The 57,671-nt window shown below is 45.9% G+C and carries 36 protein-coding genes (2 of these 36 cut by a window edge); 18 read left to right on the top strand and 18 right to left on the bottom strand.

Annotation, left to right across the window (positions count from 1 at the left end; translation table 11 throughout):
* The 5 genes from GJQ68_RS02760 to GJQ68_RS02740 all read left to right on the top strand — a co-directional run.
* On the top strand, positions 1–586 hold the 3' portion of the coding sequence (locus GJQ68_RS02760; protein ID WP_162415741.1) for a LamG domain-containing protein. It extends 1,949 nt beyond the left edge of the window; the window shows 586 of its 2,535 coding nt (coding positions 1,950–2,535); the start codon falls outside the window, past its left edge; its stop codon occupies positions 584–586.
* 207 nt (positions 587–793) lie between these two features.
* Positions 794–2,470 (top strand): gliding motility-associated C-terminal domain-containing protein, encoded by a 1,677-nt coding sequence (locus GJQ68_RS02755; RefSeq protein WP_162415740.1) that lies wholly within the window; start codon positions 794–796, stop codon positions 2,468–2,470.
* Positions 2,471–2,507: 37 nt separating this feature from the next.
* Positions 2,508–3,443, top strand: a complete 936-nt coding sequence (locus GJQ68_RS02750; RefSeq protein WP_162415739.1) for a PorP/SprF family type IX secretion system membrane protein — start codon at positions 2,508–2,510, stop codon at positions 3,441–3,443.
* Positions 3,444–3,469: 26 nt separating this feature from the next.
* Positions 3,470–4,516: a fibrinogen-like YCDxxxxGGGW domain-containing protein gene (locus tag GJQ68_RS02745; RefSeq protein ID WP_162415738.1), complete on the top strand. Its 1,047-nt coding sequence runs from the start codon at positions 3,470–3,472 to the stop codon at positions 4,514–4,516.
* 194 nt (positions 4,517–4,710) lie between these two features.
* Positions 4,711–5,841, top strand: coding sequence for a helix-turn-helix domain-containing protein (locus tag GJQ68_RS02740; protein WP_162415737.1), 1,131 nt, complete (start codon positions 4,711–4,713; stop codon positions 5,839–5,841).
* Between the two features lie 81 nt (positions 5,842–5,922).
* Here GJQ68_RS02740 and GJQ68_RS02735 read toward each other — a convergent pair whose 3' ends face one another.
* From GJQ68_RS02735 to GJQ68_RS02725, 3 genes are read right to left on the bottom strand one after another with little or no spacing between them, the layout of a single operon-like run.
* Positions 5,923–7,038 carry a Gfo/Idh/MocA family protein gene (locus GJQ68_RS02735; protein WP_162415736.1) on the bottom strand — a complete coding sequence of 372 codons (1,116 nt, stop codon included), beginning with the start codon at positions 7,036–7,038 and terminating at the stop codon, positions 5,923–5,925.
* Between the two features lie 37 nt (positions 7,039–7,075).
* Positions 7,076–7,936, bottom strand: coding sequence for a sugar phosphate isomerase/epimerase family protein (locus GJQ68_RS02730; RefSeq protein ID WP_162415735.1), 861 nt, complete (start codon positions 7,934–7,936; stop codon positions 7,076–7,078).
* Between the two features lie 23 nt (positions 7,937–7,959).
* The gene (locus GJQ68_RS02725; protein ID WP_162415734.1) at positions 7,960–11,460 is read right to left on the bottom strand and encodes a PVC-type heme-binding CxxCH protein; all 3,501 of its coding nucleotides are present in this window, start codon (positions 11,458–11,460) and stop codon (positions 7,960–7,962) included.
* 155 nt (positions 11,461–11,615) lie between these two features.
* Here GJQ68_RS02725 and GJQ68_RS02720 point away from each other — a divergent pair, with 155 nt between their 5' ends.
* Together GJQ68_RS02720 and GJQ68_RS02715 are read left to right on the top strand one after the other, a co-directional pair.
* Entirely contained in the window at positions 11,616–12,491 is an 876-nt protein-coding gene (locus GJQ68_RS02720) for an AraC family transcriptional regulator (RefSeq protein ID WP_162415733.1), read from the top strand.
* Between the two features lie 29 nt (positions 12,492–12,520).
* The gene (locus GJQ68_RS02715; protein ID WP_162415732.1) at positions 12,521–13,573 is read left to right on the top strand and encodes an alginate lyase family protein; all 1,053 of its coding nucleotides are present in this window, start codon (positions 12,521–12,523) and stop codon (positions 13,571–13,573) included.
* Positions 13,574–13,659: 86 nt separating this feature from the next.
* Here GJQ68_RS02715 and GJQ68_RS02710 read toward each other — a convergent pair whose 3' ends face one another.
* The 4 genes from GJQ68_RS02710 to GJQ68_RS02695 form a co-directional block, all read right to left on the bottom strand.
* Positions 13,660–14,700 carry a DUF3667 domain-containing protein gene (locus tag GJQ68_RS02710; protein WP_162415731.1) on the bottom strand — a complete coding sequence of 347 codons (1,041 nt, stop codon included), beginning with the start codon at positions 14,698–14,700 and terminating at the stop codon, positions 13,660–13,662.
* A 121-nt stretch (positions 14,701–14,821) separates the two neighbouring features.
* On the bottom strand, positions 14,822–16,033 hold the full coding sequence (locus tag GJQ68_RS02705) for an alginate lyase family protein (RefSeq protein ID WP_162415730.1): 1,212 nt from the start codon (positions 16,031–16,033) through the stop codon (positions 14,822–14,824).
* A gap of 53 nt (positions 16,034–16,086) precedes the next feature.
* On the bottom strand, positions 16,087–17,190 hold the full coding sequence (locus tag GJQ68_RS02700; RefSeq protein WP_162415729.1) for an acyltransferase family protein: 1,104 nt from the start codon (positions 17,188–17,190) through the stop codon (positions 16,087–16,089).
* A gap of 207 nt (positions 17,191–17,397) precedes the next feature.
* A complete protein-coding gene (locus GJQ68_RS02695; RefSeq protein ID WP_162415728.1) occupies positions 17,398–20,283 on the bottom strand; it encodes an FAD-binding and (Fe-S)-binding domain-containing protein in 2,886 nt (961 codons plus the stop codon).
* Between the two features lie 178 nt (positions 20,284–20,461).
* Here GJQ68_RS02695 and GJQ68_RS02690 point away from each other — a divergent pair, with 178 nt between their 5' ends.
* The 7 genes from GJQ68_RS02690 to GJQ68_RS02660 all read left to right on the top strand — a co-directional run bounded on the left by GJQ68_RS02690 (position 20,462) and on the right by GJQ68_RS02660 (position 29,679).
* Positions 20,462–21,760 carry a Gfo/Idh/MocA family protein gene (locus GJQ68_RS02690; RefSeq protein ID WP_162415727.1) on the top strand — a complete coding sequence of 433 codons (1,299 nt, stop codon included), beginning with the start codon at positions 20,462–20,464 and terminating at the stop codon, positions 21,758–21,760.
* A gap of 27 nt (positions 21,761–21,787) precedes the next feature.
* Positions 21,788–22,549 (top strand): 3-keto-disaccharide hydrolase, encoded by a 762-nt coding sequence (locus GJQ68_RS02685; protein ID WP_162415726.1) that lies wholly within the window; start codon positions 21,788–21,790, stop codon positions 22,547–22,549.
* Between the two features lie 11 nt (positions 22,550–22,560).
* Positions 22,561–23,454, top strand: a complete 894-nt coding sequence (locus GJQ68_RS02680) for a phytanoyl-CoA dioxygenase family protein (RefSeq protein ID WP_162415725.1) — start codon at positions 22,561–22,563, stop codon at positions 23,452–23,454.
* A 113-nt stretch (positions 23,455–23,567) separates the two neighbouring features.
* Positions 23,568–26,573, top strand: a complete 3,006-nt coding sequence (locus tag GJQ68_RS02675; RefSeq protein ID WP_162415724.1) for a PVC-type heme-binding CxxCH protein — start codon at positions 23,568–23,570, stop codon at positions 26,571–26,573.
* 4 nt (positions 26,574–26,577) lie between these two features.
* On the top strand, positions 26,578–27,417 hold the full coding sequence (locus GJQ68_RS02670; protein WP_235941016.1) for a 3-keto-disaccharide hydrolase: 840 nt from the start codon (positions 26,578–26,580) through the stop codon (positions 27,415–27,417).
* Positions 27,418–27,519: 102 nt separating this feature from the next.
* Positions 27,520–28,596, top strand: coding sequence for a Gfo/Idh/MocA family protein (locus GJQ68_RS02665; protein WP_162415723.1), 1,077 nt, complete (start codon positions 27,520–27,522; stop codon positions 28,594–28,596).
* 54 nt (positions 28,597–28,650) lie between these two features.
* Complete coding sequence (locus GJQ68_RS02660; protein ID WP_162415722.1) at positions 28,651–29,679, top strand: 3-hydroxyacyl-CoA dehydrogenase family protein; 1,029 nt, start codon at positions 28,651–28,653, stop codon at positions 29,677–29,679.
* Positions 29,680–29,693: 14 nt separating this feature from the next.
* On the opposite strand, the gene miaE is transcribed toward GJQ68_RS02660, so the two are convergent.
* On the bottom strand, positions 29,694–30,281 hold the full coding sequence (gene miaE, locus GJQ68_RS02655; protein ID WP_162415721.1) for a tRNA-(ms[2]io[6]A)-hydroxylase: 588 nt from the start codon (positions 30,279–30,281) through the stop codon (positions 29,694–29,696).
* A gap of 144 nt (positions 30,282–30,425) precedes the next feature.
* On the opposite strand from miaE, the gene GJQ68_RS02650 reads away from it, so the two are divergent.
* Positions 30,426–31,688, top strand: coding sequence for a glycosyltransferase (locus GJQ68_RS02650; protein WP_162415720.1), 1,263 nt, complete (start codon positions 30,426–30,428; stop codon positions 31,686–31,688).
* On the opposite strand, the gene GJQ68_RS02645 is transcribed toward GJQ68_RS02650, so the two are convergent.
* The 5 genes from GJQ68_RS02645 to GJQ68_RS02625 all read right to left on the bottom strand — a co-directional run bounded on the left by GJQ68_RS02645 (position 31,670) and on the right by GJQ68_RS02625 (position 41,248).
* Positions 31,670–33,349, bottom strand: a complete 1,680-nt coding sequence (locus GJQ68_RS02645; protein ID WP_235941015.1) for a glycoside hydrolase family 88 protein — start codon at positions 33,347–33,349, stop codon at positions 31,670–31,672. The two genes, GJQ68_RS02650 and GJQ68_RS02645, sit on opposite strands and share 19 nt — an antisense overlap.
* A gap of 11 nt (positions 33,350–33,360) precedes the next feature.
* Positions 33,361–35,235, bottom strand: a complete 1,875-nt coding sequence (locus tag GJQ68_RS02640; RefSeq protein ID WP_162415719.1) for a hypothetical protein — start codon at positions 35,233–35,235, stop codon at positions 33,361–33,363.
* Positions 35,236–35,507: 272 nt separating this feature from the next.
* Positions 35,508–37,715: a DUF4954 family protein gene (locus tag GJQ68_RS02635; RefSeq protein WP_162415718.1), complete on the bottom strand. Its 2,208-nt coding sequence runs from the start codon at positions 37,713–37,715 to the stop codon at positions 35,508–35,510.
* Between the two features lie 16 nt (positions 37,716–37,731).
* Entirely contained in the window at positions 37,732–39,567 is a 1,836-nt protein-coding gene (gene glmS / locus GJQ68_RS02630) for a glutamine--fructose-6-phosphate transaminase (isomerizing) (protein ID WP_162415717.1), read from the bottom strand.
* Positions 39,568–39,865: 298 nt separating this feature from the next.
* Entirely contained in the window at positions 39,866–41,248 is a 1,383-nt protein-coding gene (locus tag GJQ68_RS02625) for a sulfatase-like hydrolase/transferase (RefSeq protein WP_162415716.1), read from the bottom strand.
* Between the two features lie 94 nt (positions 41,249–41,342).
* On the opposite strand from GJQ68_RS02625, the gene GJQ68_RS02620 reads away from it, so the two are divergent.
* On the top strand, positions 41,343–42,440 hold the full coding sequence (locus tag GJQ68_RS02620; protein WP_162415715.1) for an SGNH/GDSL hydrolase family protein: 1,098 nt from the start codon (positions 41,343–41,345) through the stop codon (positions 42,438–42,440).
* A gap of 7 nt (positions 42,441–42,447) precedes the next feature.
* Here the strand turns inward: GJQ68_RS02620 and GJQ68_RS02615 are convergent, their stop codons facing one another.
* Positions 42,448–43,578: an amidohydrolase family protein gene (locus GJQ68_RS02615; RefSeq protein ID WP_162415714.1), complete on the bottom strand. Its 1,131-nt coding sequence runs from the start codon at positions 43,576–43,578 to the stop codon at positions 42,448–42,450.
* A 395-nt stretch (positions 43,579–43,973) separates the two neighbouring features.
* Here GJQ68_RS02615 and GJQ68_RS02610 point away from each other — a divergent pair, with 395 nt between their 5' ends.
* Entirely contained in the window at positions 43,974–45,383 is a 1,410-nt protein-coding gene (locus tag GJQ68_RS02610; protein ID WP_162415713.1) for a Gfo/Idh/MocA family protein, read from the top strand.
* A gap of 50 nt (positions 45,384–45,433) precedes the next feature.
* Here GJQ68_RS02610 and GJQ68_RS02605 read toward each other — a convergent pair whose 3' ends face one another.
* From GJQ68_RS02605 to GJQ68_RS02590, 4 genes are all read right to left on the bottom strand, one after another.
* On the bottom strand, positions 45,434–46,615 hold the full coding sequence (locus GJQ68_RS02605) for a class I SAM-dependent rRNA methyltransferase (protein ID WP_162415712.1): 1,182 nt from the start codon (positions 46,613–46,615) through the stop codon (positions 45,434–45,436).
* On the bottom strand, positions 46,608–47,084 hold the full coding sequence (locus tag GJQ68_RS23605; RefSeq protein ID WP_317174409.1) for a hypothetical protein: 477 nt from the start codon (positions 47,082–47,084) through the stop codon (positions 46,608–46,610). Before GJQ68_RS23605 ends, GJQ68_RS02605 begins: the two co-directional genes overlap by 8 nt.
* A gap of 17 nt (positions 47,085–47,101) precedes the next feature.
* A complete protein-coding gene (locus GJQ68_RS02595) occupies positions 47,102–48,715 on the bottom strand; it encodes an ABC-F family ATP-binding cassette domain-containing protein (protein ID WP_162415711.1) in 1,614 nt (537 codons plus the stop codon).
* A gap of 72 nt (positions 48,716–48,787) precedes the next feature.
* A complete protein-coding gene (locus tag GJQ68_RS02590) occupies positions 48,788–50,020 on the bottom strand; it encodes a multidrug effflux MFS transporter (RefSeq protein ID WP_162415710.1) in 1,233 nt (410 codons plus the stop codon).
* A gap of 222 nt (positions 50,021–50,242) precedes the next feature.
* Here GJQ68_RS02590 and GJQ68_RS23285 point away from each other — a divergent pair, with 222 nt between their 5' ends.
* A protein-coding gene (locus tag GJQ68_RS23285; protein ID WP_162415709.1) for a malectin domain-containing carbohydrate-binding protein crosses the window boundary here: on the top strand, positions 50,243–57,671 show its 5' portion. 674 nt of this gene lie beyond the right edge of the window; 7,429 of the gene's 8,103 nt are visible here — the first part of the coding sequence; the start codon lies at positions 50,243–50,245; the stop codon falls past the right edge of the window.

The following is a 57,671-nucleotide window of genomic DNA, read 5'->3' as shown; positions in this document are numbered from 1 at the left end:
TAATCATGGAACTCTTATAAATGGGATTGCCTATACTAGTGCTAACAGTGGTTCTTTAATCTTCGATGGGGTGGATGATTATTTTGTAACCAACACTAATTTAGACCTTTCTAATACAGATAAACTAACCGTTCAAATCATTCTAAAAACGGCAACTACTAGCGAAAAAATGATTATGGAGCATAGTATAAACTGGAATTCAAATAATGCATATGGCGTTTTAATCAATAGCAATAAAATGCAATTTACAGACCATAATCAAGGTTATAATGTACGCAATTCAGTAGCGACTATAAATGATAATAATTGGCATCTTTTATCAGCAACCACAGATAGAAGTTTAAGTGCTACCAATCAAACACTAATATATATTGATGGAAACTCAGCAAGTAGTGTAATTGTTCCTAACCTTGTAAATGACAACAGCGGAAATTTTACAAGTCATAAGCTATATATTTCCTCTAGAGCAGGATTAAATTACTTTTTTAACGGAACTATTGCTCAAGTATTAATCTATAATAGAGTGCTTACCGCTGAAGAAATCCAACAAAACTACAATGTCGTAAAATCAACATATGGTTTATAATGCTACTTCCTTTTATGTTTAAGCTCCCGCCTATTGAAAATTGGTGTACTTCAGAGGTTTATGATCCTCAGGCCAAAAGAGGTGGACAGAGGTATAAAAACCGGAAGGCTGGTCTGAAATACCTTTTTGCTGATCGGGCTTTTACATTTTTAAAAGTCGAATTGAACATAAGTAATTTTAATAATTGGCTACTTAATCCTACTGAAAATGGAAATCAGAAACCTGCGAAAATGGATCTTTAATATGGATTACAAAACACTATTATTCTTGGGGATTTTTATTTCCTTCAGCATTTCAACGGAGCTCTTTTCGCAAAGCTTAACGTTAGTTGGTGATGCCAAGCTTAGTTTGAAGGGAAAAGGAGTGATTTTTTCAGCGCCTTCGATACAACTCAAAGATAACAGCCAGCTGAGCAATCCTGAAAATATAACGTTGACAAAATCCGATTTTATCAAAATCATCGGTAAGGATGCAAAAATAGTCACCAGGCTTCTGGCTAAGGGTGAGATATCAAGAATAGCGGTGGGAATAGACGGTAAGACGAATTTAACCATCAAAAATACCGGTTCGAATACTACTTTTATTGTCGGAATGGAAGTCCTTTCAGACTCCGATGCTTTACCTTATTTATGGAGGATCGAAGCTGCTGAAAAATTCGGGTCAGAAAGCGCTAGTTTGCAGTTTTCATGGGAAAAAGAGGCTGAACCAGCGTCTTTTTATCCAAAAGCACTGGCCCGTCGAATGGACTCCCAATGGCTTTTTCTAAAAAATCAAACCCTTTCCGGTGAGTTGGTGAGCCTTGAGGATTTTAAAGAATCCGGACCGTCAGCCTCGTCTTTTGCAGTGAAGTCAAGCTTGGTCGATACCGACCAAGATGGAGTGCCTGATATTCTGGAAATCCAACAAGATTCTGACTATGAAGATCCGTTCGCTTATTTGGACACTGATGGCGATGGTGTACCTGATTATATTGAATTGATTCAAAATTCAGACCCATCGAATCCTTTGAGTTACCTAGACTCAGATGGAGACAGCGTCGCAGATTATATTTTTGAAAGATCCGTCGTGGTTTTATTGTTTGCCTCAGAGTTGCAAGTGCCATGGGGTTATCCCGAAATGGACCAATTCCTAACAGATTCCATCAGTGGGATGCTTGGTACTGGGATGATCGTAGATCTGGCCATCCATTGGGATAAATCTGATGTGAATATCTATAAAAGTGGCAATTATCAAATAGAGGGTGAAATCGGTTATCCAATTGGAGTATTTGATGGGTACCATTTGAGTGCAAATGTTGCGGTTGAAATCCTACCGAAGCCTGCTCCTCTGGATGTCGTCCTGGATAACGACAGCTTTACCGCAAGTTCAGAAGCGTTTTTCTTAGCAGTGGGGAGGTTTGATGTTTTGGATCCGGTTGATGACATCCACGAAATCATGCTCTATAATGAAGGGTACGACAATGGTTTTTTTGAGATCAAGGACAAAATCTTGTATTGGAGCAGCGATGAAAGGGCGGAAGGGAAGACAAGCTTTACGATCATTATCAGGGTGACCGACAGGGATGGCAATACACTGGATAAATTCTTTAAGATACACAGAGCCAGGATGCCATTCGAAGAAATCCAGATTCCCAATACCTTCACACCAAATGGAGATGGTATCAACGATGTTTGGGCTGTTTCTGAATTGAGAGCCTATCAAGGAGCCAGAATTCAAATTTTTGATGGTGGAGGTGTCAGGGTCTTCTACACTGAAAACCCTGATATAGGTTGGAATGGAAAAAGGGATGGAAAGGATATGCCAATTGGAACGTACTACTGGACCATAGAAATAAGAGAATCCGGAGAAACTAGAAGAGGCGTTTTGAATATGCTCAGGAAATAGGCATCAAATTGAAAAGGACACTTTTTATTAAAATGATATGAAAAAGCATCTGTTACTATTTTCAATCTTGCTGCTAACAGTATTGGAGGTAAATGGGCAATCTAGAAAATACATCAGCCAGTTTAGCCATTTGCAACATTATTACAATCCTGGGCTTGCCGCCTATGAGGGTTCCATGATACGTGGATTTGTAAGGAACCAGTGGCTGGGCTGGGAGGGGGCCCCCAAGACCTATTTTATATCTGCGGAACTTGATTTTGGACAACTTGCCGGGGAAACTGACCCTGGTTTGTTGGGAAAGCATGCAGTGAGTTTAAGTTTGCATCACGATACCAATGGTGCTTTTATGGAATCAGAGCTTATTGTGGGTTATGCCTCTCGGGTCAGGCTTTCGAAGACGACTAATCTTCGGTTGGGCATAGGGATCAATTACAATACAGTGAGACTTGATGGCAATAGACTGACCACTGACCAGGCTTTAGATCCAACTGTGGGTAGCTATTTTGGTGGTTTTGCCAATATGCATATTTTGGATTTTAATTTAGGCATGGCACTGACCCATAAAAACTATTATATTAGCTATGCTGTACACAATGTAAACGAAGGGAAGCTGAATAAAGGGGATGTCTTTATGGATAGAAAAGCACCATCTGGAATATTCCAGGGAGGTTATCGCAACAGGATTTCAGACAACATAGCGTTGGCCACAAATGTGATGTGGAGGACTCAGGCAGATCTTCCGGAAAACGTCGAATTTAACTTTAAGGTTTTGCTGATGGACCGGATGTGGATAGGCGCAGGCCATCGGGTAGCTTATGCAAACAACCTTCAAGTTGGTTTTGATCTTGGCGAATTAAGGATGGGATACATATATGAAGTACCGATGCTACGATCTTATCTTTTGCCCTACTCGACACATGAACTCATGCTGACTTACAGTCTTTTCAAGGATGCAACAGGAATGATATGGTGATGTATATGAATAAATTTATTCCGCTAATGTTGATTTTTTGCTTGGTTTCCAAGGCAGGAGCGCAAACGCTCAACCCCGAATTTGAAGATTTCAATCCCATCCAAAAAAATTCTTTCGATGATAGTTTTGAAATAACACCGCCATTAAGTGATAGTGATGGGGAGTTTACATTTACCAGCAGTAACCCATTGGTGGCCACCATTTCAGGTTCAACTGTTCAAATCATACATCCGGGAGAAACCACCATCACCGCCATACAGGCAGCTTCGGGTGATTTTTTCAGTGGATCTATCAGTACCACCCTGACTGTAGAACATATTTTTGTTACCAATGCTTTTGGGGCAACCATCGATTCGGGAAATAGCTATGTGGACATCAACGGTAAAAAGGGTGGAGCCTTAGGTTTAAGCATCTACGGTGAAAAAAAGCGGATTCGCTTTAATGACGGGTTAAGCATGGAAACGGCATCTACCAGTGCCTATCAAATAAAACAGGATTATCCGGAATCGGAAGACGGCTATTATTGGATCGCTCATCCCACGATAAATGCGGGGGAGCCTTTTCGGATTTATGCGGATATGACCACCGATGGCGGAGGCTGGACACTGATCCTATGTAATGTAGGTTATTCAGGATGGACCGATAGCAATGCAATATTGAGGAATCAGGATTCACCAGGATTGTCAGCCAACTATTCGATCATTGCCTGGGCCGATGTCATTAAAAAGAGTGCCAGTGGCTTTCAATACATGCTGGAAGCTTCTGCCAGAAACAGGTGGGGTGGAATTTTCACGGCTAACCAGGAATATACGTTCGTAAAAACAGACAATTCTCAAACCGACATTACCCGAAATATCAGTTTTGATAGTTATGCCTATAGCCTGGCCAATTCCAATTCTTTACAACCGCGAATGCCCTGGAGGTCTACACATAATAACGCCTTTGTCTCAACAGATAATGGTTCAGGGAATTGGTGGGGAACATTGGTCACAAGTCATTCAAATTGGAGGACTGCTCCCTGGATGAGTACAGAGCACCCCAGGCCAACGGTAATTCTATACTGGGTTAGATAGCCGAAAAAATCAGGATTACTAATAATTTTACAAAAACCTCTCCGTTTAATTTTTTATCAGATTTTTATATAAATCCTTATCAATTCTCTGTAATATTGGCAAATATCTCCGATTTTTGCAGGATAGGGATGGAAATCGGGCTTCTTTTTATCATTATTTTACTGTCAATAGGGGTATTCAATAGTTTACTTTTAATGGTCAAGGATATTTCCGCCCGATCGAACGATCGGTTTCTGGACAGTTCGTTATTTCTTTACAACTTTTTTCTGTTGGTCTATTTTTTATGGATAGAAGCCGGATACATTTTGGACATGCCCTCCATGCTGAGGGTAATGAGCCCTTTACTGTATTTGTGTGCTCCCCTGTTTTATGTTTATGTCCGAAATTCCCTGGAAAAAACCAGTGATTGGAGAAAAAGTGATTGGTTGCATTTTATTCCGGTAGTGATCCATTACCTGGATTTGATTCCCTATTTTTTGGAGCCATCCACGTTCAAACTTGAAAATGTGGCGATGGCAGTTGCCGATCCCCGGCAAATAGATCGTATTGCCAGTGGATGGATCCCCATGCGGATCCACTATGTCCTTCGAATTTTACTTCAGACAGGGTATTTTAGTTTTATTCTCTATCAAATAGTTAACGCAAAGCCCGGGTTTTTTAAAGGTGCCTTTAAGCCGTCCTCATTGAATTGGTTGGCGGTAGTGATGATTTGTATGGGATGGCTAGTGTTTTTTCAATTTTCCTTTTTGGTGGTGGAATTATTGAGTGTTTTCGAATTAGCGACATCCGAGGGTTTTGATTCCCTCTTGCGAAAACTCTCCCTGGTAGGGCTGTTATTTTTAAACCTTTACATCAATTTCAAGCCAAACCCGCTATTCAGGCCCATTAAAAAGGGTAAAATCCAGGCCAATTCCCTCCCGGTGCCAGTGGCCGATAGTAGAGAAAATAGGGACATTTCCTCCAATGGAAATCAAGTTTCTCCTCTAAAAAAGCGTATTATCGATTTGCTGGAGGAAGAAAAGGTATATCTCGAGTGTGGGTTGGATTTAGCCGCGTTTTCCAAACTTTTAGGTATTCAAAAGAATCAGGTGTCCCATGTAATCAATGATGAATTCGGTAAAAGGTTCAGTGAATTAGTAAACCAATACCGGATCAAACACGCCGTCCAACTCATACGGGAAGGCTACCTGGATGATTATACCTTGGCTGCGTTGGCCGAACAGTCAGGATTCAATTCCCGAATTACCTTTTTTAATGCTTTTAAAAAGGAAATGGGTATAAGTCCCAGCGAATTTTGGAAAGGCTTTCAGGCAAATTTACCCTAATGGGATAGAAATAAATCATCCCGGTACGCTTTAAAAAAGGCCTGCCTTTATTAAGGGCAGGCCTCTTGGTAAGGTTAGCACTTAGGCTTTCAAAGTAAACTCAGGTAACTTCAAGATTTCACCGCCTTTCATGGCTGATTCATGGGCTAAAATTCCCACACAAGTGATATTTGCTGATTGGCGTGCATCCGGGTAAGGTGCCCTTCCCTTATTTAAAGCGGTAAGAAACTCATGAACCAAATGCGGATGAGAACCACCATGTCCAGCACCCTGGATAAAAGATAGGTGTTGGTTTTCATCGGAATCATACACCCCTTGCTGCGTGAAACCTGCAATTTCATCGGGTAAAAGGTGTCCAAAATCCGGTATTTTTACTTTGGCTGGTTCCTCTCCGGTATGCACCACGCTGTCTTCGTGTTCGATCAGCGTCCATTCAAAGGACTTTTCAGAGCCATAGGCATCAAAACTTTCCCGGTACTGTCTTGCCGTATTAAAGAGAGACCGCGTTACCTCTGCGGAGAGGTCCGAATCCTTCAATTTGATATGGCAGGTTTCGATGGCGAATGGAGATCCGTATTTTTCAATCAGGTTTTCGTCTATCCTTCCGGAGCCAAAACAGGAAACATATTCCGCCTGACCTTTGGGCAATGCCAGTACCGGACCTACGCAATGGGTGGCGTAGTGCATGGGGGGCAAGCCTTCCCAATACCCCGGCCATCCGGCCATTTCCTGCTGGTGGCTGGCACGCAGAAATTGCAGTTTGCCCATTTCTCCTTTTTCGTACATCTCTTTGACAAACAGGAACTCCCGGCTGTAAATCACCGTTTCCATCATCATATAGGTTAGGCCGGACTTCTCGGTCTCTTCCACAATTTGACGACATTCATCGACGGTGGTTGCCATGGGAACGGTACAGGCTACGTGCTTGCCTGCACGCAATGCCTTGAGGGACTGTTCTGCATGAGCCTGAATTGGAGTGTTGATATGGACCGCGTCTATATCCGGGTCTTTTAGCAGTTCATCGTAGTCGGTATAGCGTTTTTCGATGCCAAACGCATCTCCGATTTCGTTGAGTTTTTCTTCGTTTCGCTGACAGATGGCATACATATTGGCCAGGGGGTGCTTTTGGTAGATGGGAATAAATTCCGCCCCAAACCCCAGACCGATAATGGCAATGTTGAGTTTTTTGTTAGACATAGCAAGGGTAATTTTATTTTGATGCAATTGGTTTAATTCAGGTACTGGCCCAGTCCTTTAGAAAGCGGAAACCATCGGATGCCAGGGCATCCTGACTGGTTGCCAGTGGTTTCCAGATACAGACGGCGCCGGCCAATTCCTTGATTTCCGGAGTGAAGCTTTCGATGGTGATGGTGCCTTTATAATTCACTTTTTCCAATCCCCGTTTGTAGTCCTCCCAGCGCGTTTGGCCGGTACCGGGGGTTCCCCGGTAATTTTCGGAAACCTGAACGTGAATCAGTTTATCACCTGCTTGCAAAATGGCCTTTTCTATATCCGGTTCTTCAATGTTCATATGAAATCCATCCAGTAAGACCTTGGCTGCCGGGTGGTTGATATCGGCAATCAGACGCATGAGTTCCTCCGTGGTATTAATCAGGTCGGTCTCAAAGCGATTTAAAGCTTCCAGTGCAATTTCCTGACCGGCTTTTTCAGCCATTAGACATACTTTATGAAGGTTGGTGACCGCCCGATCCCATTCTATTTTCTTTTGTTCCGGTGAAACCAGTCGGGCTTTACCTACGGCCGAGTACATGGGGCCTGCGACAAATTTAGCCCCCAGCTCCACGCTGATATCCAGGCATTGCTGAATATAATCAAAACTGGTTTGGTGAAAGGAAGGATCCTCATGGGTCAGATCTCTGCTGGGGCCAAAGGCACCGCAAATGATAGGACTTAATCCATGGTCTTCCAGTGCTTTTTTGACGGTTTTAGGATCTATTAACCCGGGGTCTTCTACTGGAATTTCGACCGCATCGTACCCCATTTTTTTAATTTTTGGAAAAAGGGAGACCGTTTCCGTGCTGAATGGAGAGGTCCACAGCCAGGTAGTGACTCCCAATTTGATATCTAAAGCCATTTTTTGGTATTTAATGAAAAAAACTATTCTACGATCATGATTCCATTCATAATTCGCCAGTGGCCCGGTACCGTACAAAGGTACGGGTATTCTCCGGGTTCACTGGGCGCGGTGAAGACCAGCGATTCACTCGTCTCCGGATTGACTAAAGGCGTGGAAGCCAACACCTCTGGAATCTGAGGTACAAAATTTATCGTAACGCCATTTGGATCCCGGGCCAATTCATCGGCCGCTTTGCCAATGGTTTCCAAACTGCCCGCAGCTCCAATCAGCAGGTTATGCTGCATGAAATCGTCATTCGTAAAATCGATGGTAACCTGTTGCCCTGCCTTAACGGTGAACGTGGGTTTGTCAAATTTCATCTCATGCTGGATCACGCCCATTTTTATGGTGACGGTACCCGTTGAAGGCTCATTTTGGCTTGCTACCGTATTTTCAGAAGTACCTTCGGCTGTGCTGTAGGTCGGTGCTTTAAGGTTGAGGTGAGAGCTACGGCTATTCATCCTTCCCCTAAAGTAAAACCGATCCGGATAGGTGCCGACCTGATCGGAACCCATATTGTCATGCCCGATCCGAACCCGGTTTGGGTCTAATTCCTGAATAAACAATCCCGGTGCTTTGGCTGTGCCGACTTGTCTGTCGTCGATGGTTACAACCATGCTCCCATCTGCTGACAGACTTGCTTTCAGTACAAACTGTTCAGAAGGAAGGCCGGTTCCGGAGGAGGCCTGATAGGTCTCACCATTCTGGCGTACCAGCCAGTTTATTCGGTTATTCTGAATATACAAACTGTAGCCGTTGTTGCTATTTCCCTGAGCCACGATGATCCCTTCCAGTGGTTCCTCTCCTTTGCTCAAGGTTGCCTGTAGGTGCACCTCTTTTCCCAACACATCAGGAGGGTAGGGGATTCCGGCCCTACGATCCAGGTTGTATTGTTCCGAAGCCAGACTCTTGGATACCCGTTCGCGTAAAGAAAGAAGGGAATCCGGCTTATTAAGATCGAGCATGCTGTCGGATAGCTTTGCAAAGGATTGCGGATGGGAAAGAACCGATGCGAAAATTGCTTGCGGCAGGTAGGGGTCTTCGCTATTATCAGCAGCATCTGTAGATGTTAACAGTAAATTCGATACTACTTCGGAACTTGGCATATCCGCCAACGCTAGGAAGGCCGCTTTTCGGGTATTCAAATCCTTATCTTCCAATATATTGGTCGCCAATACTGCCTCCAGACTTGCCGCATCTCTTGGCATCACCTGTAAGGCATTTTTCCTTACTCCCGCAGCAGGGTGATTCAAGGCCCGGCCTACTACCTGGTTTACGGATGCGTTGGAGCCATCCAGGGCACCAAGTCCGTGTAGGGTCCACAGCGCATGAACTGCCGGACTGTTCAGCCCGATTTCATCCGCGGACTGGTTGTCCACCAGTTTTAGTAGTTCGGGAATCAGATCAGTGTTTTGATTTTCTACTATCAGACGCTGCGCGGTCAGGCGCCAGAACATGTTGTCGCTCTTCAACCCATCCATCAGATCGCTATTGCTGTCTGGATCGATGTCCATGACGGTGTAATCATCGGAGCCCTTGTATACCATCCGGTATATTCTGCCATGTTTGGCATCTCTCAGCGGATTAATATAGGCATTGCCTTCACCGTTTTCGAATCCCTTGGGTGTAGGATTGTGCTGGATGATAAAATTATACCAATCAGCTATCCACAGGGCACCATCAGGACCTACTTCTGCATGGACCGGTGAAAACCATTCGTCCGAACTGGCCAGAATATTGAAACCATTTTTTTCTCTGAATCCGGAACCGTCTTTTTCGATGATGGCATTGTGCAATACCCTTCCGGTCGGTTCGGCAACGAATGCGACCCGATTCCAGTAAGATTTGGGGAAGTTCCGGGCCGTATAGAAATGGTGTCCGGCAGCTGCTGTATAACCACCATGCCAGTCCACCTGCCGGAGGAAAGGAGTGAGGTGTGGCATGTCGTAATGACTGTCGATTCCATGGACGGCATTTACGGAACCGCCATTTACAGGTCTCCTGACATACTCCCTGGGCATGGCCAGGTAAGCACTGTGCTGCCCGTTTGCAGTAGAAATGAATACATTGAATTCTTCGCTGAAGCCAAGGCCCCAGGTATTGTTACTCGTATTGCCAAGAAAATGGAAATCCGTTCCGTCGGGGTCAAAGTGGTAGACTCCCTGACTAAATGAAAAGGGCTTGTTATCGATTTCCCCCCGGAAGCCGGAATATCCCAATACTCCCCAAATTTTATTGTCAAACCCATACCTCAGGTTTGAGGGTCCCGCATGCGTGTCACTTTTTCCCCAACCCGTAATAACGGTTTCCTTCAAATCCGCCTTGCCATCTCCATCCGTATCTTTCAAAAAAACGAAATCGGGAGCCATGGAAATCAATATGCCACCATTTACGGCAACCAGACTCGTGGGGATGTTTAAGCCATCTGCAAAAACAGTGACTTTGTCTGCGCGACCATCTCCGTCGGTATCCTCCAGCATCTTGATTTTATCATTGCCACCATCTTTCCGCACTTCATTCGGGTAATCGGTGGTCTCAATGACAAATAGCCTGCCTTTTTCATCCCAGCACATGGCCATTGGGTTGATGATATCAGGCTCGGATGCAAAAAGTTGCAGTTCAAACCCTACCGGAACCTGTACCAATTTCATGGATTCTTCAGGGGATAAGGGGAGCTGGTACCTGGGAGCAGGATCTCTGTTTTCGTAGTTGGGAATTTCCGCATCTTCAAAAACCGGCTGAGGGATGTCGTATTCTGCAACCTGTGCGGCTACTTTATCTCCTATGGCCCACAGGACTCCATTGGCTACCAGTTTCTGGAATTCGGGTTGATCCCAGGTTCTCTCGTCGTGACCATAGGCAGTGTAAAATATGCGGCCATCGCCTTGCGATCGCACCCAGGTATAGGGTTCACGGTGCTCACCGTCTACCCGTTCCATAAGCACGATCATGTCCTCGTTAAGGTTAGAGTGCACGTAGGTTTCATCCCAGGTTTCAAATTCTTTAATTCCGCTCATTACCGGATGCGAATCATCTACGATCGATGCCGTAAAATCTCCGGTACCGTGGGAGGAAAACTGCCCGCCAACAGCTTCCACAAACCAATCCGAATTGCGAAAACAAAAAGACGCACTATGGATAGGGATAAGGGCTTTTCCCCCTTCGACATAATTTTTCAGCGCTTCTTCCTGTTCGGCAGTAATCTCATCGTGGTTGGCGTAGATCATCAAGCCGTCGTATAGCCGAAGTTTTTCTGGATTCAGGTCATTAGGATCCGCCGTGTAGGTGAGGTTGATCCCTTTCTGAAACAGATGCCTGGCAAGAGTGGGCATCAACTTCTCCGAATTATGATGGGTACTTTCGTGTCCCAAAAACAGGATTTCGGCTCGTCTGGGGCCATCTGAAAGGCTTATTTCTGTTGATTGCTTTCCACAGCCCGTGAAAATGAGCATGGCAATGGCGATTAACCCGTAGTATTTCATTGTGATTTTTGTTTGGGTACTATTGTTTGGTATTTTCAATATACTAATTTGAGGTATTTATAAGTGTATTTCTTACTGTTTTTTACCCAATACCTACTGTTTTTTGTCATTATTTTATATATTTTGCGTTATTAATAGCATAAAGTTGTTACTCGGTGAAAAAACCTTTTCAAAAATCCCGAATTCCGGAGCAAAATGCCTTTGTAGTCAAAGAACTGGTAGCACCCTACTTTGACAAGAACTGGCATTTCCATCCGGAGTACCAATTGTTTTGGGTGAAAAAGGGTAGGGGTACCCGTTTTGTGGGTGATGATATGCGGGCTTTCAAAGAAAATGACCTGGTCTTTACGGGTCCTAATTTGCCCCACCTTTGGAGAAATGACCTGGAATATTTTGAAAAAGGAAGCCCGCTGGAGACACAGGGAATTGTGGTGTATTTTCCGGAAGATTTTATAGGGGGAGACCTGATGGCGAAAGAAGAATTTGAGGAATTGAAGGTCCTTTTGGAAAAAGCAGCCATGGGCCTGGAGGTAATGGGCAGGACCAATCAGGAAGTCAGACCCTTGCTGGAAGCCCTGGTTCAAAAAAAAGGACTGGGGCGGATTATTGGCCTGTTGGAAATCTTGCAGCGATTGGCACGGTCCACAGAAATTTCTCCTATTGTAAACGCTGGGTACATGAATACCAACAAGGAATCGGAAAAAGACCGGATGAGTAAAGTGTATGCTTTTGTGATGGATCATTTTCAGCGATCGGTTAAGTTGGAGGAGGTTGCCGACCTGATAAATATGAGTAGCAGTTCGTTTTCACGGTACTTCAAATCCAGGATGAATAAATCGTTTTCGGATTTTTTATCTGAAGTGCGAATTGGCCATGCCTGTAAATTATTGCAGCGGGAAAACATGAATATCAGTGAAATCAGTTACGAATGTGGTTTTCATACCTTATCTAATTTTAATAAGCAATTCAAGGAGCGGATGAAGATGACGCCCATGAATTACAAAAAAGATTTTCTCCAACGGTATGGTTAAGTCAGTTTCCAAACCCGTATATTAAGGCCATGAAATTCATCTTAGCATTTTTATCACCTTTTTTCGGTTTATCGGAGCCCGGTATTTCCACTAAGTTTAGCACCCTGCTACATCCAGAAGTCATCCTTGAATTGGGCAATGTCAAGGTTCCCCCGAACCTCAAAAATATGTTGAAAAGGGAGTGGTCCCTAATTCGGCGAGACGAGCCCAACCCAATTTCTGAAATCCATTACGAAGGACTATTAGACAATAACCCTGCCCGAATCAAAACTGTGCGGCATCTGGAGGACATGGATAAGATAGCCCTTTTTTATTGGCACTATGCCTTATTTAAAGACCCCCATAGCCTAAAGAAAATGATTGATTTTAGTCTTAGCTGGGCAAGTAGCTACCAGGCAGACGGCAATCCGATTAACGAGAATAAATTGCTTCCGGTCGTTTATGCGTATACCTTTTTAAGCCCCGATTTGGATAGCTGGCAGCAAGATATTTTGGAAGAGTGGTTTAAAAAATTGGCAAAAGCTGAAATGGGAAATGATCGGGTTCCTTTAAATAACTGGGAAACCAAGCGCATCAACCTGGTGGGGACCATAGGTTTGTTGTTGGAAGATGAAAGCCTGGTTTTTTGGGCAGAGAAAAAAGCCACTTACTATGTGGAGAATGCCCTTTTTTCCGATGGGAGCAGTGCAGATATCCGTCAGCGGGATGCGCTAAGTTACCATGTAAGCGGGTTAAAGCCACTTTTACAATTTTTAATTTCTTTAGAGCGGGAAAAAGGTCGTGGAAAAGCCTTTTTCTACAAGGAAACGGCAGATGGAGCCTCTGTCGCACGATCCCTTGATTTTGTAATGCCTTATGCCAGGGGTGAAAAAATTTACCGGCAATGGGAAAATTCGAAAGTAAAGCTGGATCAGGAGCGGGCCGCAGCCGGATTGGAAAAATACCAACCCGGCACTGCTTATGATCCCGAAAAGTCCTATGAAACCATGGCGATGGCAGCTTATTTTGATAGTAAATATCGTATGGACCATTGCGGTTTGCCTTTGTGTCAACTAGCTGCTTTATTCGATCCAGCCTTGTGAAAACCGGATTAATTGTTACTGCTAGAGACAAGTCCGAGTTTGTTATGATCGACTTCTAAATAGTCAAGAGGGGGATTTATCCCAAATCAAAGAAGCAGCAGAGAAAGGTACAATTCCGCTGCCATCCCAACGAGCAGTACCGTCAGGTACATGCCTCCTAGTACCCAGAACTTGATCAGGGTCTTGAACCAGTGCTGCTTGTACAAACGCAATAGGGCCAGGTAGGCATAGGATGTTACCCATACAAATGCAGCCAGAAAAATCCAACTGCTGTTGATTCCACCAAAAAATGCCAGAAGTATGACGGTACCATACAGCGCATAAGCGAAGGCATGCAGGTGAAAACCCAAAATGATATTTTCAATAAAATAGACGGTTCGGCCGGCAAAGAGTATATGGATAAAAAGGGCGAAAACCGGTAGCAATACCAGCATCATCAGCGGCAGATTTTTGGCCACCTGGATCAGGAATAGGTTAGAATGGGCCACCAGGTCCCGCTTTTTTTGCAGGGATAGGCCAACGTCAAAAGCATAGGCACTGCTGTCCAGAGCCTGCCCGAATTTTTCCGTACTCACCTCGGGGTCAATGGATAGAAAGCGGAGTGTTTTCCAGGTATAGGCCTGCTCGGTTTCACTTGCTGCCTGTAGCTGTGAAATCTCTACCGGAGAAATGGCGTCGACCTTTTTCAACGCCTCCTCCACCTGCTCCTGTGCTTCGGGATCGAGTGTTTCATTTTCCCCTTTGGATTGTTGCTGTTGTACAGTCGAAATGGTAGCCTGACCGGCATTTAACAGCCTGTCAAAAAAGTCTTTCGGTATCAGGAAGCCGATCATAAAAAAATAAAACAGGGAAAACACCAGGTATAGCCGTACCGGGTGGGTATATTTTCTGCGCTGCCCCTCATTGAATGCCCTTGTGAGCTTGCCCGGTTTGAAAAAAAAGGCCGTCAGGGTCCGTATAAATCTGCCGTCAAAGCTGAAGAGGCTGGTGAGCAATTCTTCCAGAAAAACGCCAACAGGCACCTTCTGATCCTTGTTTTCCTGTCCACATTCCGGGCAGAAATTATCCCTTTCCGGCAAGCTGCTGCCGCAATTCAGGCAATGGTCATGCTTCCGATCTGCTTTCACTGCTATTATAATAGGTACCGGTGGCAAAAATACCTTTGTCCAGCTGATTTTCAATTGCAGACAGCGGATTTATTTTTTTAACAGACCCTGGCCCGCCTTCCCCCGTCACCGCGTATGGCATTTATTGCTTTCTTTCCACAATCGGCCGGGTAAGCCTTCCAAAGAGTGCCATTCGCTGTCCGGAAATATTTCCCGGCCCGCATTCCTGCAAAGCAGCCAACAAGGCAGGGTGCCGGTAGTAACCATATGCAAAATACAATGCATTGATCCGGTTGGAAGTGAAGCAGTGAGATTTGATGGGATTATCGACGACAAACAAATACGCCTGAAGGAGCGATCCGGACCCATCTTCGGCGATGTGATCGTATAGGCTGGTATCTCCCAGCCTCCGGAGAAATTCCGCATGTGCTGTAAGGTGCTCAATAAAAGTCATGGTATAATGTGTACCGCTGCCATCCGAGGGCAGGTGATCTCCGTCAATGGGATCATCACCACGCCGAATTTCCTCTGGAATGGCTCCGTTGGGTAAAATACCCCAAAGAGCTACTTTCCCATCCATTTTCCATTCGTCGCTGGTGAGCAAACGGCCAATCTGGTGTTGATTATGAGACCAAAAAGCTTCCTCCGGACTGAGCTTTTGTGCCGTTGGGCTGATTTCCTCCAGATCCCAATCAGGATGATCTCTCAGGTACCAGGCGATAAGGGCTGATGAAAAGGAACCCGCCACCCCCCAGTTGTTCTTTCTCCATCGGCTTGCCCAGGCCACTTTGGGATACATGATATCCCGTAGCCATACCTGATAGCGTATCTTGTCCTTTTTTGACCAACCCGGCCAGGATTCCAGAAGGTCAGCAGCATAAATGTACGGAGTACCTCCACGGGCTAAATTCAATATTCCCTGAGCTCCCCAGTGAAAGGTATCTTCTGCATCATTTCGGTACCCGTAGGTATCCGTAAGGTCCAATATGAGCGACCGGGATTTTCGGGCATATTTCTCCTCCCCGGTCAGGTGCCAGGCAAGGGCCGTTCCATATACCAGTTTGCCCCCGGTCGAGCTTAGCTGAATGGGACTTGTGGAACTGCGGTCATACACGATTACTTCCCCAGAGAGTTCTTTCCATTCAGAAGAAGCCGCCATCAAGCTGTCCGTAAAGTGCAGAAACGCCTGGTAATTTTGTTTATAAGGTTCCACCCCATTCAGAGCTTGTGTTTTGATCTCCGCCAGTTCCCCGACAGAAACAAGTACGCCATTTGGCTGTCTGTTTTCGGTCTGGGAAATAGTATTTCCAGTAATAAATAGCAAGGAAAGTAGCCCTAGAACCAGTTTAGCCATGAAGAAATTCATCAATTGAAAATACGTGTAGGTGTTTTTACTAGTGGGTTGCGCTATACCTTAACGAAGGTTTTGTTCACATACATGTACCAGAGCAAGGTATAAAGGATCACAAATCCTCCGATACTGGTCCAAACCGGATACCAGCTTTCGCTGTATTGTTCCAATCCAAACACCAAATCATTCGCAATGGCAGGAAAGTCAATCACATGGGAAAGTACATAAGCCGTGATGGCGTTCATGCCGATCACTTTTAAGGGAAAAGTCCAGGCAGTCTTGCCTTTGACATCAATGATCCAATAGAAGGCAGCCAGTAACAGGTAGCATACGCCAGAGGAGGCCAGCACAAAGGAACTACTCCATACCTTTTTTACGATGGGATGCCAAATGCCCCAAACCAGCCCTAAACAGAGGGCAATCAAACCCGCTGCGACCAGGTAGAGAGCTACTTTTTTACGGGGCATTTCAGATTTGATCCATTCTCCGGCAAATAGACCAGACAAGGTGGTAGCTGTAAAGCCCAAACCCGACAGCAACCAGGTATATTGAAGCCCATCGTCAAAAGGGCCAAATACCAGCCGGTCCACATAAAGGGCAAAGTTTTGGTCCGGTAAGAGGGTGCTTCTACCTACTCCCGGAATTTGAGGAAGCGTGAGTAGTAGTGCATAGGCAATCAGGCAAAAGACAAACAACAGGTAGCGACCATTTCGACTCAGATGAATAAAGGCCAGACAGGAAAAAACGTAGCCAACAGCAATGGCCTGTAAAGTATTACTAAAGATCTTAAACTGGCTGGCATCCAGGGCCAACAGATTCCCCTGCACGATCCAGCCCAGGATAAAAAGAATGACGAAACGCTTGAGTAATTTGCCATAAAGCTGTGCTTTACTGCTTTGGTCTTGCATGCGTTGGGATAGGGAAAAGGGGATGACCGCGCCTACCACAAACAGGAATAGGGGCATGATGATATCGTAAAAGGTGGAGCCAAACCATTCCGGGTGTGAAAATTGCCGGGCAAGAATGCCGGTAAAGCCTGTATCTGCTCCCCGGTGCAGAGAGGCAAAAAAACGGTCGGCAAAGATGATTAGTAACATGTCAAAGCCTCTCAAGACATCAATCGAGAGGATTCGGGGGGAGCGCTGGGGGATGGCATTCATGAAAAGGTGGGGTTATAAACTTTATTTTTTCGATTACTAATTCTGGTAAAAATAGAATAAATAGTTTAACCCGGCCATTCCCGGCGGTAGTTTTTTTATATCATCTCTTTCAAGTAGCAGGGCGGTGTACTTGGTAAATGACGCTCTTTACTCCATAAGATATTGTCGAATCTACGTTAGGGAAATGAATCGAGCGGTAGCGATAATTCAAACAGGAATCACTTCCACACATTCCACCCAGTGTTTTGCCGTCTTTCCGGTAAAATGGGCGATCTGATGACGGCAGCTAAAGCCGCACGCTACAAGTTCGCTTTCTTTGGGTGTTTTCCTGATTTCCGGAAACAACACCTCTTCACCTATTTTTTCGGATAGACTATAGTGCTCTTTCTCGTAGCCAAAGGATCCTGCCATGCCACAGCAGCCAGAGGGGATTTCCGTGCAGGAGCTGGGTTCTTTTAAGCTGCTTTTCATGGCTTGCGTTCCGTAGAGGGCTTTCTGGTGGCAATGCCCATGGATCCGCAGGTCGGCTCCTTTGCTGCGCAATTTTACGCTCAGGTTTCCCTTTTCCATTTCCCGGGCAAGAAAAACATCAATCATCATTACGTTTTCCTTCAATTTTGCCGCTACTTCTTTTTCATCCAGTAAATCAGGAAAGTCATCGTTTAAAGCCGAAGCACAGCTGGGTTCGCAGACCAACACGGGAAGACCCTCATCGATAAAGGAAAGTAACTTCTCTACGGTAGCCCCCCCTTCCTTTTTCGCTTCTCGTAGAAAACCATGGGAAATTTTGGGTCGTTGGCAGCAGCCCACATTCGCCAGGACTACTTCGTATCCGCATTCATTGAGTAGTTTTACCGCTGCCTTTCCAATGGAAGGTTCGTGATAGTTTAAGTAGGTATCGGCAAACAGTGCTACTTTTTTACCGGTTTTTGGTTGATTTTCTCCGTTTTTGTTAAACCATTGATAAAAAGTTTGGGTCGCATAGGCAGGTAGCGTGCGCCGGCTATCAAATCCTGCTATTTTTTCGAGGCTTTTTCGGAATAGGGGGGAAGATTGGATTGAATTGATTGGTTTGGCCAGGATACCTGAAAATCGTTTGGCCATCTTGGCTGCATCGCGGATCATTTTATCTCGTAAGCTAGCTCCATTGGCATCGTAATACCATTGCATCACATCGCTTTTCATTTTGGCCATGTCCACATTGCTGGGGCATTCAGATTTGCAAGCCTTGCAACTCAGGCACAGGCTCAGGGTTTCCTGCAGGCGTTCACTGCTTATACCTTTTTCGTCCAGCTGTCCTGACATGGCCATGCGTAAGGCATTGGCCCGGCCACGGGTGGTATGCTCCTCGTCCCGTGTAGCTTTAAAACTGGGACACATGGTTCCTCCCAATAGCTTTCGACATTCTCCCACACCCGTGCACATGTGGACGGATTCCTGAAAGCTCTGTTCGGACCGGTAGTGAAAAACCGAATCCAGGTCCTGGTCTTTGTAATGGCTGCCATAGCGCAGGTTTTTGGACATGGATTCCGCCTCTACAATTTTACCCGGGTTCATGCGGTTTTCCGGATCAAAAAGGCGTTTGACCTGGATCATGGCCTGGTACAATTCCTTCCCGAAGAAACGCTCGTTAAAGGGACTGCGTACCAATCCGTCTCCATGCTCCCCACTCCAGGACCCTCCGTATTCCATCACCAGATTGAAGGTGTCTTCCGCTATGGCTTCCAGCCGTTCTATGTCCGTTTGCTGCCTTAGGTCCAGGATGGGCCGGACATGGATGACTCCCACACTGACGTGGGCATACATGGCCACCTCGGTCTGGTGTTTTTTACAAATTTGCAGGGTACGGTCAATGTATTCGCGCAGGTGCTGGGTAGGAATGCCCGCATCCTCTATAAAAGGCAGGGGTTTTTTCTTGCCCTTGATACCTAGCATCAGACCAAGTCCTTTTTTCCGAACCACCCACACATCCTCGTATTCGGGCCCCTGCGGAAACAGAGGGAAGGCATATCCCAAACCCTTTTCCTGCAACTCCTTTATCATTTGAGTGGGCCGGTCCATCACATCTGCCAGCGTTTCTCCGTAAAATTCAACGATCAGAATGGCGGCGGGGTCTCCCTGGATAAAGTGACAATGCCGTTTGGTCGTAAGGTTTTCCCTACTCAGATCTACCACTATTTTATCAAGTATCTCAACGGCGGAAGGTTGGTAGGGTAGAATGCTTGTAACGGCACCAACAGCATCTAATAATTGCTTGAAATGCAGCACGCAAACAGATTTAAACTGCGGCAAGGGTTCGAGATTCAGTTTTAATTCCAGGGTAGTAGCTAAGGTGCCTTCGCTTCCGGTGATCAGTTTTGCGAGGTTCCAATTGGAAGTATGGATGAATTCGTCCAGGTTGTAGCCCCCCACACGGCGCATGACCTTAGGAAATTTCTGTTCGATCCGTTCCCGGTTTTTGCTGATAATTTTTTTAAAGTTGCGGTATATCTCTCCCTCCCTGGAATCCTGATCGGCAATCTCCTGATAGGTGTCCGGGTCGGTTTTCTTCAAATGCAATCGCGTTCCGTCCGCCAACAGCACGGTGGCTTCCAATACATGGTCCACCGTCTTGCCGTACAGAATGCTTTTGGTTCCGGAGGAATTGTTGCCGACCATTCCTCCCACATTTGCCCGGCTGGAAGTGGCCGGATCCACGGCAAAGTGAAGCCCCAATGGGGCCAGTTCCTCGTTCAAAACATCGCGCACCTTTCCCGGCTGAACCCGAACCCATCTTTCTTTGGTGTTGACCTCCAGCGTTTGATCCATGTATTTGGAAAAGTCAAGAACGATGGATTTTCCCACCGTCTGTCCGGCCAGACTGGTGCCTCCCCCGCGAGGTAAAATGGTAACTTGATTCTTGTTAGCCCATTCAAGGGCCTTTTTCACATCGTCCTCGTTTTTGGGTAAGACTACGGCAATCGGAAAAATCTGGTAGATGCTCGCATCAGTGGCATAGATTCCCAGTGAATAGGAATCAGTCAAAACTTCTCCTTTTATGCCGGCAAGCAGATCGGATACCGTTTCCTTTGCGGTTGGGGGATTTGTTCGCATGGGGTTTATTGTCAATTTGTTCAAAGATATTATTTTTTGTGGTTTGATAACAAGCGCAATTATTTTTATCTAATTGACTGCAGCCTTTGACAGAAAAATTGTTTGAACTTGAAAAGACATATTGTATTTTACGCTTGATTTTGAAAAAAACAGGTCATTAGTAACGCAGTTATAAATTATGGATAGTAAAAACAATAATCGGCGAACATTTCTTAAATCCACGGGCACCGCAGTCATTGGCAGCGCAGTGTTGCCCATGGGGTTTTCGATCCGCCAGGGCTATGCTGCCCGTAGGGAGCCGTTGAAAGTAGGTCTTATCGGATGTGGGGGAAGAGGTACAGGGGCGGCCGCCCAAGCCCTTAAAGCCGACAAGGATGCCGAACTTACTTGTATGGCAGATATTTTTTCAGATTACCTGGAGGAATCCTTTCAGTCCTTGAAGAAAATGAATCCGGAGCAAGTTAAGGTTACGGATGCGCAGAAATTTGTTGGTTTTGATGCCTACCAAAAGGTATTGGATGCGGGCGTGGACGTAGTGATCCTTACCACGCCGCCTGCTTTCCGACCAGCGCATTTTAAAGCTGCCGTAGATGCTGGCAAGCATGTATTTTGTGAGAAACCCGTAGCGGTGGATGCTCCTGGAGTTCGTAGTGTATTGGCATCTGCCAAGAAAGCGAAAGAAAAAGGGCTATCGGTGGTGTCGGGTTTTACCTTTCGATACGACTTTCCGAAACGAGCTCTATTTGGGCGGATTTTAGATGGGGAGATTGGGGAGGTGACCAACGTATTTACCGCCCGAAACGGAGGCGGTTTGTGGTATAAGCCCCGGCAGGAAAATTGGACCGAAATGGAGTACCAGTTGAGAAATTGGTACTACTACGATTGGCTATCAGGGGATTATATCGTTGAAATGATGGTTCACAGCCTGGACATGATGTCCTGGGCACTGGGAGACAGGTTGCCGCTACAGGCTACCGGAACCGGTGGACGCCAATCCAGGACCGAATCTCAGTGGGGTAATATTTACGATCACTTTGCCATTGAGTACGAATACGAAAATAATATCAAAGGGGTGCATTTCAGCAGGCAACAAAAAGGTTGCTCCAACACCAATAAAGTAGATATCGCCGGAACCGAAGGGTTTGCCTCCGTTGATATTGGTAAAAGGATCCACGCTACCATGGGCTCCGAACGCTGGGATTACAAGGGAGAATCCAACAACCCCTACGAGACGCAGCACGAAGAACTTTTTGCCTCCATTCGAGCAGGCCAACCCATGAACGAAGGCGAGCTGATGGCAAATAGTACCATGCTTGCCATTTTAGGCCGCATGGTGGGCTACAGTGGACAAACCATTACCTGGGAGCAGGCGATGAACAGCGAACATAAATTGGGACCGGCCGCAGATGATTACCGCTGGGATCTGGTGGTAGACGTGCCGCCGATTGCCGTTCCGGGAATTACTAAAGTGGTGTAGCATCTGATGAGTTTTTAAATTAATTTTATGAATAATAGACAAATAATACCCGTATTTCTACTTTTCCTGCTGCTTTTTTCTACAAAACTAAAGGCCCAGGATTTATTGTTTGAGTTTGGAAAGGAGCAAGATCTGAATGCCTTGATTCAAGGAAAGACCAGCGATGAACAAGGCATTCGCTGGATAGATGTCAATACAGGTGCGGATACCTGGAGATTTGAAGGAGATGAACTGGTCTGTGAAGGCATGCCCATAGGAGTTATCCGGTCGGAAAAGCAATACGAAAATTTCATCATGTATGTGGAATGGAAGCACATGGAGGCCGGCGGAAATTCCGGTAGCTTTGTCTGGTCCGGAGCAGTGCCTGGCGAAAACCGCCTTCCTGATGGAGTGGAGGTGCAAATGCTGGAATTGGACTGGGTTAACCAAAATAGAAGGCCTGATGGGGAGCTACCACCCATAGCCTATGTACATGGGGAATTATTTGGTGTGGGTGGAGTGGAAACCGTTCCGGACAACCCGCGGGGAACCCGGAGCAAATCCATCGAAAACCGATGCCTGGGCAAGGGAGAATGGAACACGTACGTTGTCGTTTGTGTGGATGGTGTCATCAAACTGTCTGTAAACGGGAAGTTTGTAAACGGCATCAGCCAGTCAACGCAGAAAAAAGGGTATATCTGTCTGGAATCGGAGGGGGCTCCGATCCATTTCCGCAACCTGACCGTCACCCCACTTCCTCCCGGCGTTACTTCGGCGGAGCAAATCGCCCCGTTATTACCCAACCCTTAATACCGATCCTTATGGTGAACGACCTATCCCAGATTCATGAACTCCTATCTGATTTGTTTGAGTGGCCACAATCGGAGAAAGAATGGGAAAAGTACCGGCTCTCGGAGGAACAAATTGCTTTTTTCAAGGAAAATGGCTACCTCTCCCATATCAAATTATTGGATTCCTGGCAAATAGACCAGCTAAACGATGAGTTGGAGGCGTTAACCGATCCCAATCACCCCGGGAATGAATTGTTTTACGAGTTTAAGTCCAATGAATCAGAGGATCCCAATACGGTTTTGTTTCATTCCTTGGGTCATTGGCGCATAAAAGAGGGATTTCACGATATTTTGTGGAATCCGGCCTTTTTAATGGCGGCCAGCCAGCTGCTGGAAGATAAATCCGTGCGGTTTTGGCACGATCAGCTGTTCTGTAAACCCGCCAAGCATGGCGGGGTAGTTGCCTGGCATCAGGACTACTCCTATTGGACCCGCTCTGTCCCCATGCAGCACCTCACCTGCTGGGTTGGCTTAGACGATGCAGACATTCAAAATGGCTGTATTTATTATGTTCCGGGCAGCCATCGCTGGGGCTTGCTGGACAAACCAGAGTTGGCCGGGAATATGGAAGGCCTGATGGACTACCTTACCGAATCACAAAAAGAAGAATTCCGGCCTGTTCCCATAGAAATGAAAAAAGGATACGGTACCTTTCACCACCCCTTAATGGTGCACGGATCCTACGAAAACAAGTCCGAAAGGTCCCGAAGGGCGTTCGTTTTGAATGTATTCGCGGATGGGACTCAATCCAATACCGATCAGGAACTTTTGGCTGGAGTGCCGGTGTACCGACCAGGGGAAAAGCTAGAAGGTCAGTTTTTCCCACTTCTGCTGGACAGGGATAAAATCTATCCAAAGGCCTGAAAAGTAGCATGCGACATATCCGAAAGAACAGCATTCCTACTTGCCCGTGGTTAGGCCGAATACTTATCTTATTATTGGCGGGGTTCACTTTCTACGGTTGTACAGAACCGATTATGGATCAGGAGGCCTGGGAGTTACCTGATGGCTATATTGTAGAGGAAGCCATCGAGCCCGGTCTGGTCCGGTATCCCATGTTTGTCGTATTTGACGATCAGGGAAGGCTGTTTGTGATGGAGTCCAGCGGACAGACCGAGAGTACCGATGCCATTTTGGAACAACCTGATTTTAGCATTCTCCTTTTGACGGACACCGATCAGGACGGGGTATTTGATCACAAAACCGTTTATGCTGATTCCATTCCCCTCCCCATGGGAGGCGTTTTTGTAGCGGGTAGTTTGATCGTTACAGCCGCTCCGAATCTGGTTAAATTTACCGATACGGATGGAGATGGCGTGGCAGACGAAAGGGATATTTTACTATCTGGCTGGAAACTTAGCCACAATGCGGCCATCCTGAGCGGTCCTTTTATGGGACCAGATGGATGGTTGTACCTGGCCGATGCCAGACGGGGATTTGATATTTTAAGTAAGGAATTTGTTCATTTCCAGGGAAAAGGAGCCCGAATCTGGCGATGCCTTCCCAATGGAACCCAGTTGCAGACTTTTGCGGGGGGAGGTTTTGACAATGCGATTGAGTTGGCGTTTACACCTTCCGGGGAAGTGTTGGGAACCATGACCTATTTTACTGATCCCAAAGGCGGGTATCGGGATGCACTGATGCATTGGGTGGAAAACGGTGTCTATCCAAAACCACATCCGGTCATTCAGGAAGACCAACTGGTGCAAACGGGTCCATTGATGCCGGTGATGCACCGCATGGCCAGGGTTTCTCCTTCCGGCCTGATGCGGCATAGCGGTTCGGCCTGGGGTGAGGAATTTACTGGAGATTTATTTCACGCCGAATTTAATACCGGAAGGGTCATTCGCACCAGCTTGAATCCCGACGGGGCTTCTTTTCAAGCCAACAGTCAGCCGTTTTTCCAAAGTAAAATCCCTGATTTTCATCCAACCGATGTGTTGCAGGAACCGGATGGGAACCTGTTGCTGGTCAATACTGGAGGCTGGTTTATAGCAGGATGCCCGTTGAGCCGTACCGCTAAGCCAGATGTGCCGGGGGGTATCTATCGCATTCGAAAAACGGAAATCAAGGGAAAAGCACAGGATCCCTGGGGCAAGGCCATTCCCTGGGAAGCATTGTCCGTAGGCCAATTGGCAAAGCTGCTGGAAGATCCACGAGCGGATGTGGCTGAAAAAGCAGGAAATTTTCTGTTGAAGCAACCGCTGTTAGCCATTCCTTATTTGCAAACCCTAATGCGCGAGCACCCGGAGGAACAAGTGCGAGCGAAGGCTGTATTTTTACTCTTCCAGACCCAAAACCCCAGAGCGTGGCATCAATTGTATGTCGGCCTGGAGGATTCCAGTGATCTGGTAAAAACCGCTACCGCACGCGTCTTGGGCATGGCAGAGGTAATTACCGCCCGTGACCAGCTTATTCAGTTGTTGGACAGCAATCCCAGCCTTCCTGTGGCCAAACAAGTAGCTACCGCGCTAGGACAAATCGGCGATCCTAAGGCAACCAAACCCCTTTTGCGGGCCTTGGAAAGGTATCCAGAAGACAGGTATTTTGAGCATGCTGCCATTTTCGCACTCATCGAAATGAAAAATGAGGACCTGCTGCTGCAGGAGTTGGCGGTATCGGGCTTCAACAAAGCGGTCTTAATTGCGCTGGACCAAAAAGGCAAGGAATTGCTTACGGAAGAAATGATTGCTCCTTACCCGGTATCTCAAGATAGCACGGAAGCAAATACGGCGGTTTGGATTTTGAATAACCATCCGGATTGGTCCCGTTCCTTTATTTCGTTTTTTGATTCATTTTCGGTAGAAAACAGCAAAGAGGAGCACCTACTGCAAGAAATTTGGCCCTCCTTTATTGATAATGAGCAGGTGCAAAGACATCTTTCCGAAAAGCTAACTTCTAATTCGGAACAGCGTAAATTAATCCTATCCATGCTTGCCTCTTTTCCACCCAAACAAGTAGGGTTTTCGCTTAGGTCAAGTCTGCGTCAGTATTTAAAATCAAAAGATAATCAAACCAAAGAGGCCGCATTACAGGTGATCATTCAGTTGGGGCTGAATGATTTTTATCAGGAATTGCTGGACCTTGCCAGGGCTGATACCGAGAAAATAGCTATTCGTTTAATGGCCTACCAAGCCCTGGTGGTCCAGGAAGCAACGGTATCAACACAGGAATTCCAGTGGATTACGAAGCAGCTTTTAGATTCAGAGCTGCGGACAGCTCATTCATCGGTTCTTCGCATTGTCAGAAACCTATCATTGGATCGGGGTAGACTGGATTGGATCCTTGATCGGATATTTCCTGAGCTTTCTTCTGAATTGATTCCTGCTGTTTTAGAAATTTTCGAAGGAGCGCAGCAAGCTGAAACCCTGGATCGATTAGAACAACAACTATTGCAACGAAAAGAGGTTTGGGATAACCTTTCTATCGATTTGGTAAAAAGGGTTTTTCCAACGGGAAATCAAGTCATATTGGATAGTTTGGAACGGTCTCAGGAATTACGGTTGCAGAAACTGGAATCCGTTGAAAATAGTTTGATCCGGGGAGATGTATCCAGAGGACGAGCGCTATTCTTTGGTAAAGGCACCTGTGGGACCTGCCATGCCGTTGCCGGTGAGGGCGGTGATTTTGGACCTGATCTGACCAATATTGGTGAAATTCGTTCCAGGCACGACATCCTGGAGGCCATCCTATACCCGGGATCCAGTTTTGCCAGGGAATACGAAACCGTTACGATGAAGACGGCTTCCCAACAGTTTTCCGGAATAATCAAACGTCATGAAGCGGGCAGATACGAAATAGCGCTCGGTCCGGGGATTACCCAATTAGTAAACGAACAGGATGTGGTGGAGCTATCCCCGTCCGGTCAATCTTTGATGCCGGCAGGTTTGGAAAATGTCATGGATACTCAGGAATTGAGTGATTTGATGCTTTATTTGCAATCCTTACCCGATGGCATGTATGCTCGTACTGTAGATAAATAAAACTATGAAAATCTTTAGAAATCTCCTTTTATCGCCCATTTTCCTGTTTCTTATGGGCATTTCAATTTTTGTAGTCCTTCCTGGTGTTGGACAATCCCTGCCGAGCCCAACAGCATGGCAGCGGGGAACAATGATTCCCTTGTTTGATGGGAAAAATCTCAATGCCTGGTATACCTTTATCCAGGATAGGGGCCGTAACGAGGATCCGCTACAGGTATTTCAGGTGGTAGACGGTATGCTGCAAATCAGTGGGGAGGAGTGGGGATGCATTACGACGAAGGATCCCTACGATAATTTTATCCTTAAGGCTACCTTTCGCTGGACCGGGGAAACCTATGGGGACAGGAAAGCGAAAGCCAGGGATAGTGGCATACTGATTCATTCACAGGGAATGGATGGGGGCTATAATGGAATCTGGATGCACGGCATCGAAGTTCAGATCATTGAAGGTGGCACGGGAGATTTCATAGTAGTTGGGGACGGTTCAACTTCTTTTGGGATCAGTTCACCGGTAGTACACAAGGAACCGGGCAATGCCAGGGTATTTGATCCCAAAGGAAATTGGGAACGAATCCATGGGGGTCGAATCAATTGGTACGGCAGGTCTCCGAAATGGTCCGATACCATTGATTTTAGGGGCAAGCAGGATGTAGAAGCGGAGGTTGGTGAATGGAATGAGTTGGAGATACAAGCCTGGGAGGGGAATGTGGCCGTTTACCTTAATGGTAAGTTAGTTAATTTCGCCAAAAGTGTTCGTCCGGAGTTTGGGAGAATTCAGGTTCAGTCGGAGGGAGCTTCAATTGCATTTAGGGAGATCGCTTTATTTCCCTTGCTAAAGAAATAGCTAATTGGCACTCGTCCTCATCGAATATTTTTTTAACTTGAACGTAATTAAGCAGACAAAACAAGAAAAAATAAACCAAGGCATCAATAAAAACAAATAATCATGACCCAAGAACCAATAAAAATTTTAGTAGTGGGTTGCGGCAATATGGGCGCTTCTCATGCATTGGCTTATCATCAACTGGAAGGCTTTGAGATCGTTGGCCTGGTATCAGGAGGAAAGACTAAAGAAGCACTCAATGAAAAACTAGGTGGTGGCTATCCTCTTTTTGATGATTATTACTCGGCGATGGATACGACCAAACCAGATGCCGTCAGTATCAATACCTACCCGGATACGCACGAGACGTTCGCTGTGGATGCGTTTGGGCGAGGGTGTCATGTTTTTGTGGAAAAACCATTGGCGGACACCGTAGAGGGAGCCCGGAGAGTGGTCAATGCAGCCAAAAAAAGTCATAAAAAATTGGTGGTGGGATACATATTGCGGCAGCATCCTTCCTGGATTAAATTTATTGCTATGAGTCAGGAATTGGGTAAGCCACTGGTGATGCGCATGAATTTAAATCAGCAGAGCGAAGGCAATATGTGGACCCTGCATCGAAATCTAATGAAAAGTTTAAGTCCCATCGTTGACTGTGGGGTACATTACATTGATGTCATGTGTCAAATGACCCGGTCCAAGCCCACACAGGTGTATGCCATTGGAGCCAAGTTAACCGAGGAAATACCCGATGGAAATTATAATTACGGTAACCTCCAAATTCGTTTTGAAGACGGCTCGGTGGGATGGTATGAGGCTGGCTGGGGTCCGATGGTCAGTGAAACAGCCTTTTTCATCAAGGACGTATTCGGTCCCAACGGATCGGTTTCCATCGTGGCCCGGGAAGCAGGCGGGTCTGGAAAATCGGATAGCATTGAATCGCATACCAAAACCGAATCCTTGCTCTACCACCGGGCAGCCTTGGATGCCGAGGAAAAATTCGCTCATGAAGACGAGTGGATTGATCTGAGCGATGAACCCGATCACAATGCCCTTTGTAAGCGGGAGCAGGAATATTTTCTGAAAGCCATCCATCAGGATACGGACCTTAGTGATCATATGGAAGACGCTGTGAATAGCCTGCGAATTGCCTTTGCGTGTGACGAGTCGGTTAGGACAGGGAAAGTAGTGAATTTGTGATTTTCAGGAAAAGGGGTTCCTTTTCCGATTAAAAATACGATTAAAAGCAAACGCATGACACCAAATTTTGATCCCCGGGACTACCCTGTGGGCATCATTGGCCTGGGGCTGATGGGGAGCAGTATTGCCGCTTGTATGTTAATGGCCGGTCACCCAGTGATAGGGGTGGAATTGATGCCGGATGCACTGGAAGCAGGCAAACAAAGGGTAAGAGACCATTTTAAACTGGCGGTAGAAAAAGGACTGATCCGGGGCAAGGCCGAAGACTACTTGAATAAATTCACTGCATCCGCTGAATTGAAGGACTTAAAGCCAACGCGCCTGGTTATTGAATCCATTAAGGAAGACAAGCGGCTGAAAGGAGAGGTGTTTCAAACGCTGGATGGGATTGTTTCCAAAGAGACCTTGATTACCACCAATACCTCCGCCATTCCCATTACGGATTTACAGCAATTTGTGAGTCACCCGGAACGCTTTTTCGGCTTGCACTGGATGGAGCCAGCCTATACCACCCGGTTTTTGGAGGTGATTTGTGGGAAGGACAGCGATTTGGAGAAAGCCCAATTTCTGTACGATTTAGGTGAGCTTTGGCAAAAGGAAACGGTACTTGTCAAAAAAGACCTGCCCGGATTTATTGCCAATCGGCTCATGTACGCCATGTACCGGGAGGCCATGCATTTGGTGGATCAGGACTACGCTTCGGTGGAAGACGTAGACCGTGCCTGCAGAAACGTTGCAGGCTATTTTTTGCCCATGATGGGCGTGTTTCGTTGGATGGATTTCACCGGGATCGCGTCCTACCGTGAGGTGATGAAAGACCTGTTTCCAACCTTGAATAACGACCCATCACCGGGAAGGGTTATTAATGATATCGTGGATGCCGGAGGTAAGGGCGTTACAAATGGTCGTGGGTTTTATTCTTACACCGAAGAGGAAATTGAAATCTGGAAAGAACTTTACAGTGAGTTTTCGTATGAAATCCGGGAGCTCACCCAAAAATACCCGGTAGATATCATCCAGCAACGACTCGAAGAAAAGAAGGCTAAGAAAGCAGCGGAATCCAAAAATGACGGGTCCTCTTAGAGGATTTCCCGGGCTTAGTGTAAAGCAGGCGCAATCGGCAGACGCTTTATGACTTCGCCCTCGAAGACCATCATTTCATGCAAGCGGTCGTAGACCGTTTTCTCGTCAAAGTACTGCAACGCTAGTTCAACAAAAATGTTTCCGTGTTTTGCCTCCGAGGTCCAAAGCATTTTATAGAATTTTTTCAATTCTTCATCGCTTTGTGCCTCCGAAACCATACGGAACCGTTCGCATCCCCGGCATTCCACAATCGATCCCAACAGCATCCGGGACAGAAACCTGCTTTCGGCTGTCCCACCATGTGTAAGGGGGGTCAATTGCTTGATGTACGGATCCTCCTTCATTTCTTTATTCAGCGGAACGCCTTTTTGTTGCATGATCTCGAATACCTGCTGAAAATGCTCCAACTCTTCGATGGCCGTTTCTATCATGTCAGGAATGATTTTTACCCGATCCGGATATTTGGCAATTAAGGAAGTAGCCATCGCCGATGCCTTTCGTTCGCAATCCGCATGATCTTGTAAAAAGGAACTAAAATCAGCCATAACAGCAGCCAGCCAAGCATCAGAGGAAGGAACTTTAAGGTCAATGGAATATTTCATTACAGGTTCAATTTTCTATATCCGGCAATTCCGTTTACGTTAAAAGCAAAAGTAAGGGATCTTTTTCAATTTTAAATCCGGAAAGTACAAACGGTTCGCCCGTGTCGGTATTTTTTGTACTTTTCTGAAATAAAACACCCGCCGATGATATCCACTATGCAAGCCATTATTTCTACGTATACCAAACGGTTTCAGGTAAGGGAACCCTACTTTAAGGAGTTTCCGCCTGAGGACCTGTCTTTGGTGGTGGTTATTCCGGCTTATAAGGAACCCAATATCGACATCACCCTGAATTCACTCGGAAAATGTCGTTCTACCTCGGGATCGGTAGAGGTGATTTGTGTTGTCAATGCACCATTAGACGCTTCAGAGGCTGTATTGAAGATCAATCAGGAATGCATCCGGCAGATTCAGGAGTGGAAGACACAGCATCCGGAACACTTCATTCAAGTAAAGGTAATTCGGGAGGAGGCACTTCCAAAAAAGAAAGCGGGAGCCGGTTTGGCACGGAAAATTGGCATGGATGAGGCCTTATGCCGCTGGGGCCTACTGGGAAAAAATGGCCCCATTCTCTGTTTGGACGCAGACTGTGAGGTTTCTGAGCAATACCTGGCTGCTGCCGAAAAGGCTTTTCAGGACCCCTCTTTGGACCTGGGGCATTTTATGTTTGAACACCGGTATAAAAACGAACCCAAACCGGCACTTGCATCAGGAATCATCCAATACGAACTCCATCTAAGGTGTTACATTCAGGGGTTGAAACGGGCAGGCTATCCCTTTGCCATCCATACTGTTGGTTCCTGCATGGCCGTCAGGGCTGCGACTTACGCGCGTTCTGGCGGGATGAATAGTCGTAGGGCCGGAGAGGATTTTTACTTTATGCACAAGCTATTACCCGTAGTGAAATTTTCCTACCTGGATGCGACGGTCTTTCCTTCCTCCAGGGCTTCAGACCGGGTACCTTTCGGTACTGGCCGGGCACAATTGGACTTTCTGGGAGGCGATTCAATGGCAAAAGAAAGCTATCATCCGGATATTTATGCCTGTTTAAAGGAATTATTTACCCAAATACCCCTTATTTATGAGCAGGAGCCTGACAAATGGCAATTGCCTGTGCCCTTGAAGGAGGTGTTGGCAATTGTTGAATTTCAGGAGAGGGTGCAGCAATTAAAGCGTGAATCCACCACAAAAGCTTCTTTTTTGAAAAAATTCTGGCAATGGTTTGATGGGTTTTTGGTGCTCAAATTAACCCATCACCTACGTGATCGTTTCTTTCCAAACCTACCGGTATCGAGGTCCGCGCAACAAATTTTGGCCAGTGATTCACCGGATTTGCAAGACCCGGAGCCAGCAAACTTATTGGCATTTTTCAGGAAGAGGGATGCGTTCTACTCCTCAATGGGCTGAATGAGGATCGCAATTTGCTGATCTTTTTCCAAATCGATTTCGATACCCGCTATCAGTTCCTCACCGCTGTAACTTCCCGAGGCATCTCCGGAGGGGAAGTTCACCTGGTACTTTTTCTCCGGTGAAACCACAAACCACTCCGGAAACTGATTGATTCGGGGATAATCCAAGGGAAGGTTAAAAATGTGTTGATGCCGTTCCCGGTCAAATTTGAGGGTGCCTTTCCAGGGTTCTTCGCTCAAAAGGGAAACCAAAATTCCATTTTCGTCCGGAACAGCACCCAGATACAAATCCTTATTCCAGGGATAGGCGGTTACCCCTTGAGCTTTCCAAAGGCAGTACATCAGGGTGGTTCTGGCAAAATTGCCATCCCCATGCCAACCCTCGATGATGCCATTGCCCCGGTAGGCCTCCGTTCCACTACGATGAGCTGAATCCTGCAGGGACCACATGTGTTGAATCTGGCTGTCGATCCAGTCTTCGGTTTCCAGTAGTGGTTCCCGGTTATAAAGATTTAAAGCACTCTCAATGGCATCTGCATAGCCATCAGAGCTTCCCCTTTCCCAATCGTAGTACTCATAATGGTTCAGGTTTTCCAGGGCTCTTAGCACAGCCTGCTGGTAGGGTTCGTGATGATCCAGTAAAAACAAGCTGTAATAGGCATTATACGTATACCCCCAGGTATCAGCAATTCCCTCATCGAGTATTTCTCCGTTTTGAGGATTTATTTGATTGTAAAACAGCCCGTGTTCATTGGTCCCCACTTCCAGAATTCGGTCCATCATTCGATAGATGGCCGGTTGATACGCTGCTTTTTTTTCCGTCCTGGCAAAGGCGGTCGCCACATAAAGTTCACAAAGCCCTGAGACAATTTCACAACCGTGATCCCGAAGCCGGAGTAAGTCGAAGTCATCGGTGGGATGATGGTCACCTAATAGGTAATAGTCTCCCAGTCGAATGGCCCAGTCCAGGTATTTTTCATCCCCAGTCATCCAGTATACCCTGGAAAGCGCCTGTAGTAATTCTCCATTAACCTCTACATTCAGTGAAGGTAGGATTCCATAGGGAGTCTCATTAGCGGCATTCTTCCAAATATCGTCTAGAAGTGCTGTCATGCGATCGGACCAGGGGGTTTGTCCAATGTATTCCGTCAGCGGGAGTAATCCATCTTTAATATATTCGGAGGCACCAAAAATAATTTCCTCTTTAACCAGTTCCTCCTTCTCAAAATCACCCTTGGAAAAGGAATAGGTGTCGGGTAGACGGTCTAGACGGTTGGTTAGCCTTTGTTCGGTTTCCAGGATGCTTGCCAGCTTTCCTTCATAAAGGTCGCTATCCAGTAGGGAAGCGGTCAGGACCATAAAGGGGTAATTATCCGCTGCGGCATCTTTTGCATTCCAGATATCTTTGCTCTCATTCAGATTTCTGGGAATTAAACCGGTTTCCGGATCCGCGTACTCCAGCCAATCCCTTGTAAACTTCAGACTCCGGGTGTATCCTTCATGGGCCAGGTAGCCGTTTTCCATCGCCTGCGACACATCGCTTTCTGAAGGCTGTACGGCGTTTTCTTGACAGGAACCCAACATTCCTGCGGCCAGGGCGATCAAGCAGGCATAAGACAGAAGGAGTATCGCATTGTATTTTAATAGTGGAGTATTCATATAGGAAAACATTATTGAAGGGTCAAGCCTTGATTAAAAGTAGCTTTGATCAGTTGGTGCGGAAAAGACTGGCTTACGTAATAGGAGCCGGTATAATCCGGCTCGTAGCTTTCAGGGAATAAAGGATTGCGAAGGCCGTTGAAATGAATCGCTAATTTAATTGCTCCGGTGCCTTGATAGGTTAACTTTTCGAGGACTTTCACATTGACATGTATGTATTTGGGAAGCAGGAGGAGGCGCTGTTGATTGGGATCTTCTACGCTGCGCTTTTCGACGAGTGTCAAATCAAAAAAGCCCAAATTGATCTGAGAGGTCTCGGTAAGCGGTAGCTGGCTAAGGGCTCCAAAAAATTGATAAATGTCCAGTAAACCCGCATTGGGGAGATTGATGGATTGTTGACCCTGGCTTTCATTGACTGCCGTCAGCGATATACTGTCCTCCCCATAGGCAATTTGAATATTCGTTTCCTTAAACGTAAAGGACCTGGACACGGGTAATCCGGTTTCCTTATTCACCTGCAGCACTGCAGGTGCCAATTCCAATGCATTCGCATCCATTGTGGGAACAGATGTAGCAGATCCGGTGTAAAGTGCGTGTTTTTCAGCTTCGCGAAAGGCAGAAATGGTCGTCACCAAAAATTCTTCAAAGGGGTCATTCATCCTTGCAGCGGTAGCCAGCTCATTGGTTTCGAATAGACTCAAAATCGATTCTTTCAATTGAGTGGTATCGGAAGAATCATCAAACGTTTTGAAGATCTCCATAAAACGTTCATTCATTTTCTCCACCTGTTGGTAACTGAGTCGCTGTTCGATTCCAGGTGTACCGGTATCTGATTCCGGCATGCGATTCTGCAGGCGGATTGTTTGGAGGCCGTCCGTTGAATCCTTTTCTATCCAGGTAAGATTCCATACCGGTAGGTTCTCGAAAAAAACGGTGTAGTCATTTTCCCAGGAACCGGGGTTTAGAACGGACGGGTTGGCAAAGCTTCTTATTTGTTGGCTATCCGGGGAATTGCCCTCAAATGCCTGATTGACAAGAGGTACTTCAATGGAGGCTGGTTTTGGGTCAATTAACAGACTGTTGCTATTTAGTTCGGCGACCAGGGGAAGCTGCTCCAGGTCCTGGGGGGCTAACCGAACCGGAATGGGCTCAAAAAATGAACGGGAATCGATAACCGATGGGTCTATTGCGTATTTTTTAATAAAAATTTCAGTTTCCGGATTTCCATCGACTTTGTAAACAAAATAGTTGTCCAGATAATCAGGCCCCTCATTGGTAACGAAAATTCCAGGTTCTCCCTGAAATCCGTTTATCTGAAAATCAAATCGTTGGTTTAGATTATTTCCCTCCGCAAATCCGGCACCTGTTAAAAGCTTTTCCGTTGGAAAATAGCTGATTTCACCGGATGAGATGGTCAGAGAATTACCCCTTGAATAGACCGTTCCATCCAGGTCGTTTATCAGAGGTCTGGGTACTTCCCGATCGCTCACATTGAAATGGAGTTTCACCTGCTTACCATCTATTGCTGCAAAGGAGATGGTCCCCTGCACGGTAACCCTGTTGCTTTCCATTTTATATAGAAACCCTTCCTGCGAGTTGGCTTCGGAAAAATGGCTTTCCTCCAAATCCGGTAGGCATTGGGTTGTGTAAAACGCAGCTCGATCCAGGGAGCCTTGCCAATTTTCATCCGAATGAAGCGGTTTTTTCAGGACCAATTCATTCCATCGGATAATGGGCGTTGAGAGCTCGGTCAATACATCAGGAAGGAGAATGTATATCCGTTCTTCTCCTCCGGGAAATACCTGTACCTCCGGCAAGGGGATGGTAATAGGACCGGAAGTTGGGGAGATAATTTCCAGATAGTTGGATCCTGGCGCTGCTGCCATAAGTTTTTCAGGGCAAGGCTGGGCTTTCGCCTGATAACATACCACTGCCGTTCCTACGAGGAAGATGAATGTCGCAAAAGAAAATCTGTCAGGCATATATTAAGTTCCAATTCATTACCATCACCAAGACAGTTTAATTTAGCACTATTTATTCAAATAAAAAACCACTCGGAGGTAGAAATAGCAGGGGAGTTGCTTGCTACCATTGCTTTTGTTTCCTGAATTGGATGCTTCAAGGGGTTTTGTTGTAGTACAGGAATGAATCAGACAGATCAAAGAAGGGCAATCCAGGTATCTATTTTTTTCCCGAAGGTTTCACAATCCTCTTTATCTTTCAAAATAAAGCTGTTTTTTTCGAGCGATCCCAATACCACGTCTCTTTCTTCAGAATCCTGGTAAACCATGTTTCGAAATGGGTTCTCGTAGTCCTTTTTTCGGGAAAGGTAGGTTTGTTCGGACAGCCATGAGCGAAAGGACTTGGCGGTTACCAACATGTCTTTAAGGATAGTTGCATTCATTTGGGATCCATCCGGTCCATAAGCGGCTAAGGCTAAAGAGAAGGCATGGATGGTTTTTGTTTTTTCATAGCTTTCCCCCAGAATTTGATACCGGTCATGAATTTTTTTCCAGCTTGTGATGGAGCCTTTCTTAATTTCTTCTACCAGGCGATTTAAATCCTTTTCCAGGATTAATTGCCCGCCTACGTTAATCCATTCGAAAGAAAGACTTTGTTTGGGGAAATAGGGGGCAAAACTTTTAAAATCAACCGCTTGGTCCGAATGCAGACTATCTACCAGACATTTGATAGGGTAATATTGAACCAGTTTCTGGTACATCAGATAGGCCTTCCGGACGTTCACCAAACGAACATTCCGCTTGCTGTTTTCCCAATGATTGGCAAATACGTCTAGTTTATCCACTTCATCTTTCTTTGAAGAAAGCAGTTCCCTTCCTTTGCTTCGCAGCAGGTCTTTGCCTGGGTGCGGTTGGGAGGGTTGTCGTTTATACCAGGCTTCCCCACATAGTTCTTCCAAAATAGCCAGCCCCCGGAAAACCTCCAGCATGCTATCCGGTCCCAGGTAATCGTATTCCAGTTTTTGTGTTTGAGTGGTCCGTTTGTCCCTGTCCCTGTATTTCCATGCATTTCTGGCTAGTGCATAGAGGTTGTAGTAAAACCAATAGGCAGGTCGAACCACCAATTCGTTTCGGTGAACATCGTTACTGATCAGGGAAAAGGGGAGGGGAATATCCATCTCTGCCGGGTAATCTCCTTTGGTTACCAGGTTGAAGGTAGCAAACCGGGAATTGTGCTTCAGGCTTACACAGAGGCCCGGCCAGAAACCCCTGCCCGCGACAATTTCCCCATCGGCACCTCTGGAATTGTGATTAGATCCTACCGTAGCACCTGCCGCCATGTTGCTTTGTCCCTGAACGAGTGCCGCACAAAGGAAGGAATTGTTGTGGTGTTGCTCGTGAGCCGGAAATATCAGCGAGTTTAGGACTTCACAGCAAGAGATGGTGGCGTTTGAGCCCAGGTAACTATTGATCAACCGGGCACCATATTTCAGCTGGGAATGTGCGGCCATAACAAAGCGCACCGCTTTTACACCATAAAAAACAGTGCAGCCTTCACTCACAATGCCATTCACCAGTTCACATCCTTCGCCGATTTGGGTAACAGCCTCCGGATGGGAGTGAATGCTCAGGTTTTTTAGCTTATTTGCTCCTTTTATATAGGCATCTGAACCGATCCAGACATCTTTTAATATGAGGGAGTTTTTAATGATGCAGCGATCGCCTACTTTTCCATAATAGCCTCTTTTATGGTCGAAGGCTTTTTGGGTAAAGGCCAACAACTGTTCTTGAAGCGCCTCATCAGCCCGAAAGCGGGACCAAAGCCAGGCATCCCCCGGTAGCATACCGCTAAAGGGAGCGATCTTTCTGCCTCCGTTTTCATTGCATACTTCTAGCCAGATTCGCAGGGATTCGGGTTCTCCTTCTTTGATGATTCCGTTCCCAAATTTTGCGTGGCTGGTGGTGGCCATTTCGTTGATATTTACCAAAACCACCTCATTGCCTAAAATGTAGTGAGAAAGGTAGTGGACATTATCAATCACCACATTGTCTCCGATATCGCAACTAATGATGTGGCTGTTGTAAATTCCTACCGGCATGCGCAGGTTATGGTATTCCAGGAAATAAGGTTCCAGCTTACCGATGCGTACCAAGCCAAAAAATTTGCAGTTTTTGACCAATTCCGGGTTGAAGGCATCGGATACCAGAATATTATTCCAGTTATCGGATTGGTTCTGGTTGCGAACCAATTGCTCAATTTCCCGGGCATTTAATTTCCGGTAAGTGGTCTCGGTTCGGTTTTGCTTATTTCTCAAGTAGTATTCATCCTTGCCTTTAGGTAAAAACCGGTCCTCAATGAATTGGTATCCCAAATCGGACAATGGATGTCGCGTTATTTTATTCATGGAATTAGCCTGTTTTTTATTCGACAGTCACTGATTTTGCCAGATTTCTGGGTTTGTCCACATCCAGGCCCTTTGCCAGACCGGTGTAGTAGGCCAAAAGTTGCAAGGGGACTACGCTGAGAAGGGGGGCAAGAATTTCATCGGCGGCAGGAACCGCAATGGTTTCATCAGCGATGTCTTGAAAAACCGTATCGTTTTCAGAAATGACCGCTATTACGCTTCCTTTTCTTGCCTTAATTTCCTGTGCATTGCTAATTAATTTGTCGTGGTAGGAATCTTTTGTGGCGACAAATACCACCGGTAAGCTGTCTTCTACCAGTGCAATGGGTCCGTGTTTCATTTCCGCTGCAGGATAGCCTTCGGCATGGATGTAGCTGATTTCTTTTAGCTTTAAAGCCCCTTCCAGGGCGATCGGGAAGTTGTATCCCCTTCCCAGGAATAAAAAATCCCGGGCATCTTTGTATTTTTCAGCCAGGGCGGCCACTGCTGGTGCGGACTTCAGTACTTCACTGATTTTATCCGGAACTAACGCCAATTCTCCGATTAGGTGAAGGTACCGATCCCTGGAAAGACATCCCTTGGCATAGCCTAGCTTAATGGCAATAAGGTACAATACGGTAATTTGAGCCGTAAAGGCTTTGGTGGATGCCACGCCAATTTCAGGACCCGCGTGGGTATAGGCACCCGCCTGAGAAAGCCTGGCGATGCTCGAGCCCACCACATTTACTACACCAAAAATGAAGGCCCCCTGGTTTTTTGCATTCTCCAAGGCAACCAGCGTATCTGCCGTTTCCCCGCTTTGGGAAATCGCGATGATTACGTCTCCCGGATTAATAACCGGATTCCGGTATCTGAATTCCGATGCGTATTCTACTTCTACAGGAACCCTGCAGAGTTCTTCAAAAACGTATTCTGCCAAAAGCCCGGCATGCCAGGAAGTCCCACATCCTACCAGAATAATTCTTTTGGCTTCTTTGAGCAGTTCCAGATGCTTGTCGATGCCCCCCATTCGGATGGTCCCTGCCTTGGCATCCAACCTCCCCCGAAGGCAATCAAATACAGCAGTGGGTTGCTCGAATATTTCCTTTAACATGAAATGCTCGTACCCTCCTTTTTCTATTGCCGCCAATTCCATATCCAATTTGGTGATAAAGGGGGTAATGCGTTCATTCCCTGGATTTTTTAGAATTAATTCATCCGGTTTGACGATGGCCATCTCGTAGTCATTGATATAAACGACCTCTTTGGTGTATTCAATAATTGGAGAGGCATCGGAGGCTAAGAAATGTTCGTTTTTGCCAATTCCGATCACCAGGGGACTTCCTTTTCTGGCAGCTATCAGGGTATCCGGATGCGCCTCATCGAGTAGGATAATTACATAGGCTCCTATGATTCGCTTTAGCGCAATTCGCACTGCTTCCTCCAGGCTTGTTGCGTCGTTATGGTAAATATCTTCAATAAAATAAAGCAATACTTCTGTATCCGTATCGCTTTGGAAAACATATCCCTTATTCTGCAACTCCTTTTTGATCGGAGCAAAATTTTCAATGATTCCATTGTGAACCATCGCCAGCTTTCCAGAGGGGGATCGGTGGGGATGGGCATTACGATCCGAAGGTTCTCCATGGGTTGCCCATCGTGTATGGCCAATGCCTGATTTGGCATGAAGGTTTTTGCCAATAAGTGACCCTTCCAGTTCAGCCACTTTACCTTTTTTCTTGTAAATAGTTAGCTTCTGGTCTAGCAGGGCGACACCGGCACTGTCATACCCTCTATACTCCAATCTTTGCAAGCCCTTCAAAATTATTGGATACGCCTCCTGGTTTCCAATGTAAGCAACAATACCACACATAATAAAATATCGAAATAATGTTTGTTAAAAATAGTTCTCTTGCTCTTTGAGCGAAATTTAATAAATAAAAAATGATATCTGCAACAGCCTCTTTGGAGCGTTGCGAGTAAAAAATTCATTAAGTTTTTTCCTGCTTTTCTATTTTTAGTTTAGTGATTAGACTTGCTATAAAACTTCGACTATTTAAAGCATGTAAAACCTAAATTTGGTCAAATATTTAACCTGGAAACGTTTGCTTTTAAAATGAACGGACCGGTCGGAAAACAATTTACTTTCATTTTTTTTAATCAAAGGCAAATTATTTTTCCTTTTTAAAATCATCTATCCAGTTTTTATAGAGTATATGCAATTCCTGGGTTTTCTCCGGATGTTGTGTGGCTAAATTGCGAACTTCTGTGGAATCGCTTTCCAGGTTTACCAGGTAGAGTTTATCAGCGGCATCGAATTGCAATTTTCCAGTGGGGTCGCTCGGATTACCGATTAGTTTCCAGGGACCTTTACGGACTGCCCAGGGATGATTGTCATTTTCGGGCAGGCCGGTTCCCCAATACATCGTCTGATGCGGACTGGGGAGTTGTGGATCTAACAGTAAAGGAAGCAGATTTTTGCCGTCGATTTGCTGACTTGCGGGCAGGTCAATATCCGCTAGGGCTGCCAGCGTAGGCATCCAATCGATGCTATTTGCCCACTGATGCCTGAGTTCGTTTTGAGGAAGTTTTTGGGGGTAGCGAATGATAGCCGGAACCCGGATTCCTCCTTCCAGCATGCTGAATTTGGCACCGCTGAAAGGCCCCGGGTCTCCTCCTCCAAAGAAAGCTCTTTCCTCCACGCTGTGACCATGATCTGACTGATAAACGATAATGGTGTTTTCTAATTCCCCAATGGCTTTTAAGTGGGCATACACCTCACCCACCAACTCATCAATAGTAGAAACAAAGGCGGCGTATTCCTTCCGGGGGCTGTCCAGGTCGGCGTACGCTTCCAGCCATTTGGGATCACCCTGATACGGATAGTGCGGCATATTGATCGCCCAATACATAAAAAAGGGTTTATCTGAATCCTGATCCATAAAATTTTTAGCTTCATCCACCATTAAGTCACCAAAAAATTCTCCCGGACGGTAAATCTCTTGGTCGTTCTGATACAAGTCGTGGAGGTTGGGTCCACTCCAATAAAAAAAATGAGAGAAGTTGTCAATGCACCCCCTTTGGTGGCCAAAGAAATAATCAAAGCCCTGGCCATTCGGGAGTTTTTCCGGAGTATGTCCCAAATGCCATTTACCAATTAGTCCGGTTCGATACCCATTGCCTTTAAACAATTCCGCCATGGTTATTTCGGAAGTGGGCAGCCCTGAATTGCCTTCCGGATCCCGGTGAGGAGGGGCCACATTGCCAAAGAGGCCTGCGTTGAAATTGTATTTTCCGGTTAGTAAACCGGCACGTGATGGAGAACACACGGGTGCGGCAGCATAAAATTGGGTGAATTTGACTCCTGTGTCGGCCAAACGGTCAATATGAGGTGTTCGGAGATCCGTAGCTCCATAACTACCCAAATCCATATACCCCTGGTCGTCGGTCAGAATCACCAGGACATTCGGTTTTTTCTCTTCTGAACTACCCTGAGCCCATGCCAAAGAATAGAAAGCAAATAGGCAAGTGGAAAAAAACACAAATTGTTTCATTGGGGTATATGGTTTTTATGAGTAATTGTTAAACGGTTTTTCTAAATTAGTTGCTTAAATACTCTGATAAAAAAGTTTCACCAAATAATTCACCATGAAGCATAAAACTATTGTTCTTTTTTTAATTCTGTTGATAAGCAATGCTTCATTGAAAGCTCAGGAAGAGATTAAATGGGTTGACCCACTTCATAGTGATTTTAAAGAGGCGGTCATCCATGGGCAGGGCTGGGAAGGAATCGGATTTCACAGACTTCCCGAACAGGCAAAGTCAGAGGTTAGAGAACCCGTTTGGCGGCTTTCCAGGCATTCGGCAGGAGTGAAGCTACGCTTTCGTACCGATGCCAAAAACATTCAGGTTCGATACACTGTATCTGGCAATATGGATATGCCGCACATGCCTGCAACGGGAGTGAGCGGATTGGATCTTTACACAAAAAAGCAGACAAGCGATTGGACTTGGGTCAAAGGGGATTATTCATTTGGCGATACCATCAGCTATAAGTTTCAACTAATAGAGGAAGGAACCAGCGATAGGGAATTTGACCTATATCTTCCGCTTTACAACGAGGTGTTGTACCTGGAAATCGGGGTTGCAGGCAGTGCCACGTTGGAATTATTGCCCAGAGAGGCTACTATCTTACCCATTGTAGTATATGGCACTTCTATCGCGCAGGGTGCTTGTGCCTCCAGACCTGGGATGGCATGGACAGCGATTTTGGAAAGGGCGGTAAATCGCCCACTCATAAATCTTGGTTTTTCCGGGAACGGGCAACTGGAAGACCCATTGATACGGTATATGGCATCTATCGAAAGCAGCTTGTATGTACTCGATTGCTTGCCCAACCTGGTGCGGGATACCTTTCCCGAAGAAGAGGTCAAACGAAGAATTCACGCAGCTGTAACGTATCTTAAATCCAAACAACCCGACACCCCAATTCTTTTAGTTGATCATGCCGGATATACCGATGGCCCGGTCAACCAAGATAGGAGAGAGGCTTACGAAAAAAGAAATCAATGGTCACAGGAGGTGTATAGGGAGCTTTTGACTTCAGGTGTAAGCGAGGTGTATTACCTGGAGAAGGATGCCATCGGCCTTTCCATGGATGGGACGGTTGACGGTACGCACCCCTCCGACCTGGGTATGGATCAATATGCCCGGGGCTATGCAAACCTGATAAACGATATTCTTTAATTGATGATCAAGGTTGCAGGTTCAGTATCTCGAGGGCGTTGGTACGGTAGACTTTTTCCAACACCTCTTTCGAAAGGTCGTACCCATGCATGGGCCAATGATAGGAGGAGATGTTTCGGTCGTAAAAATGTTCGTCAGCAGTTTCCAGAATACGGAAGGTGGTGCGGTACATATCTTGGCTAATACCCATATCGGTTCCATAGACTAACCGGTCAGCGTACTGGCTGTAGAAGCGATTTACGGTTCTGGGGATGGTGGCCGTTTCGGCATATCGGGCACTGTTATCAGCATATAAGTTAGGGTATTTGTCAAAAAGATTCCCCAGGATGCTCAAATCGTAACTGCTATTGGCATAATGACAGGCAATAAACGTTGTCTCTGGGTTTTGGGAGACCGCCTCTTCCAAAATGGTAATCATACCCCCATGATCCACGATCCCCTCCTGATCATCCAGGCGCCATTTAAAAGCATTCATCAACCCATCGTTACTGGCATCCATTGGCTGGTACATCCAGATGGGTTCCGCCACATGGATGCTCACGGGCATATTTAGTTCCGCACATTTCTCCAAAAGCGGTTTCATCTTTGGGTCGTTGATGTGCATGCCAAAGGCTTTTGTGGGTCGGGAATAGAAAAGACCTTTCCCTTTGTCTCCCAGCTCGCCCACACCTTTAGCACCGACCGAAAAACACCTTTCCAATTCTCTAACTGCGGAAGCTCCGAAATCATCTTCCTCGTACCCTGAGTAATCAAATCCACAGTAAAGAACAAAGCGGTCCGGGTACTTGCTGTAGGCCTGTACCAGGGAATCAAATTCAGCTCCAGTTCGATAGGTTTGAATGACCGTCTTTTCAATTCCCACACGGTCCATGATGGCTACCCATTCTTTCAATTCGTCTTCTGACTTGGCATAGGGATGGGCATGCATGTCGATTACAGGGAACGCAGCCTTCTCCACAGGATGTTCGTTTCCTTTATACAGTGAAATCGGTTGATGATCCTTTAGTAGGAGGTTTTCGACAGCATTTTCATGGTTAAATTCCGTATCGGTAGGGCTGGCTTCCTGTTCGGGATTATTGCAGGAAAAAGAAATTAGGACGGTAAGCAACGATAGGGTTCCAAGAGAATGGGTTCGCATGTTTTTAAACGAGTTAAGTGATTTGAAGTAACAGAAAAAGGAAATTTTTGAGCGTCTTTTCTTTTTCCAGCTTGGAATAAATGTAGCTAAATATTTCATAAATTTTTAAAGTAACAAAAAAACCATTCATCCTTTTTTTTAATTCAGATGTTTGACCCTGTTCTTTGAAAAGCTATATTTGAAATAGCTAGTGATGCATGAAATTTCCGAATCTGGTTTTATGAGAATTCGCCAATGAGTTGAGGCATTACCTGTCCTAACCAAGGGCTGATCTATTTTCGATTGCATCCTTGGGTTATATTTGTTTTTCTTTACAGAGCAGTAGGATTTTCTTCAACATATTAGTGTAACGTCCGGGAGGACAATTTAAAACGATCAATTAATAATAGCGTATTATGAGTAATAAAAGGAGGGAGTTTTTGAAACTCTCCGGCCTGGCCGGAATTGGAATGATGGGATCGGGGTTTACCGGTTTATCACAAGAAGAACAGGAAAAAGTACTTGTTCAAAGCAAGAAGCAGCATGCGCAGCGCTTTAACATGTCCGGCTATGCGGCCCCCAAACTGGACGTGGTTCGGGTAGGAGTCATTGGACTGGGGATGCGTGGACCGGGAGCAGTGGACCGATTGAGCAAAATTCAGGGAGTAGAAATAAAAGCCCTGTGTGACTTACGGCCGGAAATGGTAGATAAGGTGATGAAAAGCCTGGAAGGAACCTCCCACAAACCAGCTACCTACAGCGGCAGTACGTATGCCTGGAAAAAAATGGTGGACAGGGATGATCTGGATATGATCTATATCGCGACTCCCTGGGAATGGCATACGCCCATGGCGGTATACGCGATGGAAGCAGGAAAACATGCCTTTTCAGAAGTGCCCATAGCCATCAGTCTGGAAGAATGCTGGCAACTGGTAGAGACCTCGGAACGAACCAAAAAGCATTGCATGCAATTGGAAAACTGCTGTTATGACTTTTTCGAATTGATGACCCTGAACATGGCAAGGGATGGCTTTTTTGGAGACGTTATCCATGGGGAAGGAGCGTACATCCACGATCTTCTGGACCTGAATTTCAAAAAAGACACCGGGTATCAGGATATGTGGCGACTGAAGGAAAATTATCGGGACGGGAACATTTATCCCACACACGGGCTGGGCCCGGTTTGCCAGATCATGAATATCAACAGAGGGGACCAAATGGACTACCTTACCTCCCTGTCGAGTCAGGATTATCATATGAAAGCGCGGGCAGAAGAATTAGCTGAACAAGATGATTTTTATGCCTCTTTCGCTACCAAGCAATTCCGGGGAAACATGAATACCACCCTGGTAAAAACCAAAAAAGGCAGATCCATCATGATTCAACACGATGTGAGTTCTCCGAGGCCTTATTCCAGAATTCATCTGATCAGCGGCACCAAGGGCATGGCAAGAAAATGGCCTGTCCCCGGGATTTCTTCCGGCCATGGCTGGATGGAAGAGGCGGAAGTAAAAGCACTGGAGGAAAAATACACGCCGGAAATCGTCAAAAAAGTGGGCGAAATGGCCAAGAAAATAGGTGGACATGGAGGCATGGACTTTATGATGGACTGGAGATTGATTGATTGCCTGAGAAACGGGCTTCCGTTGGATCAGGATGTGTACGATGCGGCACTCTGGAGTTCGATCACTCCCTTGAGCGAATGGTCAGTCGCCAATAGGTCCAACTCAATCGATATACCGGACTTTACGGCCGGATCCTGGCAAACCAACCAGCCGGTGGAGCTTACCTTGAAGGGAGGGGGGACCACGGGAGTAAACGTTTGATAGTTTTCTAAAAGTGGCAGGAATCTTGGTATTCCTGCCACTTCATTTTTTTAAGTGACATACATTACCAGTCCTTTCAGATAGGATGTCTCCTGATGAAATACGTTCACCGGATGGTCAGGTCCTTGCGATACCTGATGCAATACCTGGGTCTTTCGGCCTGTTTCCAGGGCGGCAGCCGTTACCGTATGGTTAAAGAGTTCCCGGTCAATGACCTGCGAACAAGAAAAGGTAAACAGGATACCCCCGGGTTTTATTTTCTTCAGTGCCAGGGCATTTAATCGTTTATACGCCTGGACGGCATTGTGACGCGAGCGAATATTTTTCGCAAAAGCTGGCGGGTCGAGAATGATCACCTCGTAAGTGTCATCCATGTTCTGCAAAAACTTCAGGACATCAGCCGTAAGGCAGGGATTTAAACTGAAGTCAAAGTGGTTTAATTCCAGGTTTTTTTGACAAAGCGCAATGGCATCCGACGAAATATCTACTGATGTAACCCGGTTAGCACCGGCAGCAAGCGCGTACACCGAAAATCCACCGGAATAACAAAAGGTATTGAGCACTTCTTTGCCCTGGCAATAACGTTGAAGAAGGGACCTGTTTTCCCGTTGGTCAAGAAAGAAACCTGTTTTCTGCCCCTTTTCCAAATTGATTTCAAAGTGGAAGGCATTCTCTTTTATTCGAACGGTTGTATTTTCCCCAAAAATCCAGCCGTCGGCCTCATTGGTTTTTCCATGAAGGGCGGAGGCACTTTTGTTATAGATGCCTTTGAGATCCTTGCCAAGGAGTTGTTGGAGCGCATTCGAAATCGAGGGCAATTCTTTGACAATTCCCAGGTGATGGGCTTGAATTACCAAAACTCCGTCGTAATAGTCGATAATCAGGCCAGGTAGCATGTCTCCTTCTCCATGAACCATTCGATAGGCGTTGGTTCTTTCTCTTTGGCCGGAAAATAGTTTTTTTCTTAACTGGTAGGCGGCGGAAAGTTTTTCCAGCCAAAATGCCTCCGTTATTTCCCGATCACTAAAAGTAATCATTCGCACCATAATGGACCCTGGTGAATAAAAACCAAGTCCCAGCACCTGTTTTTTGGAATCCAGGACTTTCACCAATTCCCCGTCCTGGAGGTCCTTGGGTTTTTGCTGAATGGCGCCGGAAAAAACCCAGTGATGCTTTCGTTTCAGGGAAATTTCTTTCGCTTTTTTAAGGACAATTTCAGGGTAGTTAGTCATTACGTTTAGGTCTGGGAAATAAGAGCGAACCGCCGATCATGGCAGCCACACTGACTACCAATGCCGCCAAATGGTGCGGAAAAGGCATCGCAACAAATTCAAAATAAAACAACAGATAGGCAAGCATTCCACCGAAAATAGATCCTTTGGCACCTGCAGGAGAGGCGTTATTCCAGTATAGGCCGGCAGTTAACGGGACCAACAAGGATACCAAAAGCAACATCAGGCATAAGGCACCTCCAAAAGGGTCTTCCATGACCCCAAGCAAGCCATGTTTAAGGTATTCGGAAGAGGCACCGAAAATGGTTTCGGACCCAAACCAGGTAGCAAATAGGGCGGAGGCACTTAAAAATAGGGGAAGCTGCCTGCCTGCCAGCATGAAGTCACCAGAGGTTTTGACCCTACGGGAAGACCAGGCACCGAGTGCCATGGTTCCCAGTAGGTAACAAACGATTGCAGTGGCCAGCAACTTTTGTCTATTAAAATTTAATGGTACATTTTTTCCCTCAATGCCCTGATTTCAGCATCTTCAAGATACGATTCGTAATCCATTCGCCGATCGATGGTACCTTTAGGGGTAAACTCGATGATCCGGTTCGCTACCGATTGAACAAAAGCATGGTCATAGGATGAAAACAGAAGGGTTCCCGTGAAATCAATCATGGCATTGTTCAGGGCATGAATGGACTCCAGGTCCAGGTGATTGGTAGGCTCATCCAGGACCAGGAAGTTTGGGTTTTGTAACATCATCCGGGATACCATGCACCTCACTTTTTCTCCACCTGATAATACAGAAGCCTTCTTCAGGGACTCCTCGCCTGTAAATAGCATTCTTCCCAGGAACGTTCTTACGTAGGCTTCTTCCTGATTTTCGCTGTATTGGCTCAACCAATCAATCAGCTTTAAATCCGAATCGAAAAAGGCAGAATTATCGTTGGGCATGTAGGCTTTGTTGATGGTGACACCCCATTTGAAACTTCCGGATTGAACGGGAATTTCTTCCATGATCGTTTGGAAAAACTTGGTAACCGCCTGCTTGGTCCGCGAGAGAAAGGCTATTTTGTCGCCTTTGTCGACCATCAGATTGACATCGGTAAAAAAGATTTTTTCCTCGTTTTTTAATTCTAACTGATCGGTCAGCAACAATTGATCTCCGGCTTCTCGTTCCGGTTTGAAGATGATGCCAGGGTATTTTCTGGTGGAGGGTTTGATTTCGTCCACATTCAGTTTCTCCAGCATTTTCTTTCGGGCAGTGGCCTGTTTGGATTTAGACACATTTGCCGAGAAGCGCTCAATAAAGGACTGCAGTTCTTTCCGTTTCTCTTCCGCCTTTTTGTTTTGATCCGTTTTTTGTTTGGCAGCCAGCTGAGAAGATTCATACCAAAACGAGTAGTTTCCCGAGTAAATATTGATTTTGCCAAAGTCAATATCTACGATATGCGTCGCTACCTGGTCCAAAAAGTGCCGATCGTGGGACACCACTATTACCAAATTCTTGAAGTTGATTAAGAAATCTTCCAGCCAGCCAATGGTTTCGGCATCCAAATCATTGGTAGGTTCATCGAGAATCAGAATATCCGGATTGCCAAACAAGGCCTGCGCCAGCAATACCCTCACTTTTAGATCACCGGAAAGGTCTTTCATCAACTTGCCGTGGTATTCCTCACTCACACCCAGACCGGATAATAGGGCAGCAGCGTCGCTTTCGGCATTCCATCCATCCATCTCAGCAAAATCGGCTTCCAATAAAGCGGCCTTGTTTCCATCTTCTTCCGTAAAATCCTCCTTCATGTAGATGGCATCCTTTTCAGTCATGATGTCAAAAAGTTTTTGATGTCCCATGATTACCGTGCGCAAGACCTCCTCGTCCTGAAAGGCAAAGTGATCTTGAGAAAGCACGGCCATCCGTTGGCCGGGAGTGATGTTTACGATCCCCGAAGTGCTGTCGATTTCTCCGGTGAGAATTTTTAGAAAAGTGGATTTTCCAGCTCCGTTAGCACCGATGACACCGTAGCAATTTCCGGGCGTAAATTTCAAGTTTACGTCTTCGAAAAGGGTCCTTTTACCAAACTTTAAGGATAAATTATCAACTGAAATCATTGTATGTACTTTCTGAGAATTTTAACAAAGCGCAAAGTTAGAAAAATAATTGAGCATCACCTATTTTCCTGCTCACCTGGGAGAAAGGGCCGAATTCTTTTTTCCAAGCGCATATAACTCCCCGGTGGTATGGTAGTAGTGGATCAAAACCAGTCCTGCCAACAGGATACATCCTGCCATAAGCAGTATCATGGGCATGGCTGTTCCGTTGTGAAAAATGCTTACCAGACCGGTTATTATCCCCCCAAACGCCATTCGCATAAAGCCCATCATGGCAGAGGCGCTTCCGGCGTTCTTTTCAAAGGGTGCCAGCGAAATAGCAGCCGCATTTGGTACACTCAACCCATGGCCCGTGAGAAAAATAAACATCATTCCTATCAACATCCAGACGTTAAAGACATCGGTACCCACTCCGGTGATGATGACCAAGCCAACAATTAATTGGTAACTCAGGGCGGTAATCACGATCGTTCGGTTACTAAAGTGATTTAACAACACGTGATTTAGCTGGGTGGCTCCGATCATGGCTACCGACAAAAAGGCAAAAAGCCATCCGTATTGGGTAGCTGTCAATCCATAAATGTTGATAAAAACATCCGATGATCCCGCAATGTAAGCAAAGGGAGCCGCCCCTGCGATTCCTCCCACCAGGATATAGGTCAAAAATTGTTTGTTTCGTAACACTTCCAGGTACTTTCTTAACACACTTTTTGGTCTTAACGAAAGCGCTGGGTCTGGCTCAGCCCCGTCCGGCAATTGCCATTTGCAGGCCAGAATTATCCCCATGCAAATGGCAGCCAGCAGAATGAACATCCAGTGCCAGTGGAAATGGGCGGTCAAATATCCTCCCAGAGTAGGAGCAATCATGGGTGATACGGCGATCACCAGGGTAAGCATGGCGAGTGCCTGTGCGATCTTATTTACTGGAAATAGATCTCGAACCAGTGCCTGGGCGGCCACCATGCCCACACAGCCACCGATGGCCTGAACAAACCTCATCGCAATCAGCGAATTGACTGAAGTGGTGAGGGCACAACCAACCGAAGCAATCACATAAATCCACAGACCGGCATACAAGGGCTTTTTTCTGCCAAATTTGTCCAGCAAGGGGCCGTAAAATAGTTGTCCAATGGCAATACCAATTAAATAACTGGTCAGGGAAAGCTGTACATTGGAAATACTGGTATGGAGGTTTTTGGCTATGGCAGGAAACGCAGGCAGGTACATATCTACCGAAAAAGGGCTAATGGTACTCAAAGCGCCCAATACCAAAACTAAAATAAAATAATTTTTTTGTTGTTTCATTGGAAATCACAAAAATAGGCAATTAAATAAATTTACCGGCTTATTGGGGTTGATAAAAAAATAACTGAACTATCAAAACAATAAAAATGTATTTGAAATAAAATAAAACGTTTTTTAACATTGACATTATTGGATTAAATGTTTAATATTGTGAAGTCGAAACAGCATAATACTTTTAAAATTTATAATAAAACAGTTTATCAATTTAATCTTCCGTTCATCATGGAAACAGCGAAAAAAAACCCTATTTTATTTTTTCTATTCATAGCTTTTATTAGCATTTCCCCTCAGAATAATGTTTATTCTCAAAATGCTAGTTTCAATCAGACTTCTCTGAATTTTAATGGTTTTCAAAACATTGATCTAGGCACTTCCCTACAATTCGGGCCCGATGAAAGGCTTTACGTGGCTCAGTTGAAAGGGGAAATTAAAATTTACACCATTGAAAAAGAAGGCCCCAATGAATACCAGGTGGTGGGAGAAGAAATTTTATTGGAAGTAAAAGACATTCCAAATTACGATGACAATGGGCTACTGGCTTACGACAATCGGGGGAACCGTCAAATTACGGGCTTAACAGTCGTTGGCACAGCCCAAAATCCCATTATCTATGTGAGTTCCAGTGATCCTAAATGGGGAGGTCCCAGTGGAGATAAAATGCTGGACACAAACTCGGGAGTCATTACCCGTCTGAGCTGGACCGGTGAAGTCTGGGAGGTAACGGATTTAGTTCGTGGTTTACCCCGGTCGGAAGAAAATCACTCTACCAACGGGCTGGAATTTACTACCATTAATGGCAAACCGTATTTACTGGTAGCAAGCGGAGGATTGACCAATGCGGGAGCTCCATCGAAGAATTTCACCTATATCAGTGAGTTTGCGCTTTCGGCGGCGATTTTAAGTATAGACCTTGATGCCCTGGAAGCACTACCTACCCAAACGGATACGCATTCCGGCCGTGCCTATAAATACGATATCCCTACATTGGATGATCCGAGCCGGGAAAACGTAAATGGGATATACAATCCGAATGATCCTGGTTATGATGGGATTGATGTCAATGACCCTTTCGGTGGAAATGATGGGTTGAATATGGGAATGGTTTCATTAGACGGGCCGGTGCAGATTTATTCACCAGGATTTCGAAATTCCTATGATCTAGTAGTGACAGAGGACCGGAAACTATTTGTGACGGATAACGGTGCCAATATTAACTGGGGCGGGTTACCCATCAACGAAGGAAATGCCTCGCTGGTGTCTAACGATTACGATCCCGGAGAACCTGGAGCAAGTCCCTTGAACCCATCTGCTGATGGAGAGTTTGTAGACAATCAGGATCATTTACTGTTGATCACCACAGATTTGGATGCCTACACACCGGGCACTTTTTATGGAGGACATCCCACGCCCATAAGAGCGAATCCAGGGCAGCCCTACCAACAGGGAGCACCATTCCCCTTCGAGCCGGGTGGTGCTGGATTATACACAAAGCTCATCGGTGATAACAATGATTACAGTAATATCACCCCCGCATTTACTCCCACAGATAAATTCAGAACTCAGATTCTGGAACCTGTAGCTCCGGGTCAAACTGGATTTGATGAGTACGCGGCGAATAGCCTACCTGCTAACTGGCCTCCGGTGCCCCAAAGCCTTGCCAATCCGGCCGAAGCAGATTTTATAGCACCTACCCTGGCCAACTCCAATGGCCCGCAACCCTCCATCGTCACCGTTTTTCCTAACAATTCCAACGGCATTGTCGAGTACAAGGGTACAAATTTTGACGGCGCTCTAAAAGGATCCCTGGTAGTAGGGAAAAATGGGGGTACTCTCCACTTAATTCATTTAAATGAAGATGGATCATTGAAGGATGCTGAATACAGCAAATGGAATCTAAATGGTGGAAATGCCCTTGGTCTTGCTACCAACGGAGATGAGGAGATTTTTCCAGGAACCATTTGGGTGGCGACCTTTGATAATAGAATAATGGTGCTTACCCCGGCCGATGATGTTTTCTGTATTGCAGTGGATGATCCCGCTTTTGATCCCAATGCAGACTATGATCACGACGGCTATACGAATCAAGATGAGTTGGACAATGGAACCGATTATTGCTCCGGAGGTTCGGCACCGGATGATTATGATAAAGACGGCATTTCCAACTTGAATGACCTGGACGATGATGGAGATGGTATTTTGGATGCCAATGACCCCTTTCAGATTGGCTACCCTACCGATTTGCCTCTGGAGAACCAGTTGTTTACCAACCAGTCAGATGCTTCCGGGGAAGAGTTTGGGTTCCTGGGATTAGGGTTGACCGGATTGATGAACAATGGAAATGCTAATCCAAACTGGCTGGAATGGCTTGATAAAGGAAATGATAGTCCTGGTCCTCCCGATATTTACGGCGGGACCGCTGGTGCCATCCAGGTCTCCATGACCGGAGGTACAGCAAATGGAACAGCTAATAATCAGGAAAAAGGGTTTCAACTGGGCGTAAATGTTGGAACCGAAACCGGTAACTATGTCATTTCCTCAGGTCTTATTGGCCTGTCTTCTCCAGGACAACTGTATGACTATGCCGGAGATGGAGAGGTAGGTATTCAGATAGGAGATGGTACGCAAAGTAATTTCATTAAATTGGTTTTTACCAAGGAAGGAATTCGGGCTGTTCAGGAGCTTAACGATGTAGTGTCATCCGAATCGCTCTTCATGGAAATTCCTGTTGATCAGCGCGCCGATGCCAATACCCTTATCGAATTGTCTTTTGTAGTAAATCCAATGGAAGGAACGGTAGTGCCGCGGTATGCCTATAACAACGATCCTGCCATTTCCCTGGGTACCATGGATGCCAGTGGAGCTGTTTTAGAAGCCATACAGAATTTGTCTAAACCTTTGGCAATCGGTATTTACGGATCATCTCATGACAGTGGGGATAGCTTCATAGGCGTATGGAATTATTTCAAAGTCAGTGGTGAAATTCCCTACACCATCCGGAACTTGCGGGATGTGAATCGACTGATAGGCGATCCGGATGTAATGGTCAATCTGGACGAATATTTTGATGATAATGAGGGAGTCAATAATCTAACGTATTCTGTTTCCGGAAATACCAACCCAGTGGTCGGTACTCAGGTTGAAGACAACCTCCTTCGTATAATGATACCGAGTGATGAAGTGACCGCTAACCTCACCATTAGGGCTACTGATTCCAAGGGATTTTATTTGGAACAAACCTTTGCCGTAAACATCGAACAGGATTTTGGGGTATTGTTACGTATCAATGCCGGAGGTAGCCTGATTAATGGGGAAGAAGGCGCGCCTAACTGGCTGGCCAATAGTGTCACTGGCCCGGAACAAACGGATCTTTTCTCTGTCTCCGGAGGTAAAAACGCTGTGAATTTTTTTAGTGCGGAACAAAGGCATGAATCCATTCCTGAATACCTTTCCGACTCCCAATACGAACAGCTTTTTAATAGGGAGAGGTATACTCAAGAGTCGAGTATGGAATATAGCATTCCATTACCAGATGGGGATTACCTGGTTAATCTGTACTTGGGAAATGGTTTTGAAGGCACTTCAACGCTATTAAAAAGATATTTTGATATTCAAATTGAGGGAGAAATGGTAGCATCTTCTTTCGATCTTGTAGAAGCATTCGGTCATCTGATTGGTGGTATGAAACAGTATGAAGTGTCTGTGACCGATGGGGAGCTTAACATTTCCTTCCTGAAGCAAAAGGAAAATCCTTTAGTGAACGGTATTGAAATTTTAGGAAAGCCCATTCAAATTCCGATTGAATATACGGCATTAGAGGATCTGATTAATTTCTCAGGTCACGAGTTGGATGGAAGCATGTTTGTGGTAGCTTCTGGTGGAAACGGAAACCTTAATTACGCTGCAGAAGGCTTGCCCCCGGGTGTGTACCTGGAACCTACCAATGGCACCATTTATGGAAAAATTGAAGAGGGTGCGCTGGCAAACAGCCCTTACCGGGTTACCGTTACGATCGATGACGAGGACGAAATTCACTCCGATGCGGAATCCTTCAATTTCACATGGACTATCAGTCCAGACCTGGTGGACCAGGAATGGCATGTAAAAAATGAAAATACTTCGTATACCGGCAGACATGAAAATAGCTTTGTGCAGGCCGGAGATAAGTTCTACCTGTTGGGGGGAAGAGAAAGTGCGAAAACCATCGATATATACGATTATACCAAGGACGAGTGGCGATCCCTTCCCAATATCAACCCGCACAGCTTTAATCATTTCCAGGCAATTACCTATGAAGGGCTCATCTGGGTAATTGGAGCGTTTCAAACGAATAACTTTCCTAACGAATTACCCGCCACTCATATTTGGATGTTTGATCCGGTAGTTGAGGAGTGGATACAGGGAGCGGAAATTCCGGACGGTAGAAGACGAGGATCTGCCGGCGTGGTGGAACACAGAGGGAAGTTTTACATTATAGGGGGGAATACAGATGGCCATGACGGTGGTTACGTTCCTTATTTTGACTCCTTTGATCCAAAAACCGGTGAGTGGACCGTCTTAGAAGATGCTCCCAGACCCCGCGATCACTTTTTTGCGACGGTTATTGGAAGCCGATTATACCTGGCATCCGGAAGACAATCCGGTGGAGCCGAAGGAACCTTTGCTCCGGTATTACCGGAAGTGGATGTATACGACTTTAATACGCAAACCTGGAGTACCCTTCCGGAGGGACAAAACCTACCTACTCCAAGAGCTGGAGCGATTGTTAATAATTACCTGGATAAATTGATCGTTGCAGGTGGTGAAGTGGATACGAGTTCTGTTGCATTAAATACCACCGAAATGTTCGATCCACTCAGCCAAACCTGGCAAACGTTAAGTACGCTTAATTTTGCCCGGCACGGTACGCAGGGCATAGTATCAGGAAAAGGATTATATGTGCTGGGGGGGTCACCTACAAAAGGTGGCGGAAATCAAAAGAATATGGAGGTTTTTGGTTTCGATCAACCGGCAGGTGATAAACTGGTCAAAAGCGAATTGGTGGTGCCCGATTTGGTTCAATTTAAAAAGGGCCAGCCAAAAGAAATCGAGGTAGCACTTGAAAACGGAAACACCGGCTTGTGGATCAGGTCTGTCAGTCTCACCGGTCCAAATGCAGCAGATTTTCTGGTGTTGGAAGGAGAGGCTACGGAATACGAATTCTGGGAGCCTGGTCACCGATTTACCATGTTGTTGGATTACGAAGGAGATGCCTTCGAAGGAGAAGCAAATCTTGTTATTGACTGGGGAAAAGAAGGCCAAACAATTGTCCCCCTTAGGGGTGATGGAGAATTTGAAGCCGTTTCGCTTTTCTACAATGCAGGAACAGGTGACGATGTTCAGTTTGGAGGGAATACCTACGTTGGAGACTCGAATCTTTCCGACATTCATAATGGTGGATCCGTTTACAATAACGTTAATCTTACAACGGAACCTCTCTATCAAACCGAACGGTTTTCAACACATCTTAATTACCGGGTGCCCGTTCCAAATGGAATCTATACCGTGACGACGCATCATTCTGAAACTTGGTTTGGTAAACCAGGAGGAGGTACAGCAGCAGCCGGTAAAAGGGTATACGATATTGCTCTGGAAGGTACGGTTGTCAAAGATAAGCTGGATTTATTTTTAGAAAGTGATAATGAACCGATTGCGCTGGTTTTTGAAAACATCGAAGTCAACGATGGTTTTCTCGATTTGGATTTGGTTGCTTTCAGTAATAATGCTTCTATTTCCGGTTTTTCCATTGTAAACCAGGGGGAATTAGGTACGGTGCCACTGGCATCTATTTCGGCCTCTGGTTTCTCCGGAAGTGCTCCCCTGCAAGTGAATTTTTCGAACGAAATCAGCAAACCATCTGATTTTACTTTCTTTTGGGATTTCGGAGATGGAAACTTCTCCGCAGAACAAAACCCAACCCATGTTTTTGAAACGCCTGGAGAGTACCAGGTAAGCTTAACGGTGTATAATGATTCAGGTGATCAGGCATCCGATCAAACTACCATATCGGTGCTAGGTGCAAATGCCTTTTCCATGCATGTAAACGGTGGTACCAATAATGCTACCAATTATGATGGTAATGAATTTCTGGGAGAAAGTAATGCTGAGATTAGTTTTTCAACTTCCAGTACCTACAGTAATAATGCCGCTGGAAATCCCACCTTGTTTTTGACCGAAAGGTTTGGAACTGACTTTGAATACAGCATCCCGGTGGCCAATGGCGTATATACCGTAAAAACCTATCACAACGAGTTGTGGTACGGTAAAAATGGACCTGCAAGCAGTGCCGGGAAAAGGGTATACGACATCCTTTTAGAAGGGGAGTTAGTCAGGGATAATTTCGACCTTTTTGTCGAGAATGGAAACCAACCTGTCACATTGACCCACGAAAATGTAACGGTTACCGACGGTGTTATGAATATACGGTTGGTGGCCTCCACCAATAACGCTACGATTTCCGGATTCTCATTAATTGCAGAAGAGGAGGGAACCGTCCCTGTCGCCATTCTGGATGCCAGTAAAGAAACAGGTACAGCACCTTTAACCGTCGCATTTACGGGTAGTAATTCCACTGGCCTGGAGCCTTTGCAGTATGCCTGGGATTTTGGAGACGGGCAGGTTTCCAATGACGCGGACCCGGTGTATACCTATAATAATACAGGAACCTATACGGCTAAACTGACCGTTACCGACAATGAGGGTAAGCAGGATGTGTCCGAAGTGACGATTCAGGTAAACCAAGCTCAAACGCAACCCGCTTTTTCATTGAAGGTGAATGCAGGATCTGATAATACCGTCAATTACTTAGAAAAGGATTTTGTTGGAGAGTCAACATCAGGGGTAACCTATTCCAGCTCTTCCACCTACAGCAATAGCAGTGCCGGTAGTCCAACCTTGTTTTTAACGGAAAGGTTTGGTCAAAATTTCTCCTATTCCATCCCAGTAGAAAATGGATTGTATACTGTAAAAACCTACCATAATGAACTGTGGTATGGTAAAAAAGGACCTGCGGCTACTGCTGGCCAACGGGTCTATTCCATCCTTTTGGAAGGGGAAACGGTGAAAAGTAATTTGGATCTGTTTGTCGAATACAATAATCAACCGACTGAATTGACATTTGAAACGATAGAAGTAAGAGATGGGGTTCTGAACATCGGTTTGGTAGCCCAGAGCAATAATGCGACGATCTCCGGATTTTCTATAGAATCCATCACAGAAGGATCCCTGCCGCCTCAGGCGGCCATACAAGCAAGCGCGATGGAAGGGGTTGCACCGCTTGAAGTGTCATTCAACGGGTCCGGTTCGAGTGGAGAGGGATCGCTGGTTTATTCCTGGGATTTTGGAGATGGAGCCAGCAGTCAGGAGGCAAATCCAGTTCATGAATACACCGTTGCCGGCACCTATCAGGCGCAACTGACGGTTACGGATGAAAATGGAAACAGCAATTCGGACCAGGTCACTATTGATGTTTGGGAGGTAGCGCCCTCCTGGTCCTTAAGTCTGAACGCAGGAACGATCACTTCCATTAACTATGAAAACCGGGAATATATAGGTGATCAAAATTATCCAGAATATTATTCCAGCAACAATACCTTCAAAAACGTTTCGGCTACCC

It is taken from the genome of Cyclobacterium roseum, assembly GCF_010119225.1.
GTDB classification, from domain to species: domain Bacteria; phylum Bacteroidota; class Bacteroidia; order Cytophagales; family Cyclobacteriaceae; genus Cyclobacterium; species Cyclobacterium roseum.
Note: the sequence above shows the minus strand (reverse complement) of the source record. Positions and strands in the feature narration are given on the sequence as shown.

Bases quoted from the DNA above. Each gene is read 5' to 3' on its own strand.
- GJQ68_RS02595 (WP_162415711.1), bottom strand. From the start codon at position 48,715: ATGATTTCAGTTGATAATTTATCCTTAAAGTTTGGTAAAAGGACCCTT.
- GJQ68_RS02750 (WP_162415739.1), top strand. From the start codon at position 2,508: ATGAAAAAGCATCTGTTACTATTTTCAATCTTGCTGCTAACAGTATTG.
- GJQ68_RS02700 (WP_162415729.1), bottom strand. From the start codon at position 17,190: ATGAATGCCATCCCCCAGCGCTCCCCCCGAATCCTCTCGATTGATGTC.
- miaE (WP_162415721.1), bottom strand. From the start codon at position 30,281: ATGAAATATTCCATTGACCTTAAAGTTCCTTCCTCTGATGCTTGGCTG.
- GJQ68_RS02690 (WP_162415727.1), top strand. From the start codon at position 20,462: ATGGATAGTAAAAACAATAATCGGCGAACATTTCTTAAATCCACGGGC.
- GJQ68_RS02605 (WP_162415712.1), bottom strand. From the start codon at position 46,615: ATGACTAACTACCCTGAAATTGTCCTTAAAAAAGCGAAAGAAATTTCC.
- GJQ68_RS02650 (WP_162415720.1), top strand. From the start codon at position 30,426: ATGATATCCACTATGCAAGCCATTATTTCTACGTATACCAAACGGTTT.
- GJQ68_RS02645 (WP_235941015.1), bottom strand. From the start codon at position 33,349: ATGAATACTCCACTATTAAAATACAATGCGATACTCCTTCTGTCTTAT.
- glmS (WP_162415717.1), bottom strand. From the start codon at position 39,567: ATGTGTGGTATTGTTGCTTACATTGGAAACCAGGAGGCGTATCCAATA.
- GJQ68_RS02715 (WP_162415732.1), top strand. From the start codon at position 12,521: ATGAAATTCATCTTAGCATTTTTATCACCTTTTTTCGGTTTATCGGAG.
- GJQ68_RS02610 (WP_162415713.1), top strand. From the start codon at position 43,974: ATGAGTAATAAAAGGAGGGAGTTTTTGAAACTCTCCGGCCTGGCCGGA.
- GJQ68_RS02680 (WP_162415725.1), top strand. From the start codon at position 22,561: ATGGTGAACGACCTATCCCAGATTCATGAACTCCTATCTGATTTGTTT.
- GJQ68_RS02635 (WP_162415718.1), bottom strand. From the start codon at position 37,715: ATGAATAAAATAACGCGACATCCATTGTCCGATTTGGGATACCAATTC.
- GJQ68_RS02620 (WP_162415715.1), top strand. From the start codon at position 41,343: ATGAAGCATAAAACTATTGTTCTTTTTTTAATTCTGTTGATAAGCAAT.
- GJQ68_RS02730 (WP_162415735.1), bottom strand. From the start codon at position 7,936: ATGGCTTTAGATATCAAATTGGGAGTCACTACCTGGCTGTGGACCTCT.
- GJQ68_RS02705 (WP_162415730.1), bottom strand. From the start codon at position 16,033: ATGGCTAAACTGGTTCTAGGGCTACTTTCCTTGCTATTTATTACTGGA.
- GJQ68_RS02660 (WP_162415722.1), top strand. From the start codon at position 28,651: ATGACACCAAATTTTGATCCCCGGGACTACCCTGTGGGCATCATTGGC.
- GJQ68_RS02590 (WP_162415710.1), bottom strand. From the start codon at position 50,020: ATGAAACAACAAAAAAATTATTTTATTTTAGTTTTGGTATTGGGCGCT.
- GJQ68_RS02755 (WP_162415740.1), top strand. From the start codon at position 794: ATGGAAATCAGAAACCTGCGAAAATGGATCTTTAATATGGATTACAAA.
- GJQ68_RS02625 (WP_162415716.1), bottom strand. From the start codon at position 41,248: ATGAAACAATTTGTGTTTTTTTCCACTTGCCTATTTGCTTTCTATTCT.
- GJQ68_RS02665 (WP_162415723.1), top strand. From the start codon at position 27,520: ATGACCCAAGAACCAATAAAAATTTTAGTAGTGGGTTGCGGCAATATG.
- GJQ68_RS02740 (WP_162415737.1), top strand. From the start codon at position 4,711: ATGGTCAAGGATATTTCCGCCCGATCGAACGATCGGTTTCTGGACAGT.
- GJQ68_RS02670 (WP_235941016.1), top strand. From the start codon at position 26,578: ATGAAAATCTTTAGAAATCTCCTTTTATCGCCCATTTTCCTGTTTCTT.
- GJQ68_RS02745 (WP_162415738.1), top strand. From the start codon at position 3,470: ATGTTGATTTTTTGCTTGGTTTCCAAGGCAGGAGCGCAAACGCTCAAC.
- GJQ68_RS02725 (WP_162415734.1), bottom strand. From the start codon at position 11,460: ATGAAATACTACGGGTTAATCGCCATTGCCATGCTCATTTTCACGGGC.
- GJQ68_RS02675 (WP_162415724.1), top strand. From the start codon at position 23,568: ATGGATCAGGAGGCCTGGGAGTTACCTGATGGCTATATTGTAGAGGAA.
- GJQ68_RS02615 (WP_162415714.1), bottom strand. From the start codon at position 43,578: ATGCGAACCCATTCTCTTGGAACCCTATCGTTGCTTACCGTCCTAATT.
- GJQ68_RS02685 (WP_162415726.1), top strand. From the start codon at position 21,788: ATGAATAATAGACAAATAATACCCGTATTTCTACTTTTCCTGCTGCTT.
- GJQ68_RS02695 (WP_162415728.1), bottom strand. From the start codon at position 20,283: ATGCGAACAAATCCCCCAACCGCAAAGGAAACGGTATCCGATCTGCTT.
- GJQ68_RS02640 (WP_162415719.1), bottom strand. From the start codon at position 35,235: ATGGCAGCAGCGCCAGGATCCAACTATCTGGAAATTATCTCCCCAACT.
- GJQ68_RS02735 (WP_162415736.1), bottom strand. From the start codon at position 7,038: ATGTCTAACAAAAAACTCAACATTGCCATTATCGGTCTGGGGTTTGGG.